Origin of the sequence: Pseudomonas sp. FP603, from assembly GCF_030687415.1 — a bacterium.
GTDB lineage: Bacteria > Pseudomonadota > Gammaproteobacteria > Pseudomonadales > Pseudomonadaceae > Aquipseudomonas > Aquipseudomonas wuhanensis.
Genome location: NZ_CP117431.1, coordinates 1,027,022 through 1,084,692 on the forward strand (window position 1 = coordinate 1,027,022; position 57,671 = coordinate 1,084,692).

Below are 57,671 nucleotides of genomic sequence, written 5' to 3' on the forward strand. Positions count from 1 at the left end.
GAATGTTCGGCCATAACGAAGAATGACCGCATGATGGGCCGGGATTCTAGCATTTAGTCGGGGGATGGTGTAGGAAGCTGCGCAAGCGTGTGAAGGGGATGTCGCGTGGCGTGCCCAAACGCCAGAAACCACAAGGGGAGCCGAAGCTCCCCAAGAAGTAGTTGCGTGCTCTATTTTTATTATTGGTTTCGGGCTTCTTGTTTTTGTTGAGCGCCCTCGCCATGAAGTTTTCCTTCATGACCCTCCCAATCGGGAGCCAAGAGCAAACGGATTGCTTTGGTCGCTGTGTTGCTATGATCGTTCGATCCAACCAGTTCAGGCACTGTCTTGGGACAGTTTTTTATTGTTCTCGGCCTGGTCGTGGGGCAAGCCCCAAATGCAACGCCTCTCCAAAAGAATCAGTTAGCTACGCCTCTCGCCGTCTTGTTTTTATTGTGCGTGAGTCGATACGTCTTATTTTTATTGTCTTGTACATTGCTTGTTATTGTTCTTGTACCAAACATATAGCAGGGGGCGTGCCAACTTTTGTGAAGCCCAGTAAAACAAGGGGTTAGGCGGGCTGATGGTGTTTTTCGAGGCCAAAAAAAACCGGGGCTTCGTTACCGTAAGCCCCGGCTTCTGTTACGTGAAAAAGCTGAGGTAACAGTTTTTTCACAATGTCATGTGTTACCCGCACATCCGACAGGTGCGGTTCAGCTCTCGCTGGCCACCCCGGTCTTGCGCCGCGGAATACCCAGGCGCTGACGGCGTTCCCACAGGCATTTGCGACTGACCCCGAGTTTGCGGGCCAGTTCGGTTTCGGTCATGTGGTCCTGATGCTCGAGTACGAAATGCTGGAAGTAGTCTTCAAGAGATAAATCTTCGGTCGGTTCGTGGCTGGTGTTACCGGCGCCGTTGCCCTGCTGGGGCGCCAGGCCGATGAAGTCATCGTCATCCAGATCGCTCAGTTCGATGTCGATGCCCAGCAGCTCGGCGGAAATTTCCGGGCTTTCGCACAGAATCACCGCACGCTCGACCGCGTTTTCCAGTTCGCGAACGTTACCCGGCCAGGAGTAATGCCGAATCGCCTGTTCGGCATCCTGGGCGAATTTCAGGTCGGTGCGGTTGACCCGTGCGCTTTGCCTTGCGAGGAACGCATTGGCAATTTCATTGACGTCCGCGCCGCGTTCCCGCAAGGCCGGCAGTTTCAGGGCGATCACGTGAAGGCGGTAATACAGGTCTTCACGGAACTGGCCAATCTTCGCCAGGCTCTTGAGGTCCCGGTGCGTCGCGGCAATCAGGCGTACATCAACCTTCTGCGACTGCACCGAACCGACCCGGCGGATTTCCCCTTCCTGCAACACACGCAGCAGGCGAGCCTGAGCTTCCAGTGGCAGCTCACCGATTTCATCGAGGAACAAGGTGCCGCCGTCCGCCGCTTCCACCAACCCGGCACGCCCGGCACTGGCGCCGGTAAACGCGCCTTTTTCGTGGCCGAACAGTTCGGACTCGATCAGGCTTTCCGGAATGGCTGCGCAGTTCACCGAGATCATCGGCGCCTTGGCGCGTTTGGACAGGTTATGCAGGGCGCGTGCTACCAGTTCTTTACCGGTACCGGACTCACCCTGGATCAGGACGTTGGAGTCGGTTGGCGCGACTTTACGGATCTTGCTGTAAAGGTCCTGCATTGGCGGGCAGGAGCCGATAATGCCGATTTCGCCGTTGCTGTTGTCGACACCGTTTTTCGCGGCGCCATTGGTCGTTTTGCCGACGACCGGTTCACCGCTGGCTTGCGCCGATTGCCGGTCACGCAGGATTCGCGCGACGGCCTGGAGCATTTCGTCATGATCGAAAGGCTTGGCGATGTAATCCACCGCGCCCATCTTCATTGAGTCGACGGCCGAACGCAGGCTGGCGTAACTGGTCATGATCAGCACCGGAGTGCCCTGGCCAAGTTTGATCAACTCGGTACCAGGTGCGCCCGGCAGACGCAGGTCGCTGACGATCAGGTCAAACGTGGGAATGCTGAAACGCTCTTGTGCTTCCTGCACGGATCCGGCTTCGCTGACCTGGTACTGGTTACGTTCCAGCAGACGGCGCAAGGCGGAGCGGATAATTGTTTCGTCTTCGACGATCAAAATGTGCGGCATTGATTCGATACTCTCGACGGTCTCAGTTCACAGCGGACGTCGCTTCGACATGACGCGGCAAAGTCACCCGGATACGGGTGCCGCGTTGGCTTTGAACATCAGCCGGGCTGTCGATGGTGATTTGTCCATAATGCTCTTCAACGATGGAATAGACCAGTGCAAGGCCCAGACCGGTGCCTTCACCAGGATCCTTGGTGGTGAAGAAAGGTTCGAACAATCGGTCCATGATGCTCGAGGGAATACCACTGCCTTCGTCTTCGACGATCAGATCGACCGTGTGTTCGCCGGCTTCGCTTTTGACTCGCACCGCACTGCCCGGAGGCGAGGCGTCGCGGGCGTTTGAGAGCAGATTGATCAATACTTGGGCAAGCCGCTGCGGGTCACCTTCGACCCAGTGATCGGGGTCGCACAGGTTGTAGAACTGAACTTCGAAATTGCGCCGGTTCAAGGCCAGCAGGCCTATGGCATCCTGCGCCACTTCCGCCAGACAGACGGGCTCGTCACTGTGCTGATAACTGCCCGCGTGGGCGAAGCTCATCAGCGACTGAACGATGCGTGACACGCGTTTGGTCTGCTCGAGGATCTGCCCGCTGATCTCCGTGAGTTCGGCGTCTTCCTCGCGCTCTTCGCGCAGGTTTTGCGCGAGACAGGCAATGCCGGTGATCGGGTTGCCGATTTCATGAGCCACGCCGGCCGCCAGTCGACCAATGCTGGCCAGGCGCTCGGAATGCACCAGTTTGTCTTCGAGCATCTGGGTTTCGGTCAAATCTTCCACCAGCAGCACCAGGCCGCTGTTACCCGGCGCCAGCGGTTCATCGATCGCCGCTTTGTGCAGGTTCAGCCAGCGAGTCTGACCGTCGAGGGCCAAGTGCTGCTTGTGCAAGTGCTCGTCTGGCAGATTGATGAAGCCTTGCAGCAACTCTTTCCACGGATCGGCAATGGTGCTCAGGCGCGAACCGACCACACGCTGCGCGGCAATCCCGGTCAGCTCCTCCATGGCTTTGTTCCACATGAGGATTTCCTGATCCTTGGCCAGCGAGCACACGCCCATCGGCAATTCCTGCAGAGTCTGGCGGTGGTAGCGACGCAAGGCATCGAGTTCGGCGGCAAGACCGGTGAGGCGCGAGTGGTAATCCTCGAGGCGACTTTCGATGAAGTGGATGTCTTCGGTAACGTAGTTTTCGCCGCCGGCCTTGTAGGGCAGGAAGGTTTCGACCATGTCCTGCGCGACGCTCGGCCCCATCAGGCCAGACAGGTTGGCTTCGATACGGTCGCGCAAACGGCGCAAGGCATAAGGCCGGCGTTCATCGAACGGCAGATAGAGGTCACGCAGTGCCTGTTCGACTTCTTTCTGCGCAGCCTTGGCACCCAATGGTTTTGCAAGCTGTGTGGCAAATTCCTGGGGTGAGGCGGCATGCAGTTCGCGGCGTTGCGGGCGGCGAACGTTGTCCACCGCGCAGGCTTCGGCGGCGCTCGCCTCTTCGGGGCTGGCGTTGGTGAACAAGGAGATCAGTGTGAACATCAGCACGTTGGCGGCCAGCGAAGCGATTGCTGCCATGTGCCAACTGGTGTCGTCCAGCACGTAAATCATGTTCAACAGCGGAATGTAGAAGCCTTGCAGGTTGCCGACCAGCGGCAGCAGCATGGTCACCAGCCACACCAGAATCCCCGCCAATAGACCTGCGATGAAGCCGCGGCGGTTGGCGGTCGGCCAGTACAGCACTGACAAAACCCCCGGCAGGAACTGCAGCGTGGCGACGAAGGCGACGATGCCGAGGTTGGCCAGGTCCTGTTCGGCGCCCAGCATCAGGTAGAAACCGTAACCGGCCATGATGATCGCGACGATCAGCGCCCGGCGGGTCCATTTCAGCCAACGGTAGATATTGCCTTCGGCCGGCGGCTGATAGAGCGGCAGCACCAAATGGTTCAGCGCCATCCCGGACAGCGCCAGCGTAGTAACGATGATCAGCCCGCTGGCCGCCGACAATCCACCGACATACGCCAACAGCGCCAGGGCTTTGCTGTTGGCGGCGATGCCGATGCCCAGGGTGAAGTATTCCGGATTGGTCGTGGCGCCGAGTTTCAGCCCGGCCCAGAGAATCAGCGGCACCGCGAGGCTCATCAACAGCAGAAACAGCGGTAAACCCCAGCTCGCACTGACCAGCGAGCGCGGGTTGAGGTTTTCGGTAAAGGTCATGTGGTACATGTGCGGCATCACGATCGCCGAGGCGAAGAACACCAGCAACAGCGTGCGCCACGGGCCTTCCTGCAATGGCGTGTGCAAAGCAGCGAGGGCGGTCTGATTTTGCAGCAGCCACAGTTCCAGCTGTTGCGGGCCGTCGAACACGCCATACAGTGCATACAGGCCAACGCCGCCAAGCGCGATCAGTTTGATCACCGACTCGAAGGCGATCGCAAACACCAGGCCTTCATGTTTCTCGCGGGTGGCGATGTGGCGTGAGCCGAAGAAAATCGTGAACAGCGTAATCAGTGCGCAGAAGCTCAGGGCCACGCGATGCTGCACCGGCTCGCGGGTGAGGATGCTGATGGAGTCGGCCACTGCCTGAATCTGCAACGCCAGCAACGGCAGCACGCCGATCAGCATGAAAATGGTCGTCAGTGCTCCGGCCCAGGTGCTACGGAAACGAAACGCGAACAAGTCGGCCAGGGACGAGAGTTGATAAGTGCGGGTGATTTTCAGGATCGGGTACAAAAGCACCGGCGCCAGCAGAAAGGCCCCGGAAACCCCGAGGTAGCTGGACAGGAAGCCGTAGCCGTACTGATAAGCGAGGCCCACCGTGCCGTAAAACGCCCAGGCACTGGCGTAGACGCCCAGCGACAGGGTGTATGTCAGCGGATGGCGAATGATCGCCCGGGGGATCATGCCCCGTTCGCTGATCCAGGCCACGCCGAACAGCACCGCCAGGTACGCGGCGCTGATCAGGATCATCTGGGTCAGGCTAAAGCTCATCGGCATCTTTTTGGCTCTGCAGGATGAAGGTCACGACAATCAGAATCAGCCAGAGCAAATAAGGGCGATACCAGGCGCCCGTGGCGTCGATCCACCAATCCATGATGGCCGGGGAGAACAGATAAATCCCCACTACCAGGAGCAGGACCAAGCGATAGATGTACATCCCGGCCTCTCTTTTTTATGCGCGTGCCCGAAAACGTGCGGCGATGGTAACGGATGGGCGCGCCACTGCAAGTGGCATCACTGCAGTTGCGCTTCGGGCAATGTCAGTGTGCGCGGGATCAGCGATGCATCCCAGTGGACAATGCCCCAGTTCTGCACTTCCCGTGGCGTGGCGTCATTCAGCTCGGTCGCAGGCTTGTGCCCCAGTGCCCGCAGTGCGCGCAGCAACAGCGGCGTGGCCTGATCTTCGGCCAGCGGCGGCGAGCGATAGGATTTGCCGAGTTTGTGGCCGTCCGGCTGGGTAATCAGCGGGATGTGCAGATAGCGCGGTTGCGGCAGGCCCAGCAGTTCTTGCAGATAGAGCTGGCGTGGCGTGGAATCCAGCAAATCGGCGCCGCGCACGATATCGGTGATGCCTTGCCAGGCGTCGTCCAGTACCACCGCCAATTGATAGGCGTAGAGCCCGTCGCGACGGCGGATCACGAAATCACCGACTTCCCGACCGAGATGTTGACGGAATTCGCCCTGCACCCGGTCGATGAAGTGGTATTCCAGTTCCGGTACGCGCAGGCGAATCGCCGCGTTCTCGGTGCCGTGCCCCGCGTTGCGGCAGAAACCGGGATAGATGCCGTGATACGGCTCCAATTGTTTTCGCGAACAAGTACAGGCGTAGGCCAGGCCCTGATTGAACAGGCGATTGATGACTTCGTCATAGGCAGCGTGCCGTTCGCTCTGTCGGACCATATCGCCATCCCACTCGAAACCGTAACTTTCCAACGCTTTGAGGATCGCTGTCTGAGCGCCGGGTTCTTCGCGCGGCGGGTCGAGATCCTCCATGCGCACCAGCCAGCGGCCGCCGACCGAACGGGCGTCGAGGTAGGAGGCCAGCGCTGCGACCAGCGAACCGAAATGCAAGTGGCCACTGGGCGTAGGGGCGAAACGCCCGATGTAGGCGGGGGAGGCGATGGTGGTCATAAGGGTGACGTCAGGCTGTTCATCGTTTTGAGCATGGCTTGAAGCCGCCTTCGCGAGCAAGCTCAGCTCCTACAGGAAATTGCGCCAGCCTTTTGTAGGAGTGAAGCTTGCTCGCGAAGGCGATTTTAAAAACGCAACAAATCAGCAATGTCAGAAACAAAAAACGGAGCGTTCGCACGCTCCGTTCTTCGTTCAAGTCGCAAAGAGTTACTTGCCGACTTGCTTTTCCTTGATTTCCGCCAGGGTCTTGCAGTCAACGCACATGTCGGCGGTAGGGCGGGCTTCCAGTCGCTTGACGCCGATTTCGACGCCGCAGGACTCGCACCAGCCGTATTCTTCGTCTTCGATCAATTGCAGGGTTTTGTCGATTTTCTTGATCAGCTTGCGCTCTCGGTCGCGGGCGCGCAATTCGAGGCTGAATTCCTCTTCCTGGCTGGCACGATCTGCCGGATCAGGGAAGTTGGCCGCTTCGTCTTTCATGTGATCAACAGTACGGTCGACTTCCTGCATCAAGTCCTGTTTCCACTTGTTCAGGATCTTGGTGAAGTGAGCGCGCATGGGCTTGCCCATGTACTCTTCGCCCTTCACTTCTTTGTAGGGTTCGAAGCCGCTGATCGACTGGTTCTGTTGTTGCTTTGCTTGGGTGGGCATGAAATGGACCGCCTCTACTCTTGTAATCCATTGCGCAGGATTGCTCCATCACCGACACCTGCCGGCCCTGCGGCTGCAAGCGGGCGAACTTACCAGATCAAATCGGGCCGCGCTACTCCCGGATGTCGAGCCCGCGGCCCGTGGGCCTTGCAAAAGATTGCAAAGCCTTGCCTGGTGGCTCTGGAGACCTGATCAATTATTGATTTTAGTCAAACCTGGAGCATACGCTTGAACTGTTTGAGACCAGCGTTATATGGGCTCTGACCGCTTTAGGTTCTCGCTCGTTCCTGCGCTTGGGTAGAATCGATTCTTTTCCCCGTTGTAAGGAAGGCTAATGGCTCTGTCCTACAGTGCGCGCAGTCGCGCTATCGAACCGTTTCACGTCATGGCCCTGCTGGCGCGGGCCAACGAGCTGCAAGCGGCCGGCCACGACGTGATCCACCTGGAAATCGGCGAGCCGGACTTCACCACCGCCGAGCCGATCATCCAGGCCGGCCAGGCCGCGCTGACGGCGGGGAAGACCCGTTACACCGCTGCTCGCGGCATTCCCGAGCTGCGTGAAGCCATTTCAGGGTTTTATCAGCAGCGTTATGGGCTGAACATCGATCCGCAGCGCATCCTCATCACCCCCGGCGGTTCAGGGGCGTTGCTGTTGGCCAGCGCCTTGCTGGTTGACCCAGGCAAGCATTGGCTGCTCGCCGATCCGGGTTATCCGTGCAACCGGCACTTCCTGCGGCTGGTGGAAGGCGCGGCGCAACTGGTGCCGGTCGGCCCGGACGTGCGTTATCAGCTGACCCCTGACCTGGTCGCACGTCACTGGGATCACGACAGCGTCGGCGCCCTGGTGGCATCTCCGGCCAATCCGACCGGGACCATCCTGACTCGCGACGAGTTGGCCGGGCTCTCTGCAGCGATCAAGGCCCGTCACGGCCATTTGGTGGTCGACGAGATCTACCATGGCCTGACGTACGGCACGGATGCGGCCAGCGTGCTGGAAGTCGATAACAGCGCCTTCGTCCTCAATAGTTTTTCCAAGTATTTCGGCATGACCGGCTGGCGCCTCGGTTGGCTGGTAGCACCTGAGGCGGCGGTCGGTGAGCTGGAGAAGCTCGCCCAAAACCTCTACATCAGTGCGCCGAGCATGGCCCAGCACGCCGCATTGGCCTGCTTCGAACCCGCCACCATCCAGATTTTCGAAGAGCGCCGCGCCGAGTTCGGCCGACGTCGTGATTTCCTGCTGCCGGCCCTGAGGGAGTTGGGCTTCGGTATCGCCGTGGAGCCGGAAGGCGCGTTCTACTTGTACGCCGATATCAGCAAGTTCGGCGGCGATGCCTTCGCATTCTGCCGGCATTTCCTCGAAACCGAGCATGTCGCGATCACTCCGGGCCTGGATTTCGGGCGTTATCAGGCCGGGCATCATGTGCGGTTTGCCTACACCCAAAGTCTTCCACGTTTGCAGGAAGCGGTTGAGCGCATCGCTCGCGGATTGCGGAGCTGGCAAGGCTGATGCGTTTTTATCCTCCCCTCGAAGAAGGTCGCTTGATTCGTCGCTACAAACGTTTTCTTGCCGATATCGAAACCGTTAGCGGCGAGTTGCTGACCATTCACTGTCCTAACACCGGTTCGATGCTTAATTGCCAGGTCGAAGGCGGACAGGTCTGGTTCAGTCGTTCCAACGACCCCAAACGTAAGTTGCCCGGCACCTGGGAAGTCGGGGAAACCCCGCAGGGACGGTTGTTCTGCGTAAACACCGGGCGCGCCAACGGTTTGATCGAGGAGGCGTTGCGGGCCAATGTCATCACCGAGCTGAACGGCTTTACCGAACTGAAGCGCGAAGTGGCCTACGGTCAGGAAAGCAGTCGCATCGATTTCCGTCTCGATTACCCGAGCGGGCCAGCGTATGTAGAAGTCAAAAGCGTTACCCTGGGCTTCGATGGCTCGTTGGTGGCGGCGTTTCCCGATGCGGTGACCCAGCGCGGGGCCAAGCATTTGCGGGAGTTGGCGCATTTGGCCCGGGACGGGATTCGTGCCGTGCAGTTGTATTGCGTGAACCTGACCGGCATCGACTCCGTGCGTCCTGCTGAAGAAATCGATTCGGCCTACGCGGCGGCGTTACGTGAAGCGGTGGCATGTGGGGTCGAAGTGCTGGCGTATGGCGTGCACTTGACCCACGAAGAGATGGTGGTGGATAGGCGGCTGGATGTTTTGTTGAACGGTTAAAGCGTGACCCAGATCCCTTGCTCGTCTTCGCGGCAGGGGATGATGGTCAGGGATTGCCCGGCGCATGGGCCGGCAACGCATTCGCCGTCTTCGATCAGAAACAGTGCGCCGTGAGTGGCGCACTGGATCAGGCTGTTGCTGGGGTCGAGAAACTGGTCGGGCTTCCATTCCAGTCCGACGCCTCGGTGCGGGCAGCGATTTTCATACACGTACACCCGACCGCCCCGGCGCACGGCCAGAAGCTTCTGACCGTCGACGTCGAAACCGCGACTGCTGGCGTCAGCCAATTCGGCGCCTGTGCAAAGAAGCTTCATGTCTATCCTCAAGTCCCGCAGCTCGTGACCAGATATGTCCAAGCTTGACGTTCAAATGCAAACAATTATCAAATGGCCGCTCACCCACAGGGCGATTGCCGGATGCCGAGGATACTTGGCCTGTCCTCTCGATGCCCGGGAAAACCTTTAAAGGAAGCTGTTTATGCGCCTGAGTACCCGAGTTGCTGTGCTCTGTGTCGGACTGTTCATCAGTCACCAAGCCTCGGCAGCCGAGTTGCCGCAACGTTGGGTCAGTGCTGGTGGTGCCTTGTCGGAATGGGTCAGTGCACTGGGTGGTGAGTCGAAACTGGTGGGTGTCGATACCACCAGTCAGCACCCCGAATCGCTGAAGGCTCTGCCGAGCATCGGCTATCAACGGCAACTCTCGGCAGAGGGGGTTCTGAGTCTGCGCCCGCAGATCCTGGTGGGCACCGAAGAAATGGGGCCGCCACCGGTACTTTCACAGATTCGCAGCGCGGGCGTTCAGGTCGAACTGTTCTCGGCCCAGCCAGATTTGGTGACATTGCGGGGCAATTTGCAGCATCTGGGCAAATTGCTGGGGGCTGAAGATCGGGCTTCGCAAGTGTTTCTGACTTATCAACAGCAACTCGATCAGCAACAAGCCCGGGTCAGTCAGGCACAACTCAAACACAAAGCACCGGGCGTATTGCTGCTGTTGGGGCACGCGGGCGGAAAACCGTTGATTGCCGGTAAAGACACCGCCGCCGATTGGTTGCTGCAACACGCCGGTGGCCACAATCTGGCAACCCATACTGGCTACAAACCGTTTTCTGTCGAGTCCCTGGCCAGTCTCAATCCCGAAGTGCTGGTATTTGCCGACCGAGCACTGACGGGCGATGCGGCGCGTGCGGCGTTGTTCAAGGAGAATCCGATCCTCTCGTCCACCCGAGCGGCCAAGGACGGGCGAGTCATGGAGCTGGACCCGACTTTGTTGGTGGGGGGGCTGGGGCCAAGGTTGCCGGAAAGTCTGACCAAGCTGTCTGACGCGTTCTATCCTGGTACGTCCGGCCAATGATCCTTCTGGTTAAACCCCGTGCATTATTCATTGGCCTGAGCCTGCTTTGCTTGCTGGCGATCTGGTTGTCGCTGGCGTTGGGGCCGGTGAGCTTGCCGTTGTTCGACACCTTGCGCGCGGCGTTGCGACTGATTGGTTTACCCATCGCGCCCGACGGGTTGGAGCAGGCCGAGCTGATCCTCGGGCAGATTCGCTTGCCACGAACCTTGCTGGGCTTGGCAGTGGGCGGCGTGCTGGCGCTGTCCGGCGTGGCGATGCAGGGCTTGTTTCGCAACCCTCTGGCCGATCCGGGATTGGTCGGGGTCTCCAGTGGTGCGGCATTGGGCGCAGCCATCGCGATTGTCGGCGGTTCGGTGTTCGGCGGTCTGCCTGAATCCTTCGGGCCTTATCTGTTGTCGGTGTGCGCGTTTCTCGGTGGGCTGGGTGTAACGGCGCTGGTCTATCGATTGGGGAGACGCAATGGCCAGACCAACGTCGCCACCATGTTGCTGGCCGGTATTGCATTGACTGCCCTGGCCGGTTCGGCGGTAGGGTTATTCACCTATCTGGCGGATGACGCGACCCTGCGCACCCTGACGTTCTGGAACCTGGGTAGCCTGAACGGCGCCAGTTATTCGCGACTTTGGCCGTTGCTGCTGGTGAGCACCGGTGTGGCGCTATGGTTGCCGCGTCGAGCGAAGGCCTTGAATGCATTGTTGCTGGGGGAGTCGGAAGCCGGTCACCTGGGTATCGACGTCGAAGGCCTCAAGCGCGAACTGGTGTTTTGCACGGCGCTGGGCGTCGGTGCGGCGGTAGCGGCAGCAGGGATGATCGGGTTTGTCGGCCTGGTGGTGCCGCATCTGGTACGGCTGCTGGCCGGTCCCGATCATCGGGTGTTGTTGCCGGCGTCGGTATTGGCAGGGGCCAGTCTCTTGCTGTTCGCCGATCTGGTGGCGCGACTGGCCCTGGCACCAGCCGAGTTGCCGATCGGGATCGTCACAGCCTTCATCGGCGCACCGTTCTTTCTGTATCTACTGGTCAGAGGGCGTGCTTGATGTTGCGAACGCAGAATCTGCAAATCCGGCGCGGTCGAAAGATTGTTCTCACGGACATCACCCTTGAACTCAAGCCGGGCGAAGTCCTCGGCGTGTTGGGCCCCAACGGTGCCGGTAAAAGCACCTTACTCGGCGCCTTGTGCGGTGAATTGCATGCCGACCACGGCAGTGTCTGGCTTGATGAGCGCGAGCTGAGTCATTGGGCCGGGGCGCAGCGAGCCCAGCGTTTGGCGGTGTTGCCACAGGTGTCGACCCTGGACTTTGCCTTTCGCGTCGAAGACGTGGTCGGCATGGGCCGTCTGCCTTATCAAAGCGGCCGGGTCCGGGATGACGAGATCGTCGCCGCCGCGCTGCACGCGGCGGATGCGCGGCACCTGAGTGGCCGCAGCTATCTGGCATTGTCCGGCGGCGAGCGTCAGCGGGTGCATCTGGCACGGGTGCTGGCGCAACTGTGGCCGGGGGAGGCGGGGCAAACGTTGTTGCTCGATGAACCGACATCGATGCTCGACCCGCTGCATCAACACACTACTCTGCAAGCGGTGCGCGAGTTCGCTGATCGTGGCGCTGCGGTGCTGGTGATCCTGCATGATCTGAATCTGGCGGCACGCTATTGTGATCGCCTGTTACTGCTCGAAGGTGGGCGTCCGGTGGCACTGGACACTCCGGAGCAGGTGCTGCGCCCGGAACCGCTTAAGGCTGTGTTCGGGCTGGAAGTACTGGTGCAGCCGCACCCGGAGCGTGGGCATCCGCTGATCATCGCCCGCTGAGCATTTCATCGAGGTGAAAACATGCGTGTGATGGTGATACTGGCTGTGCTGTTACTGAGTGCCTGTCAGCATGTATCGGTGCCGCCGCCGGTCAGTGGCGAGATCCGGGAACTGCGCAGCGGTCAAACCCTGACAGCGCAGGAATTGCTTGTACGGTTAGCCAAGCCTTCGCGGTTGATCATCGGCGAGCAGCATGACAACCGTGATCACCATCAACTGCAATTGTGGTTGTTACAGGCGCTGGGTGATCAGCGGCCCCAAGGCAGTCTGCTGCTGGAAATGCTCACGCCAGATCAACAAGTGCGCGTCGATCACGCTAGGCACTCTTCACCGCTACCAACTGACTTGCCCAATGCATTGGCCTGGCAACCGGGTTGGGACTGGAATCTGTATGGGCCGATCGTTGGTTTTGCCCTGACTCAGCCGTACCCGTTGCTGGCGGCCAATCTGGATACGCTTGAAGTCCGTACTGTCTATGGCAAACCGCCGACATTGAGCGGTTCGCGCTCCAATGCCCCGATGGTTAAAGAGACGTTGCTGGCACAAATCAGCGATTCTCACTGCGGCTTGCTGCCCACATCGCAAATGCCCGCGATGCTGGCCGTCCAGCAGCAACGTGACCGGCGGATGGCCGGGCGATTAATGGCCGCACCGACGCCTTCACTGCTGTTTGCCGGCGCGTACCACGCACGCAAGGATGTCGGGGTGCCGATCCATGTGCAGGATTTAAGTGAGCACGAGGCGCCAACGGTATTGATGCTGGCAGAGCAGGGCGCTGAGATCACGCCGGCCATGGCCGATTACGTCTGGTATACGCCCGCCACGCCACCGCAGGATTACTGCGCGCAAATGCGTAGACAGTTCGGCAAGCAGTCAGGGCAGTAAAACCTGGCGAGTTTTCCACAGGCAAAAAAAGACCCGGCAAGAGCCGGGTCAAATAACCGTGATTAGCCTGATGAGGAGATAATCTGAGAGTCCGAACCAAGGGCTTTTCAGAATATCGACCAGTCTCGCGACCAGTTGTGATAATCATAGCGATTCTCATTACCAAGTCAACCGCTGATTCTTGATTTCTGTGAATCTCACCAGTTCCCTTGGTGAGGGCCCTGCAATCATTGGTCTTCAGGCTGTGTGCGTAAGCGTAATTACCCGTTCAAATCTTGTGGCGTGACGAGATGGCGTCCAGTTGTTTGTTCAAGGCTTCCTTACGTTCGGCGGGAATGTCGTTCCAGTGAACATCCATCAGTGCGCCTTCGATCGCATACAACAACACCTTGGAAGCCCGAAAACCGCGCGTGCGCACGGCCCGATAAGCATCCACAGCTCCCAGCCGACGCAAGTCCGATGCACTGTGGATGCCCACGGCATGCAGCCATTGCGCCGACGTCTTGCCAAGATTTTTCAGGTGTTGCAGTTCATCATTCATCAAGCCTCCTTGCGACAGCCGAACGGTGCGTGGGCGAGCCTCTCAGCAGTGTAGCCATCAGTAGGAAAAGCGTGATTGTTTGGTCGGTTTCGACGCAAAAGCTTCTAAGAAACGGGCTCAAGAAGCGGCGTGAAAAGGCTGCGAGTGCAGTCGGTAGACGGGCGGAGGATTGAGTTTCAGGGTAGAAAAAAAGTACAGAGTCCAGCGCAAAGCAGGGGCGCCGGACCTGGTAGAAACGTCGCTTTTAGCGGGTGCGATAACGCAGTCGCGTACCGAAATTCATCGACATCAGAATCTCATCGGCACTCAGCTCTGGCGGAAAGTAGGCGCCGGATATCTGCGCGTGGGCCAGGCTCGCCCCTTCCAGGGACGAGTTGCGAAAGTCGATGCCGCGCAAGTCGGCAGAGCGGAAATAGGCATCTGTGAAGTCGACGCCGTCGGCGTTCAGTTCACGCAGATCGAGACCACGAAAGTCGCCACCGACCATGTCGATAGGTCCATCTTTCGGGCGTTCATTATTAAAGCCTGTAATGTCGTCTTTGTGCAGCAAGGCGTAAAGCGGGGTGTCGAGAAGTTTCGGCTGGCTCATGTCGCATCACCTGATGGTTTTATGACGCCAGTATAGTGCCACTATTTGACAGCCGTGAAGCCGGTGAGGGCTTCACGGTTGAAATAGTTTTTTACAGGCCTGGCAGGCGTTGGCGAATCTGCGCAACGACGGTATCGAGCGTGCCACTTTCATTGGTCTGGACGCGTTTGCTGCACAGAATTTCTGCCGGCGTCAGGGCCTCGCGGCTGGCTTGCTGGGCGGCGATAACGGTCAGGTTTGCGTCGGACGGATCGTTATTGTCTGCCTGACGTTGCTTCAACCAGCTTTCAATCACCGCTTGCGGCGCGTCGCAATCGAGGATCAGGAACGGCGCACCCGTGGCTTCGGCGATTTTCGCCGCGCCGTCGCGCTGGTCGCGCTTGAGGTACGTGGCATCGATCACCACCGGGAAACCGGCATGCAAAATTACCCCGGCAATTTCATGCAGACGGCTGTAAGTAGCGGCGTTGGCGTCGGCACTATAAATGCCGGCCTGCAGGTCGTTCGGTACGGTTTGTTCGCCGAACATACGCTTGCGCTCGACATCGGAACGCAAACGAATGGCGCCCAGCGCTTCCACCAGGCGCATGGCCACGTGACTCTTGCCGACGGCGGAAACACCGTGGGTAATCGCCAGGAAGCGCGAAGGAATGGTGCTGTAGCTTTCCGCCAGGTTGGCGTAGTTGCGGTACTGACGCAGGGTGGTGGCGCGCTGCACCGGATCGGCCTCGGCCGGCATGCTGAACAGGCTGACCTTGGCGCGAACCAGTGCGCGGTAGGCTTTGTAGAAATTCAGCAGCTCAAGGCCCTGATAGTCGCCGGTCAGTTCCAGGTATTGGCTGATGAAACGACGCGCCAGGCTCTTCAGGCCACGGTCTTCCAGGTCCATTGCCAGGAAGCCGGTGTCGGCGTAAACGTCGGTGAAGCGGAACGGTTCGTTGAACTCGATGCAGTCGAAGATCACCACGTTGCCGTCGATCACGGTGGCGTTGCCCAAGTGAATGTCACCGTGGCATTCACGAATGAAACCGTCGGCCTTGCGCTGGGCGAACAGCGGCTTGAGGCGTTCGAAGCTGCTTTCGGCCCAGGCTTGCAGTGCATCGAGTTGCAGCAGATCGGCCTTGTCGCTGAGGAACGGACGGATCTGTTCGAAGTTCTGCCGTACCGGCGCCATGACGCTGTCCGGCGTGCCGGCTTCGTGTTCGGCAGGCACTTTCGGGGCGCTGAGGTGGAATTGAGCAATCTGCGCGGCCATCTCGTCGATGTGCGTGGTGGTCAATTCGCCGTTGGCTTGCAAGGTGCTGAGCAATTGGCTTTGTGGGAACTGACGCATTTTCAGGGCGTAATCGACGACTGGACCTTCGCCGCCCAGTTGCGGTGCCTCGGCGCTGCCAGTGATCGGCAACACTTCAAGATACAAATCATGGGTCAGGCGCTGGTTCAGGCGCAGCTCTTCAGCGCAGAAATGCTCGCGAGCCTCGAGGTTGGTGAAGTCGAGGAAGCCGAAATTCACTGGCTTCTTCACTTTATAAGCGTAGGGGCCGGTGAGCAGCACCCAGGAAATATGGGTTTCGATGACCTGAAACCCTTCTACGGGATGCGGGTAGAGGGCCGGGTTTTGCAGGGCAGCGATCAGGGACTGGCTCACAGGCGATCCTTCAGAGTCTGGGGAAAATTCAAGGCCGCCATTATGGCCGCAAGTCCGCCCGACGCAAACCTCAGCGGGCTTCTGTTGAGTATGAATAAAGTGCGTATAATCCGCCGCCATGACTCGTACTCGATCCCCCCGCACACCCCCAAAAAACCACCTTCCAAGGGCATGCGCCCCTGGCTGGGCTGGGCCCTTAAACTCAGCCTGGTCGGCCTTGTGGTGCTCGCCGGGTTCGCGGTTTACCTCGACGCCGTGGTCCAGGAGAAGTTCTCTGGCAAGCGCTGGACCATCCCGGCCAAGGTGTACGCGCGCCCGCTTGAGCTGTTCACTGGCCAGAAGCTGAGCAAGGAAGACTTCCTCACCGAGCTCGATGCCTTGGGTTACCGACGCGAAGCCGTCAGCAACGGCCCCGCCCGGCGCGGCGGCAGTCAATGGCAATATCGTCGACTTGAATACCCGAGGCTTCCAGTTCTATGAAGGCATGGAGCAGGCCCAGCCCGTGCGTGTGCGCTTCTCCGGCGATTACGTGGCCGAGCTTTCGGCGACCAACGGTTCGAAGCTTTCTGTGGTGCGACTGGAACCGCTGCTGATTGGCGGGATTTATCCGAAAAACCTTGAAGACCGCATCCTGATCAAAATCGATCAGGTTCCGCCGTATCTGCTCGAAACCCTGATTGCCGTAGAAGACCGGGACTTCTACGGCCACTGGGGCGTGTCGCCGAAGTCGATTGTCCGAGCCATCTACGTCAATACCTCGGGCGGCAAGATGACCCAGGGCGGCAGTACGCTGACGCAACAGTTGGTCAAGAACTTCTATCTCACCAGCGAACGCAGCCTGACCCGTAAGCTCACCGAAGCCATGATGGCGATGTTGCTTGAGCTGCATTATGACAAGCGCGAAATTCTTGAGGCTTACCTCAATGAAGTGTTCGTCGGCCAGGATGGTCAGCGCGCGGTGCACGGTTTCGGCCTGGCCAGCCAGTTCTTCTTCGGACAGCCATTGTCCGAGCTGAAACTGCATCAAGTCGCTTTGTTGGTGGGCATGGTCAAGGGGCCGTCCTATTACAATCCGCGTCGCAACCCTGAGCGGGCGCTGGAGCGGCGCAATCTGGTGCTCGATGTTCTGGGGGAACAAGGCGTTGCCACCGCCGAGCAGGTTCAGGCGGCGAAGAAAATGCCACTGGGTGTGACCACTCGCGGCAAGTTGGCCGATAGCTCGTTCCCGGGCTTCCTCGACCTGGTTAAACGTCAGTTGCGCGAAGACTACCGCGACGAAGACTTGACCGAAGAGGGACTGCGGATTTTTACCAGTTTCGACCCGATCCTGCAGATGAAAGCCGAAGCGTCGGTCAACGATACGTTCAAGCGCCTGGCCGGGCGCAAGGGTTCCGATGAGGTTGAGGCGGCCATGGTCGTGACCAACCCGGAAACCGGAGAAGTCCAGGCGATGATCGGCAGCCGTCAGGCGGGTTTTGCCGGTTTCAACCGGGCGCTGGACGCGGTACGACCGATCGGCTCGTTGATCAAACCAGCGGTTTATCTGACAGCCCTTGAGAAGCCGAGCCAGTACACGCTGACCAGTTGGCTGTCGGACGACTACTTCTCGGTCAAAGGCGCGGACGGTCAGGTCTGGAAACCACAGAACTATGATCGCCGTTCCCACGGCACGGTGTTCCTGTATCAAGGGTTGGCGCATTCCTACAACCTGTCGACCGCGCGTCTCGGCTTGGCGGTGGGCGTGCCGAATGTCTTGAAGACCCTGGCGCGTCTGGGGGTGAGTCGCGAGTTCCCGGCGTTTCCGTCGATGTTGCTGGGTGCCGGCGGCTTGACCCCGATTGAAGTGGCGACCATGTACCAGACGCTGGCCAATGGCGGGTTCAACACGCCGATGCGCGGGATTCGCAGCGTACTGACTGCCGAGGGCGAGCCGCTCAAGCGTTATCCGTTCCAGATTCAGCAGCAATTCGATCCGGCGTCCATTTACCTGGTTCAGAACGCCATGCAACGGGTCATGCGTGAAGGCACCGGCAGTTCGGTTTATAACGTGTTGCCGAAAACCCTGACCCTCGCCGGCAAGACCGGCACCAGTAACGATTCGCGGGACAGCTGGTTCGCCGGTTTCAGTCAGGATCTGCTGGCAGTGGTCTGGCTGGGGCGCGATGATAACGGCAAGACGCCATTCACCGGTGCTACCGGTGCGTTGCAGGTCTGGACCAGTTTCATGCGCAAGGCCGATCCGTTGCCGCTGGACATGCCGCAGCCGGACAACATTGTTCAGGCCTGGGTCGACTCGCGTACCGGGCAAGGTTCTGAAGGCAGCTGCCCAGGCGCCGTGCAAATGCCGTATATTCGCGGCAGCGAACCGCCTCCCGGTCCCGCTTGCGGTGGCGAAAACCCTGCTGAGTCGGTGATGGATTGGGTCAAGGGCTGGATGAATTAAGCAAAGAGGATTTGAAGTGAACAAGTGGTTGATTCCGGCGGTAACTGCCGTGGCTTTGCTCAGTGGTTGCTCCACCGTGCAGCGTGGTTCGATCCCGGTTGTGGATTCCGGCACCGCCGTCTCCAACAGCGAACGGATTTCGGCGAATGGCGGTTTCCGGCAGTCGACGGTGAAACGTCCTGTGCAAGGCCAGACTCAGGCAATCCCGCAAGGTGATACTGGCGTTGTGGTGATGGTGCCGGGTGGTGGCGCCGTTTCCTCGGCACCGATCAGCACCTCGCCAATTACCCCAGGCCCGATCACTCCGGGGCCGATCGATACCTCGCCGGTCCAGTCGGCACCGATCAATCAGGGCAGCTACAGCATGCCATCGACGTCGAGCGGGATTCCTTCGGCGAGCTCCGGCAGCCTGTCTGCCGATGAGCAACTGGACGGCCCGGTCCTGGCGTTGTTGACCACTGCCCAGCAGCAACAGGCCAGCGGCGACCTTAATGGCGCGTCTTCCAGTCTCGAGCGCGCCCAGCGTGTCGCGCCGCGTGAGCCGCAAGTGCTTTATCGTCTGGCCCAGGTGCGTATGGCCCAAGGCGATGCGGCACAGGCCGAGCAATTCGCTCGTCGTGGTTTGACATTCGCCAGTGGTCGTCCAGCCCTTCAGGCCAGTCTGTGGGAGTTGATCGCCCAGGCTCGTGAGAAGCAGGGTGACTCCGCCGGTGCTGCGTTGGCTCGTCAGAAGGCCAAGGTTTCGCTGTGATGGATGCGCGCTTTCCGAAGATTGCCGAGCAGTTGCTGTTGATCGAACGCGAACTGCGTGTCCAGGGCTGGTGGGACGAAGTTCCGCCGTCCGCTGAAGCGCTATCCAGTGTTGAGCCATTTTCGGTGGATACGCTGGATTTCGAGCAATGGCTGCAATGGATTTTCCTGCCGCGGATGAAGACCATCCTTGAACAGGATCTGCCGCTGCCCAATGCATCGGGGATTCAGGAGATGGCCGAAATGGTCTTCGCCTCCCGCAACGTCCAGGGCAAGGATCGGCAGCTTCAGGTCTTGCTCAAAGAGTTTGATCTGCTGATCACCGCCTCTCGCTGAATCGAAACTGCCAGGACCTACTGGCAGTTTTTCGCAATCTGTTTCTGTGCTTCGGTGATGCGCTCCTGACGTTGCTGGTCGGTCAGGCGGCGCATCTCACCTTCGACGTCCTCTCGTAGTCGCGGATTATTCTGCAGCTGAGCCAAGTTCGTTCGAGCCTGCTCGCAGAATATTTTTAGCTGGGCTTGCTGCTCGGCGACCTGCTTTTTCACTTTGTTGTCGATGGCCCGTTGATCGCCTATGACGTTGCTGCGCGTTGGCGTGTCCGGTTTGCCGACGGGCGGAGCGGGCGTTACCACGAGAGTGGACTCCTGGCCTGTGGGCGGTTGCGCATCGAAATGGGTGACGCCCTGGGCATCGACCCATTTATAGATCTGACCCGCCATGCACAAAGGGCTAAGGCTGATCAACAAGCCGGCGGTGAAGAAGAACGTTCGCATGCCATTTCCTTGTCATGAGTGCGCAATTGAAGCTAACACAGTTGCGGTTTAAAGGTTTTTTCTTGCGTTCTCATGCGCTTAGTTCGAATAAAGCACATTGACGGCTTGACTTGCGATGGGCGAAACAGAAGAATCCAAAGTCCGCTGTAGAGGGACTGCCAGAAGCAGACCCACTCGGTAGATCATGAGGCGCACATCCGCGCCGACCTGTTACACCCGCAACGCGTTACCTCGCGCTGGGTGGGAAAGGCCCGCAACACTTGGGACGATCCCAATACTTGCTCAGTCAGTGCTGACGTAGTCGGCGACCACCGTCGCTCATGCTCTGCCGAGAAGTAAACCTATTAAGACCCGTCCTCTTTGTATGTGGGCGGTATTCTGGCGTTTTAGAGGTGAACAACGTGGAGCTTTTATCTGGCGGTGAGATGCTCGTCCGCTTTTTGCGTGACGAAGGCGTCAAATATATCTACGGGTACCCGGGTGGTGCTCTTCTTCATGTCTATGATGCCCTGTTCAAAGAACCGGAAGTGACTCACATCCTGGTTCGTCACGAGCAGGCTGCGACCCATATGGCTGACGGTTATGCCCGTGCCACCGGTAAAGCCGGTGTGGTACTGGTAACTTCCGGCCCGGGCGCAACCAACGCCATCACCGGTATTGCCACGGCCTACATGGACTCCATTCCGATGGTGATCATTTCCGGCCAGGTGCCTAGCACCATGGTGGGCACCGATGCGTTCCAGGAAACCGACATGATCGGTATCTCCCGGCCGATCGTGAAGCACAGCTTCATGATCAAGCATGCGTCGGAAATCCCGGAAGTCATGAAGAAAGCGTTCTACCTGGCGCAATCCGGTCGTCCTGGTCCGGTCGTTGTCGATATCCCGAAAGACATGACCAACCCGGCCGAGAAGTTCGAATACATCTTCCCGAAAAAAGCCAAGCTGCGTTCCTACAGCCCGGCCGTTCGCGGTCACTCCGGGCAAATCCGCAAGGCAGCCGAAATGCTCCTGGCGGCCAAGCGCCCTGTGTTGTATTCGGGCGGCGGCGTGATTCTCGGTGGTGGCTCCGCGCCGCTGACCGAACTGGCGAAGATGCTCAACCTGCCAGTGACCAATACCCTGATGGGTTTGGGTGCCTACCCTGGCACCGACCGTCAGTTCATTGGCATGCTCGGCATGCACGGCAGCTACACCGCCAACCTGGCGATGCATCATGCCGATGTGATCCTTGCAGTCGGCGCGCGCTTCGACGATCGCGTGATCAACGGCCCGGCCAAGTTCTGTCCGAATGCCAAGATCATTCACATCGACATCGACCCGGCCTCGATCTCCAAGACCATCAAGGCAGACGTGCCTATCGTCGGTCCGGTCGAAAGTGTCCTGACCGAAATGGTCGCGATCCTCAAGGAAATCGGCGAGACCCCGAACAAGGAGTCCGTTGCCAGCTGGTGGAAGCAAGTCGATGAGTGGCGCGGTGACCGCGGCCTGTTCCCTTACGACAAGGGCGACGGCAGCGTGATCAAGCCGCAGACCGTGATCGAAACCCTATGCGAAGTGACCAAGGGCGACGCCTTTGTGACCTCCGATGTGGGCCAGCACCAAATGTTCGCCGCGCAGTACTACACCTTCAACAAGCCGAACCGCTGGATCAACTCCGGTGGCCTGGGCACCATGGGCTTCGGTTTTCCGGCGGCCATGGGCATCAAGCTGAGCTTCCCGGATGATGACGTCGCCTGCGTAACGGGCGAGGGCAGCATCCAGATGAACATTCAGGAACTGTCGACCTGCCTGCAATACGGTTTGCCGGTGAAGATCGTCATTCTGAATAACGGTGTACTGGGTATGGTGCGCCAGTGGCAGGACATGAGTTATGGCAGCCGCCACTCGCACTCCTATATGGAATCGTTGCCCGACTTCGTCAAGCTGGCCGAGGCCTATGGTCACGTTGGCGTGCGCATCACCGAATCGAAAGATTTGAAGTCGAAGATGGAAGAGGCGTTCGCCATGAAAGATCGCCTGGTGGTTATCGATATTTCGGTCGACACCAGCGAGCACGTCTACCCGATGCAGATCAAAGACGGCTCCATGCGCGATATGTGGCTGAGCAAGACGGAGCGTACTTAATCATGCGGCACATTATTTCCTTGCTTCTGGAAAACGAACCGGGCGCTCTGTCTCGTGTAGTCGGCCTGTTCTCGCAGCGCAACTACAACATCGAAAGCCTGACCGTGGCACCAACCGAAGACCCGACCCTGTCGCGTCTGACGTTGACCACGGTCGGCCATGATGAAGTCATCGAGCAAATCACCAAGAACCTGAACAAGCTGATCGAAGTGGTAAAACTGGTCGACCTGTCGGAGAGTGCTCACATCGAGCGCGAACTGATGCTGGTCAAGGTCAAGGCCACCGGCGCCCAGCGCGCCGAGATCAAGCGCACCACCGATATTTATCGTGGGCAGATCGTTGATGTCAGCGCTAGCGTGTATACCGTTCAATTGACCGGTACCAGCGATAAGCTCGACAGCTTCATTCAATCGATCGGCACTGCCTCGATTCTGGAAACCGTACGCAGTGGCGTCACCGGGATTGCCCGCGGCGACAAAGTACTGAGCATCTAAACCAAATTAGCGAATGGCCTGAACGGCCAGGATATAGAGGGGAAATTCATGAAAGTTTTCTACGATAAAGACTGCGACCTGTCGATCATCCAGGGCAAGAAAGTTGCCATCATCGGTTACGGCTCCCAAGGCCACGCTCAAGCGTGCAACCTGAAAGACTCCGGCGTTGACGTTACTGTTGGTCTGCGTAAAGGTTCGGCCACTGTTGCCAAGGCCGAAGCCCACGGCCTGAAAGTGACTGACGTTGCTTCCGCTGTAGCAGCTGCCGACCTGGTCATGATCCTGACCCCGGACGAGTTCCAGTCTGCCCTGTACAAGAACGAAATCGAGCCGAACATCAAAAAAGGCGCCACCCTGGCCTTCTCCCACGGTTTCGCGATTCACTACAACCAGGTTGTGCCACGTGCTGACCTCGACGTGATCATGATCGCGCCGAAAGCTCCGGGCCACACCGTGCGTTCCGAGTTCGTCAAAGGCGGCGGTATCCCTGACCTGATCGCTATCTACCAGGATGCTTCGGGCAACGCCAAAAATGTTGCACTGTCCTACGCCGCTGGCGTTGGTGGCGGTCGTACCGGCATCATCGAAACCACCTTCAAGGACGAGACCGAAACCGACCTGTTCGGCGAACAAGCCGTTCTGTGCGGCGGTACCGTTGAGCTGGTAAAAGCCGGTTTCGAAACCCTGGTTGAAGCTGGCTACGCGCCGGAAATGGCCTACTTCGAATGCCTGCACGAACTGAAGCTGATCGTTGACCTCATGTACGAAGGCGGTATCGCCAACATGAACTACTCGATCTCCAACAACGCCGAGTACGGCGAGTACGTGACCGGTCCGGAAGTGATCAACGCCGAATCCCGTCAGGCCATGCGCAACGCCCTGAAACGTATTCAGGACGGCGAGTACGCCAAGATGTTCATCAGCGAAGGCGCCACCGGCTATCCTTCGATGACCGCCAAGCGTCGTAACAACGCCGCTCACGGTATCGAAATCATCGGTGAGCAACTGCGCTCCATGATGCCTTGGATCGGTGCCAACAAGATCGTCGACAAAGCCAAGAACTAAGTCCCGAGCTTGTACGGAAAACGCGGCCTAGGCCGCGTTTTTTCGTTTGGATCCGCCGGTTCTGGTATAAAGCTGCATTGTTTGTGGCCGAACCGTCGTCCCAGACACCTGTCGAAACTTTCCACCCCGTTGCAAGGTAAATGTCCATGAGCGAACGTCCCGAAGAGCCAAAGCAGGCTTCTGACGCCGAAAGCCTTCTGCCCATCGATGAACACATCGAAGAAGGGCATGACGCTGAAGGTCGTAAAGTCCGGCATCGTGGTATCTATCTTCTGCCGAATCTGTTCACCACTGCGAACCTCTTCGCAGGGTTCTATTCCATCATCAACTCGATGAGCGCCCAGAGTGCCTTGAGTGCCGGTGATGCCATCGGCGCGAGCAAGTATTTTGCGTTTGCCGCGATCGCGATTTTCGTCGCCATGGTGCTCGACGGCCTTGATGGTCGTGTTGCCCGCATGACCAATACCCAAAGCGCCTTCGGTGCCGAGTACGACTCGCTGTCGGACATGGTTGCCTTTGGTGTCGCGCCGGCCTTGCTGGCATTCGGCTGGGCCTTGGGCGATATGGGCAAGGTCGGCTGGATGGTTGCCTTCATCTATGTGGCGGGGGCGGCGTTGCGCCTGGCGCGCTTCAACACGCAGGTCGGCACCGCCGACAAGCGCTACTTCATTGGTCTGGCCAGCCCGGCCGCGGCCGGTGTGGTCGCGGGCATTGTCTGGGCATTCAGCGATTACGGCATCCAGGGTTCCAAGATGTCGTTTCTGGTTGCACTAATGGTTGCCGCCGCTGGCATGCTGATGGTCAGTAACATCAAGTACAACAGCTTCAAGGAACTGGACTTGAAAGGGCGCGTTCCTTTTGTCGCGATCCTCGCAGTGGTATTGGTATTCGCCGTTGTGTTCAGTGATCCGCCGCGCATCCTGCTGCTGGTTTTCCTTGCCTATGCGGCTTCCGGGCCGGTGCAGTATCTGCTGCGCCTTCGTCGGCACAAAAAAGCCGAGTGATGTAATTTCCCTCATACTCCGCAGTCTATGGGTGCATCTGTCCTCCAAAGCTGCGGAGTTGCCATGCTGATCAAAGTCCCCAAAGCGTCTGACTGTCATGAATCGGACGTCACGCCTGAATCCCTCTACCTTTCTCGCCGCAGTGTATTAGGTGCCGCCGTTGCCGGTTTGGCTGTGAGCAGTCTGCCGCGTTGGGCGAGTGCCGACGATGTTGCGCGTTATCCTGATGTCGAGCCTGGCAAGGCACCGTCCTGGTTTGCCGAAAAGCTTCCTTCCACCAAATGGGGGGCGGTCAACGTCAAAGACGAGGCGATCACACCTTTCAAGGATGCGACCCACTACAACAACTTCTATGAGTTCGGTACCGATAAAGGTGATCCCGCGGCCAACGCCGGTGCGCTGAAAACCCAACCGTGGAGCGTGGTGGTGGACGGGGAGGTGGGTAAGCCGGGGCGGTATGCACTGGAAGACTTCATGAAGCCTTATCAACTGGAAGAGCGCATCTATCGTCTTCGCTGTGTGGAAGCCTGGTCGATGGTCATTCCGTGGATCGGTTTTCCTGTTTCGGCTTTGCTCAAGGAAGTCGAGCCAACCTCTAAAGCCAAGTTCATTCGCTTCGAAACTTTGCAGGATCCCAAGAGTATGCCCGGGCAGCGTTCCGGCTTTGCCCTGATCGACTGGCCTTATGTAGAAGGGCTGCGTCTGGATGAGGCGATGAATCCATTGGCGATTCTTGCTGTGGGCATGTACGGGCGTGAGTTGCCGAATCAGAACGGTGCGCCGCTGCGGCTGGTGGTGCCCTGGAAGTACGGCTTCAAGAGCATTAAATCCATTGTGCGGATCAGCCTGGTCAGCGAACAGCCGAAAACCACTTGGCAGAGTATCGCCTCGGATGAGTATGGCTTTTATGCGAACGTGAACCCGACAGTCGATCACCCGCGTTGGACCCAGGCACGGGAAAGGCGTTTGCCGAGCGGTCTGTTCAAGCCCAATGTGCGCGACACGCAAATGTTCAACGGCTACTCGGATGAAGTTGCTTCTCTGTATACAGGGCTCGATCTGCGGAAGAATTACTGATGCGATATTCGTATTGGCGTATTGGCGTCTTCATCGCTGCAGCGATTTGGCCGCTGCTTTGGTTGTATCAGGCTTGGGCGGATGTGCTGGGGCCAGATCCGGGCAAAGTACTGGTTGATCGATTGGGGCAGGGGACGCTTGTGCTGTTGCTGATTACATTAAGCATGACGCCATTGCAGAAGCTCACCGGTTGGCCGGGATGGATAGCAGTTCGGCGGCAGTTGGGGTTGTGGTGCTTCGCTTATGTGGTTCTGCATTTGAGCGGTTACACGGCGTTCATCCTTGGCTTTGATTGGTCGCAGCTGGGTATCGAGTTACGCAAGCGGCCGTACATTATTGTCGGGGTGCTGGGATTTCTCTGTTTGTTGGCATTGGCGGTTACCTCCAATCGCTACAGTCAGCGGCGTTTGGGGGCTCGCTGGAAGAAATTGCATCGGTTGGTCTATGTGGCTCTCGGGCTTGGATTGCTGCATATGTTGTGGATTGTGCGTGCCGATCTGAAGGAGTGGGCGATCTATGCTTCTATAGGTGCGTTGTTGTTGGTGTTGAGATTGCCGCCTGTAACCCGCCGGATTCCACATTTAATAGCCAAAAAGGCACCTTCTGCAAGAAAGGTGTAATTAGAGGTTGACGGCAGATTTTGGAAGTCTATAATTCGCCCCACTTCCGGCGCAGTCGAAACGGAAAACTCCTTGGTAAACAAAGAGTTACGCAGTTTTCGGCAGTGGTTACGCTTCAGTTCATCGAAGCCAGAAGGAGTTGGTAGGGCAGTGTGTTTTCGCCTTATCGACGGTTCGATCTTCTCGGTCGAAAGCGGAGGAAAAGAGGTGTTGACAGCAGCGAGTAACGCTGTAGAATTCGCCTCCCGCTAACGAGAGATCGGAAGCGCAAGTGGTTGAAGTTGCAAAGGAAACTTTGAAAGCTTCTGAAAATAACCGCTTGACAGCAACAGGGGCTGCTGTAGAATGCGCGCCTCGGTTGAGACGAAAGATCTTAACCAACCGCTCTTTAACAACTGAATCAAGCAATTCGTGTGGGTGCTTGTGGAGTCAGACTGATAGTCAACAAGATTATCAGCATCACAAGTTACTCCGCGAGAAATCAAAGATGTAACCAACGATTGCTGAGCCAAGTTTAGGGTTTCTTAAAAACCCAAAGATGTTTGAACTGAAGAGTTTGATCATGGCTCAGATTGAACGCTGGCGGCAGGCCTAACACATGCAAGTCGAGCGGCAGCACGGGTACTTGTACCTGGTGGCGAGCGGCGGACGGGTGAGTAATGCCTAGGAATCTGCCTGGTAGTGGGGATAACGCTCGGAAACGGACGCTAATACCGCATACGTCCTACGGGAGAAAGCAGGGGACCTTCGGGCCTTGCGCTATCAGATGAGCCTAGGTCGGATTAGCTAGTTGGTGAGGTAATGGCTCACCAAGGCGACGATCCGTAACTGGTCTGAGAGGATGATCAGTCACACTGGAACTGAGACACGGTCCAGACTCCTACGGGAGGCCAGTGGGGAATATTGGACAATGGGCGAAGCCTGATCCAGCCATGCCGCGTGTGTGAAGAAGGTCTTCGGATTGTAAAGCACTTTAAGTTGGGAGGAAGGGCAGTTACCTAATACGTAATTGTTTTGACGTTACCGACAGAATAAGCACCGGCTAACTCTGTGCCAGCAGCCGCGGTAATACAGAGGGTGCAAGCGTTAATCGGAATTACTGGGCGTAAAGCGCGCGTAGGTGGTTCGTTAAGTTGGATGTGAAATCCCCGGGCTCAACCTGGGAACTGCATTCAAAACTGACGAGCTAGAGTATGGTAGAGGGTGGTGGAATTTCCTGTGTAGCGGTGAAATGCGTAGATATAGGAAGGAACACCAGTGGCGAAGGCGACCACCTGGACTGATACTGACACTGAGGTGCGAAAGCGTGGGGAGCAAACAGGATTAGATACCCTGGTAGTCCACGCCGTAAACGATGTCAACTAGCCGTTGGGAGCCTTGAGCTCTTAGTGGCGCAGCTAACGCATTAAGTTGACCGCCTGGGGAGTACGGCCGCAAGGTTAAAACTCAAATGAATTGACGGGGGCCCGCACAAGCGGTGGAGCATGTGGTTTAATTCGAAGCAACGCGAAGAACCTTACCAGGCCTTGACATCCAATGAACTTTCCAGAGATGGATTGGTGCCTTCGGGAACATTGAGACAGGTGCTGCATGGCTGTCGTCAGCTCGTGTCGTGAGATGTTGGGTTAAGTCCCGTAACGAGCGCAACCCTTGTCCTTAGTTACCAGCACGTAATGGTGGGCACTCTAAGGAGACTGCCGGTGACAAACCGGAGGAAGGTGGGGATGACGTCAAGTCATCATGGCCCTTACGGCCTGGGCTACACACGTGCTACAATGGTCGGTACAGAGGGTTGCCAAGCCGCGAGGTGGAGCTAATCCCATAAAACCGATCGTAGTCCGGATCGCAGTCTGCAACTCGACTGCGTGAAGTCGGAATCGCTAGTAATCGCGAATCAGAATGTCGCGGTGAATACGTTCCCGGGCCTTGTACACACCGCCCGTCACACCATGGGAGTGGGTTGCACCAGAAGTAGCTAGTCTAACCTTCGGGAGGACGGTTACCACGGTGTGATTCATGACTGGGGTGAAGTCGTAACAAGGTAGCCGTAGGGGAACCTGCGGCTGGATCACCTCCTTAATCGACGACATCAGCTGCTCCATAAGTTCCCACACGAATTGCTTGATTCATTGAAGAAGACGATAAGAAGCAGCCCGAAATTGGGTCTGTAGCTCAGTTGGTTAGAGCGCACCCCTGATAAGGGTGAGGTCGGCAGTTCGAATCTGCCCAGACCCACCAATTTTGTGTGGGAAACGCCTGTAGAAATACGGGGCCATAGCTCAGCTGGGAGAGCGCCTGCCTTGCACGCAGGAGGTCAACGGTTCGATCCCGTTTGGCTCCACCACTACTGCTTCTGTTTGTTGAAAGCTTAGAAATGAGCATTCCATCGTGACGATGGTGAATGTTGATTTCTAGTCTTTGATTAGATCGTTCTTTAAAAATTTGGGTATGTGATAGAAATAGACTGATGGCCACTTTCACTGGTGGTGATCAGGCTAAGGTAAAATTTGTGAGTTTAATCGCGAATTTTCGGCGAATGTCGTCTTCACAGTATAACCAGATTGCTTGGGGTTATATGGTCAAGTGAAGAAGCGCATACGGTGGATGCCTTGGCAGTCAGAGGCGATGAAAGACGTGGTAGCCTGCGAAAAGCTTCGGGGAGTCGGCAAACAGACTTTGATCCGGAGATGTCTGAATGGGGGAACCCACCTAACATAAGTTAGGTATCTTAAGCTGAATACATAGGCTTAAGAAGCGAACCAGGGGAACTGAAACATCTAAGTACCCTGAGGAAAAGAATCAACCGAGATTCCCTTAGTAGTGGCGAGCGAACGGGGACTAGCCCTTAAGTGGCTTTGAGATTAGCGGAACGCTCTGGAAAGTGCGGCCATAGTGGGTGATAGCCCTGTACGCGAAAATCTCTTGGCCATGAAATCGAGTAGGACGGAGCACGAGAAACTTTGTCTGAATATGGGGGGACCATCCTCCAAGGCTAAATACTACTGACTGACCGATAGTGAACTAGTACCGTGAGGGAAAGGCGAAAAGAACCCCGGAGAGGGGAGTGAAATAGATCCTGAAACCGTATGCGTACAAGCAGTGGGAGCCCACTTGTTGGGTGACTGCGTACCTTTTGTATAATGGGTCAGCGACTTATTTTCAGTGGCGAGCTTAACCGAATAGGGGAGGCGTAGCGAAAGCGAGTCTTAATAGGGCGTCTAGTCGCTGGGAATAGACCCGAAACCGGGCGATCTATCCATGGGCAGGTTGAAGGTTGGGTAACACTAACTGGAGGACCGAACCGACTACCGTTGAAAAGTTAGCGGATGACCTGTGGATCGGAGTGAAAGGCTAATCAAGCTCGGAGATAGCTGGTTCTCCTCGAAAGCTATTTAGGTAGCGCCTCATGTATCACTGTAGGGGGTAGAGCACTGTTTCGGCTAGGGGGTCATCCCGACTTACCAAACCGATGCAAACTCCGAATACCTACAAGTGCCGAGCATGGGAGACACACGGCGGGTGCTAACGTCCGTCGTGAAAAGGGAAACAACCCAGACCGTCAGCTAAGGTCCCAAAGTTATGGTTAAGTGGGAAACGATGTGGGAAGGCTTAGACAGCTAGGAGGTTGGCTTAGAAGCAGCCACCCTTTAAAGAAAGCGTAATAGCTCACTAGTCGAGTCGGCCTGCGCGGAAGATGTAACGGGGCTCAAACCATACACCGAAGCTACGGGTATCACTTAGGTGATGCGGTAGAGGAGCGTTCTGTAAGCCTGTGAAGGTGAGTTGAGAAGCTTGCTGGAGGTATCAGAAGTGCGAATGCTGACATGAGTAACGACAATGGGTGTGAAAAACACCCACGCCGAAAGACCAAGGTTTCCTGCGCAACGTTAATCGACGCAGGGTTAGTCGGTCCCTAAGGCGAGGCTGAAAAGCGTAGTCGATGGAAAACAGGTTAATATTCCTGTACTTCTGGTTATTGCGATGGAGGGACGGAGAAGGCTAGGCCAGCTTGGCGTTGGTTGTCCAAGTTTAAGGTGGTAGGCTGGAATCTTAGGTAAATCCGGGATTCTAAGGCCGAGAGCTGATGACGAGTGTTCTTTTAGAACACGAAGTGGTTGATGCCATGCTTCCAAGAAAAGCTTCTAAGCTTCAGGTAACCAGGAACCGTACCCCAAACCGACACAGGTGGTTGGGTAGAGAATACCAAGGCGCTTGAGAGAACTCGGGTGAAGGAACTAGGCAAAATGGCACCGTAACTTCGGGAGAAGGTGCGCCGGTGAGGGTGAAGCATTTACTGCGTAAGCCCACGCCGGTCGAAGATACCAGGCCGCTGCGACTGTTTATTAAAAACAGCACTCTGCAAACACGAAAGTGGACGTATAGGGTGTGACGCCTGCCCGGTGCCGGAAGGTTAATTGATGGGGTTAGCTAACGCGAAGCTCTTGATCGAAGCCCCGGTAAACGGCGGCCGTAACTATAACGGTCCTAAGGTAGCGAAATTCCTTGTCGGGTAAGTTCCGACCTGCACGAATGGCGTAACGATGGCGGCGCTGTCTCCACCCGAGACTCAGTGAAATTGAAATCGCTGTGAAGATGCAGTGTATCCGCGGCTAGACGGAAAGACCCCGTGAACCTTTACTATAGCTTTGCACTGGACTTTGAATTTGCTTGTGTAGGATAGGTGGGAGGCTTTGAAGCGTGGACGCCAGTTCGCGTGGAGCCAACCTTGAAATACCACCCTGGCAACTTTGAGGTTCTAACTCAGGTCCGTTATCCGGATCGAGGACAGTGTATGGTGGGTAGTTTGACTGGGGCGGTCTCCTCCTAAAGAGTAACGGAGGAGTACGAAGGTGCGCTCAGACCGGTCGGAAATCGGTCGTAGAGTATAAAGGCAAAAGCGCGCTTGACTGCGAGACAGACACGTCGAGCAGGTACGAAAGTAGGTCTTAGTGATCCGGTGGTTCTGTATGGAAGGGCCATCGCTCAACGGATAAAAGGTACTCCGGGGATAACAGGCTGATACCGCCCAAGAGTTCATATCGACGGCGGTGTTTGGCACCTCGATGTCGGCTCATCACATCCTGGGGCTGAAGCCGGTCCCAAGGGTATGGCTGTTCGCCATTTAAAGTGGTACGCGAGCTGGGTTTAGAACGTCGTGAGACAGTTCGGTCCCTATCTGCCGTGGACGTTTGAGATTTGAGAGGGGCTGCTCCTAGTACGAGAGGACCGGAGTGGACGAACCTCTGGTGTTCCGGTTGTCACGCCAGTGGCATTGCCGGGTAGCTATGTTCGGAATAGATAACCGCTGAAAGCATCTAAGCGGGAAACTAGCCTCAAGATGAGATCTCACTGGGACCTTGAGTCCCCTGAAGGGCCGTCGAAGACTACGACGTTGATAGGTTGGGTGTGTAAGCGCTGTGAGGCGTTGAGCTAACCAATACTAATTGCCCGTGAGGCTTGACCATATAACACCAAGCAATTTGCTGACCTGAAGAGGCACCAGATTGCGGTGTGTGAAGACGAAACGAACCGAAAGTTCGAGAAACAAACACACAAACTATCGCATACCCATTCGCTGGAGCGTGACCTCGCAAGAGAACACGAGCTGGCTACCGAATTTCTTGACGACCATAGAGCATTGGAACCACCTGATCCCATCCCGAACTCAGCAGTGAAACGATGCATCGCCGATGGTAGTGTGGGGTTTCCCCATGTGAGAGTAGGTCATCGTCAAGATTAAATTCCAAAACCCCTATCTGCGTATGCAGGTAGGGGTTTTGTTTTGTCCGCAGGAAAAGAGCACTCTGGCAGCAATACAAAATTGCACAGTTATTTTCGAGTCAGGACACTAGAATAGGTCCAACTTTTTTGGAGCCAGAGCCTTTATGCCGGATCCGGTTGACGCCCCAGGGCTGTCAGATTTACCGCTGGACGACTTGGTAGCGTGTCATGAGTGCGACTTGCTGATGCGCAAGCCTGAGCTTGCTCATGGTGAGAAAGCCATCTGTGTACGCTGTGGTTATGAGCTGTATGCCCATCGACACAATGTCGTGCAGCGCAGTCTCGCCTTGGTCATTGCCGCACTGTTGTTGTTCATCCCGGCGAACTTTCTACCCATCATGCAGCTCCATCTACTCGGACAGTCGTCGCACGATACTGTCTGGAGCGGCGTTGTCGGTCTGTTCGATACCGGTATGCGAGGCGTAGCGGCAGTGGTATTCCTTTGCAGCATGGGGATTCCGCTGCTCAAGCTGCTTTGCCAGCTGGTGGTGTTGCTGAGTATTCGCTTCGATATCGGACGCAGCTACGGCTTGCTGCTCTACCGCATTTATCACCATCTACGGGACTGGGGGATGCTCGAGGTTTACCTCATGGGCGTACTGGTTGCGATCGTCAAATTGGCCGATATGGCGGCGGTCACCGTAGGTCTTGGTCTGGCGTGCTTCATCAGTTTGTTGTTGGTTCAGGTCTGGCTGGAAGTAGTGATGTCACCGCACCAGATCTGGCAGGCTCTATCAGGAGAAGATGCCCATGCGGGCGATTGATGCAGGCATTCTGATTTGTGCCGAATGCCACGAGTTGAATAAACAGGAAGCCGACACCGACGAGCAGGTTTGCACTCGCTGCGGTGCGCTGGTTCACGCCCGCCGTCCAAACAGCCTGATGCGTACCTGGGCATTGTTGATCACGGGCGCGATTCTCTACATCCCGGCCAATGTGCTACCGATCATGACTGTCAATTCCCTGGGCCAAGGTGATCCGAGCACCATTATGTCCGGTGTGATTCAACTGGTTCAGCACGGCATGATTCCAATAGCCGCCGTGGTTTTTATCGCCAGCATCCTGGTACCCACGTTCAAGCTGGTGGGTATCGCATTGCTGCTGTTTTCGGTGCAGCGCCGCCAGCCGCTCTCGGCACGCCAGCGCATTCTGATGTACCGCTTTATCGAGTTCATTGGCCGCTGGTCGATGCTGGATATCTTTGTAATCGCCATCCTGGTGGCGGTTGTGAATTTTGGACGGCTTGCCAGCATCGAAGCCAATCTTGGCGCCATCGCCTTCGCCAGTGTGGTGATTCTGACGATGCTTGCCGCAGTAACTTTCGATCCCCGACTGATTTGGGATAACACGGAGTCGGACGACGACCATGACTGATTTGCCTAAAGCGAAAACCCGACCGGCCTCGAACTGGTCAGCCATTTGGGTGTTGCCCCTGATTGCCTTGATCATCGGCGGCTGGCTCGGCTGGCGTGCCTACAGTGAGACGGGCATCGAGATTCAGGTGCGCTTCGAAAGCGGTGAAGGCATTCAGGCCAACAAGACCGAAGTCGTCTACAAAGGCATGTCGGTCGGAAAGGTGAAAGCCCTTAAACTCGATGACGAAGGCAGCTCCAAAGGAGTGATCGCGACCATTGAGATGAACAAGGACGTGGTGCAATACCTCAAGACCAGTACACGGTTCTGGCTGGTCAAACCTAGCGTGAGCCTGGCCGGTATCACGGGCCTGGAGACGCTGGTCTCGGGTAACTACGTGGCTGTCAGCCCGGGGTGAAGGCGAGCCGACCCGCAAGTTCAAGGCCCTGGCCCAAGAGCCTCCGCTATCGGATGCCCAACCCGGCCTGCACCTGACCATCAAGGCTGATCGCCTCGGCTCGCTGAATCGCGGCAGCCCGGTGTTCTACAAGCAGATTCAGGTCGGTCAGATCAAAAGCTATGTGCTGTCCGCAGACCAGAGCACTGTCGAACTCAAAGTGTTCATCGAGCCGACCTACGCCAGCCTGGTGCGTAAACACACGCGTTTCTGGAATGCCAGCGGCATCAGTATCGACGCGAACCTGTCCGGTGTGAAAGTGCGTAGCGAGTCCCTCGCCAGCATCGTCGCCGGTGGTATTGCATTTGCTACTCCGGAAAATCGCAAGGACAGCCCGCCCACCGATCCAAGCCTGCCATTCCGTCTCTATGAGGACTTCGATGCGGCTGCGGCGGGTATTCGGGTCAAGGTCAAACTCAGCGATTTCGAAGGCCTGCAGGCCGGTCGCACGCCGGTGATGTACAAAGGCATCCAGGTCGGCAATTTGAAAACGCTCAAGGTTGACCCGGACTTGTCCAGTGCGACCGCGGAGTTGACTCTCGACCCACTGGCCGAGGATTACCTGGTCACTGGCACCCAGTTCTGGGTGGTCAAACCATCGATTTCGCTCGCCGGTATTACGGGCCTGGAAGCGCTGGTCAAAGGTAACTACATCGCCGTGCGCCCTGGCGACAAGGGCGGTGCACCGCAACGCGAGTTCGAAGCACGGCCCAAGGCGCCGCCACTGGATCTGCGTTCGCCAGGCCTGCACTTGGTTTTGTTCACCGACAATCTTGGTTCTCTGGAAGTCGGCAGTCCGATTCTCTACAAACAGGTCAAGGTCGGTTCGGTTCAGAGCTATCAATTCTCCCGCACCAAAAAGCAGCTGGTGATCGGAGTGCATATCGAGAAGGAATACGAAGGGCTGGTCAACGCCTCGACGCGTTTCTGGAATGCCAGCGGCATTACGCTCACCGGTGGATTGACCGGCGGCATCCAGGTCAAAAGTGAATCGTTGCAGAGCCTGATGGCCGGTGGTATCGCCTTCGAAACCCCGGAAGCCAAAGCGCCGTTGCAGAAGCGTATTCCACGTTTCCGCCTGCATGCGAGCCATGATGAGGCAACGCAAAAAGGTACTATGGTGACAATCAAGGTCGATCGAGCCGATGGCCTGCGCAGTGGCACGCCGGTTCGATTCAAAGGCCTGGACGTCGGCAAGATTGAGGACGTCGACCTCAGTGATGACCTCCAATCAGTACTGCTGACCGCGCGGATCACAGAAGTGCCGGAGCGTATCGCTCGGGTCGGCAGTCAGTTCTGGGTGGTCAAACCTGAACTCGGTCTGATTAAAACCTCGAACCTCGAGACTTTGGTCACCGGGCAATACATCGAAGTGCAGCCGGCGCCGAAGAACCTCGGCCCACAGAAGACTTTCGAGGCCTTGACCAATCCTCCGGAAACCGCCAAGGAAGAGGCTGGTTTGAGCCTGGTGTTGAGCGCTGCTCGTCGGGGTTCGCTGAAGACTGGCGTCCCCGTCACCTATCGCGAAATCACGGTAGGCAAGGTGACCGGCTATGAACTGGGCCAGACGGCTGATCGAGTGTTGGTACACATACTGATCGAACCGAAATATGCACCGTTGGTGCGCAGTGGTACGCGGTTCTGGAACACCAGTGGTTTTGGTTTTGACTACGGCTTGTTCAAAGGCGCGACAATACGCACTGAATCGCTGGAGACGCTGGTTCAGGGCGGTATTGCTTTTGCCACGCCGGATGGCGACCGCATGGGTGTCCCGGCGCGGCCCGAGCAAACCTTCCCGTTGTTCGACCAGTTCGAAGATGAGTGGCTGACCTGGTCGCCGAAGATAGCACTCGGCAAGTAGTTGATCGGTGCCTGTGATGCTGCTTTCGCGGGCAAGCCTCGCTCCTATGAAAAGATAAAAAAGGCCGCGATCCATTGGATCGCGGCCTTTTTGCTGGCTTGGATTAAGTCAAATCAGACCGCATCCAGCTCCGGTTCATCAGCTTGTACAACAACGGTTGCCTTCACTTCATCGTGACGACGGATGTACTTCCAGTCCGCCTCGTCGATGTAGATACCGTTCGGGCCGCTGCCGCCTTCCAGGTCGATAGCGACACTGGCGCAGACTTGCGGCTTCACACTCGCCAGAATCGGCACGAAGCCCAGTTGCAGGCTGGTTTCAAGCAGTGCTGCCTGGTTCTTCTCGTCGATATCCGCCGCCTCGTCGAGGTAGTACGGCAGGCGCACGCGACCGGCCTGGTCACGGTCCATCAAGTGCAATAACAAGTACATGTTGGTCAGCGCCTTGATGGTCATGGTGGTGCCGTTGGACGCCGCGCCGTCGATGTCGGTGTGGATCACCGGTTGACCGTTGACCTTGGTGATCTCGAACGCCAGTTCGAACAGATCCTTGAGTCCGAGCTGGTTGTGGTTGGCCGCCACCAGCCGTGCCAGGTATTCCTTGGCTTCTTCGTTCTTGTTGTCCTGCTCGGCGCTTTGGCTCAGGTCGAAGACGGAGAGGGTTTCGCCTTCTTCGTACTGACCGGCGCTGTGGATGATCTGGTCAATGTGCTTGAGCGCTTCCTTGTTCGGCGCGAGCACGATACGGAAGCTCTGCAGGTTGGAGACCTGACGTTTGTTGATCTCGCGGTTGAACAGCGCCAGTTGATGTTCGAGGCTGTCGTAGTCACTGCGGATGTTGCGCAGGGTCCGGGCGATGTCGGTAACCGCCGCGCGGCGCGCCTTGCCGAGGGTCAGGGCTTCATCGGTGCGGTGTGCGTACGCGTTGATCAGCAGTTGCAGGCGACGCTCCATATCGTCTTCGCTGTCGAACTTGGCCACGCCCTTGAGGCGAACCTGCGCGTAGAGCGCGTCGATCTGCCCGTCAGCCCGCAGCAGGCCTTGCCAGCTGTCCTGATAGTCATTGAGCAATGGCAGCAGGTTGTCCATGGAATCGTCGACCGGGTCCATAAACGGCGTGCCGAACGGCAGGTCGGCCGGCAACAGCTGACGACGACGCAGTGCATCGTCGAGGGTGCGTTGTTTGGCTTCCATGTCACCGATCTGCCGGCCGACCAATTGCAGCTTGGCCGACAGTTGCTGGACGCGTTCGGTGAAGGCATCGCTGGAGCGTTTCAACTCGTCCTGGGCGGCTTCCATCTGCGCCAATTGCTCAAGCTTGTCGCCTTCTTCGGCGCTCAGGGTTTGCGCGCGGCGGAAGTCTTCCAGAGCTTTCTGCGCATCCAGCACTTGCTGGTACAGCGCTTCGGTCTGGGTCTTGCTGGCCGCGCGGTCTGCCGCCACGGCAGCTTGAGTTTTCAGCTGCTTGAGTTCTTTTTCCAGGCGGTCTTTCTGATCGCGCAGCGCCGCGCGGTCGGCCAGGGCTTGCAGGGCCGGCGGCTCGATGTGCGAGATGTCGATGGACAGGCCCGGCACTTCGAAGCGCTCGCCTTTGAAGCCATCGAGAATCAGTTCCATGGATTTGACCCACTGACCGTCCTCGTCCAGCATAATGCCGTGTTCCCCCAGTGGCAGGCTGAACAGTGCGCTGTTGAACAGGCGCATCAGGCGCTCGACGTCCTGCTGCGAGAATTCTTCGCGCAAACGGGCATAGCTGTTGTTGTCGGCGTGATCGAGTTGTTGTTTCACCGATTTGAGGCGTTTTTCCAGATCCCGCAGACGCTCTTCCAGGTCTTCGGCGCTGAACTGCCGCGACTGGGCCAGCGCACCGGCCAGTTCGTCATGCGCGTCCTTGGCGGCGAGCAGTTGCTGCTCGAGGACTTTGACGTCATCGACCAGGGCGAAGCGATGCTTGAGCACTGACAATTCGCCGAGCCAGCGCTGGATGCCGGTGATTTCCCGCTCCAGACGCATCAGCTCCTGAGTGCCGCCGCGTTGATCGTTTTGCAGGGCGTCCTGCTCGTTGCGGTAGTGCTCGGCCTGAATCGTCAGTTCTTCCTTGCGCGCACTGGCGTAATCCGACCAAGTACCGAGCAGGGAGTCGAGCAGTGGCGACAGGCGATGCAGTTTGCCGCGCAGGATGTCCCGCTGTTTCACGCCGTTGGCCAAGGCTTCGACCAACGGGCCGGCAGCGACCAGCGAGTTGTAGTCCTGCTCCATGCGACGAACATCGCGGAACGCTTCTTCGCACGCGGCGATGTAATCGACGCTACCGGAACGCAGGCTGTGTTCGAAAGCATCGAGGAACAACTGTTTGAGTTTGGCCGCGGTGATTTCGCGCATGTGCAGCAAGTTGATGAACAGAGCGCGGAAGGTCTTCAGGCTCTGCTCGCTGGTGGAACGCAGCGGGATCAGCGTCAGGTCCAGCGGAATCGAGGTGTGGCCACCGACCAGCAAACGACGCAGTTCATCCGGCTTGAGTTCGTAGGCTTTCAGACCTTCGCGCTCGAGGTTGTTGAACAGCTCTTTCTGCCGCAGGCAGGTGTCGTCTTTCTGGTAATGGGCCAGGTCGAGTTTGCCGGCGTAGGCAAAGAACTGGTGACCGAAACCGCCACCCGGGCCACGGCCGACCACGCCGATCACGTGCGGGCCGTGGGGCAGGGAGACTTCCACCAGGATGTAACTGGTGTCCGAGGCGAAGTAGAAGCGCCGGGATTGCTCCAGGCTGTACTTGCCGAAACTCATGTCCGACATGCGCGCCAGAATCGGGAACTGCAAGGCGTTGATCGAAGCGGATTTACCGAGGTTGTTCGCGCCGTACACCGACAACGGTTCTTCCAGCGGGAACAGGCCGAGGCTGTAACCGGCGGTGTTCAAAAGGGCAAAACGGCGAATGCCGTAGCGTTCCTTGCTCATGCGTCGGTCTCCTGTTCTTCGGCAATGGCGCGGGCCAGTGCGTCTTCTTCGCTTTCTTCTGCAAAGTCACTCAAGTCGAGCGGGTCATCGGTCTGCAGCAGCTTTTCGTCGCTGTCTTCGTCGATCAGCACCGGCGCTGGTAACGGCAGCACGCTGTGCAGGCTGGCGGCCAGGTCGCGGTCTTGCTGGACCGACAGGCAGACATCGAGGAAGCGGTGCATCGGCGGCAGGAAGCGGTAGACACCGTTTTCTTCGCCGGCGAAACCGAGCTGGGTCATGCGGCGCATGATCTTTTCTTCGAGTTCTTCGACGGTCTGCACTTCGGCCTGAATAAACAGGTCGCGGTACTTCTCCAGCAGCGATGGCAATTCATCGCGACCGAGGCTGCCGCCGTCGAGCACGGCGATCGGGTCACGGCCCTGGTCGGCCAGGTGTTCGACGAGGATGAAGGTGAACAGCGCCAGACGTTGTGCCGTTTTGTTTACCGCCGCCGCGGCCAGGTCCGGTACGAAGTAGTAGAAACCACGGGTGTCACACACCAGTTCAAAACCCAGCGCCTTGAACAGCGTGCGGTACTGGTCCTGGAAGTTCGACAGTTGGGCGTACAGCTCAGGGTCGCGGCGGCTGACGTGGTAGCCCTTGAACAGCTCGCGAAAAATCGGCGCCAGCTGGGACAGTTCGGATAGATCAAGATGCATTTGGGATGCTCGCAGAATCCTCGGCGGCGGTGTCGCGGGCCGAGAGCAGGGCGAAGGAGCGCAGGCTGACCTGGTGCTCGTGAGTGTGGTAATCGCGGCGTTCCAGACGCTCGCGCTTGAAGCGTTTTTCCCGCGACAGGCGCGAGAACCAGTAGAGCAATTCGTCGGTGGCGCCGTCCGGCTCCTGCTCCAGCAGCCAGCTCATCAGGTCCGGCATCGGCAGGGCATCTTCGCAACGTTCGAGCATTTCCCGAACCGTGCGTGGCGCGCGCGGGGCTTCGCCTTTCTGGGTCTTGTGGGCCTTGGGGAAACGCGCCGGTTTCGGCTCGAAACGGGCCAGGGCGTAGACATAGGCTTCGACCTGGCTGGCACTGCCGAGGAAGGTGCTTTGCGGGCGGGTGAACAGCGGCATCGCGGCTTGCGGCACCGCATCGATGCCTTTACGACGAATGGCCGACAACGCCAGGGCTGCGCCACGGGTCACGGCGTTATGCCGGCGTGCTTCTTCGCGCAGCGGCAGCAGCAGCTCGCGGGCGTGACGCAGGGTCAACTGGGCGCTGGTCTGCATTTCGAGGATGCGCGCGTGGGTGCGCAGCAGCATGTCGTCGTCGACCAGATGGCCGAGGCGCTGCTGTTCGGTGAGCATGCGCAACAACACGTTCTCAACCTTGCGCACGCCTTGTTCGAAGGCGCCGTCGGCATTCACCAGCTGAATCATCGGTTCGACGTATTCGTCCCAGGTCGCCAGCACTTCAGCATAACGCTGGCGCAGCGGAATCTGCCGGTCGCTGGTCTTGGCCCGTTCGGCGACGGCCACCAGGGCCTGTTCGTCGTTGGCGAGTTTCTTCAGCACGTCCCGCACGCGCATGTCGAGCAGGCGCAACTGGCGCGCCAGATCGTTGCCGTCGCGAATGTCGAAGGCGTCCTGGATGTAACCGGCCAGGCGTTCGAGGTGGCGCAGATAGGCTTCGATTTCCAGGCACAGGCCCAGACGGTGCTCACGGCGCAGGTAAGCGAGGAAGTCATGGATCTGCGCGTTGAGCTCGAAACGGTTCGGGCTTTTCGCCACGGGAACCAGAATGTCGAGGCGAATCCACACGTCCAGCAGGCTGGTGATGTCCTGCGGTGTGCTGTCCAGTTGCTGGGCGGCCAACTGTGAACGCAGTTCGTTGAGGCTCAGTGTGCCTTGGTCGAAGTGCTCGCACAGTGGCTCCAGAAGTGCCCAGTGTTCAGCGAGGGCGCGCAAGACGCGCTTGGGTTCGATCATCGGAATGGCCGGCTGGTTGACGATTAAAAGCCGCGATTGTACTGCATCGCGGCCGTGTCGATTCACTCTCGGGATGGGCTGTCGCCATTTTTCATAGGTGGAAAGACTATCGGTGAAGTCTATCGATCAACAGCGCGGGCGATCTTGAGCGAAGGGCGGTAGAATCACCACACTTTAGTTATCCACAAGTGGCCGACCTTTGCTTATCGAGTCCCGTCGCCGCGCTTATTTGACCGCCATGCAGGTGGTCAACTGGCTGCCGCGCACCGAATTGCCCTTTGCTGCGCCGTCGCGGCCCGAACTGCTGGAGATGCCCGAGCCAGTGGTCGTCGCCCCGGTTGCGCCGGCTCCCGTGGCCGAGGCACCGATGGAGCCCGTGGTCAAACCGGCCGAGCGGGTAAAAATCGAGGTGCCGCGGCCATCGTTGGCCAGCACCCGCACGAATGCCACGGTCGAAGCAGAGGAGGTCCCGGTCGCGGTCAAGCCGCCGGTCATTCCGCCACCGCGTTTCGCCCTGCAATTGCTGCGCGCGGGTCGTTGCCTGTTGCTGGTGGAGTTACCCACAGGCGAAAGCTTCCAGACCCGCGATCCGGCCTATCTGTTGCTCAAGGACATGCTGCGCGCCGCCGGTCTGCCAGACAGCCCGCAGATCGTCGGCGAGCCGGTGCGCTGGCCACTGCTGGCTCGCGGCACCATGGATCAAGGACCGGAAGCAGCTCGGGACTTCGTACAAGGTTTTCTGTCGGCCCGTCTGGAAGACGCACCCTGCGTCTGCCTGTGGCTGATCGGCTTGCCGGCGGTGCGTTTTGCCGGTGAGGCTAACGCCGAATCCTTCAACCGTGAACTTCAGGTCGAAGGCCTGGGTTCGGTCTGGGCCCTGCCGGGTCTGGAATTACTAATGGAAGAGCCACAGCGTAAGGCTGATGTCTGGCAAGCCATGCGTCGGCTGATGGCGCGCTGGAAAGAATCGAATGAGTGACGCTGTATCGTTCCGCCCGATGACCGAGGCGGACCTGGACACTGTACTGAAAATTGAATACGCGGCTTACAGCCACCCCTGGACCCGCGGGATTTTTCTCGATGGCCTGGGCAAATATCAGATCTGGCTGATGTTCGAGGGGCAGCAGCAGGTCGGTCATGGCGTGGTGCAGATCATTCTCGACGAGGCGCATTTGCTGAACATCACTGTCAAGCCGGAAAATCAGGGCCGAGGCCTGGGTTTGACGTTGCTGGAGCATTTGATGTCGATTGCCTACAAGGCAGAGGCGCGGGAATGTTTTCTGGAAGTGCGCGACAGCAACCGGGCAGCGTTTCGGTTGTATGAGCGGTATGGGTTCAATGAAATCGGACGTCGACGGGATTACTACCCGGCGGTGGGTGGGCGCGAAGATGCCGTGGTCATGGCTTGTACATTAGTGGATTGAGCCTTAAAAGCTTCGCGGGCAAGCCTCGCTCCTACGGGATTTGTGTCGAACACAAGATGTGAAGGACCCAGAACCTGAAGGAGCGAGGCTTGCCCGCGAAGGCATCCTCACTGACGAAAACGATCAACGTTTGCCATCCATTGGATCGCGCCGCGCCATCTCTTCTTCATCCAGCCCATTGCCCCCGCCGATGTCGTCTTCATCGACAATGCTCAAATCCCAATCCGCCTGGTCGCCGTCACCCTCTTCATGGGCGTCCCGTGCGCCGTCTTCACGGATCAAGGTTTCCGGGCTCATGTCATCGTCGGTGGATTCATGGTCATCGGTCGAGCCCCCGGTCATGCCGGCTTCACGGACGCGTTGGTCGGGGATCTTCTGCGTACGTTCGCGTTCGGGGATCAAGTCGCCGATTCTGGCGCTCGGCTCTTCCTCGTCGAAATTCAGCTCATGCACTGAGCCCATGCGGTCTTCGTTGTCGTCAATGGGCTCGGGTTGCGCCTCATCGAACGGACGTCGTGAATCAGTCATGGCATTCCCTCATACTGTAGGCCTTACTACAGTTGACCCACTGGGCTTGCGAGAATTCCACCGGCAGGGAGCACCGGATAGCCATTTAATGCATCAGGGCATCAGGAGGTATCTGCATCTCGCGCGTGACCCCGACACACGGTTGTCTGTCAAAGCAGCAAATCATTCTTGAGGTTTCATTGCATGAACGAATTACAAGATCTGATTGATAACAATGAGCGCTGGGCCGACGCGATCACCAAAGAAGATCCTGACTTCTTCGCCAAACTGGCCCGTCAGCAAACGCCGGAATTCCTGTGGATCGGTTGCTCCGATGCCCGCGTGCCGGCCAATGAAATCGTCGGCATGCTGCCGGGCGATCTGTTCGTGCACCGCAACGTGGCCAACGTTGTATTGCACACCGACCTCAACTGTTTGTCGGTGATCCAGTACGCGGTCGACGTACTCAAAGTCAAACACATCCTGGTCACCGGCCACTACGGTTGCGGGGGGGTACGCGCCTCGATGCAGGACCGTCAGTTGGGCCTGATTGACGGTTGGCTGCGCTCGATTCGCGATCTCTATTATGAAAAGCGCGACGAACTGGCCAAGTTGTCCACAGAAGAAGAGCGGGTCGACCGCCTCTGTGAACTCAACGTAATCCAGCAAGTGGCCAACGTCGGTCATACCAGCATTGTGCAAAACGCCTGGCACCGTGGGCAGAGCCTGTCGATCCATGGTTGCATCTATGGCATCAAGGATGGACGCTGGAAAAGCTTGAACGCCACCATCAGCGGTTTCGAACAGTTGCCGCCGCAGTACCGTTTGCGTCCGGTCGAGACGTTGTAAAAGCCTTTCAGCCGGGACTTCTTCGACGCCAGTGTTGAAAGAACTGTTCTCCATTGGCATTGGGCGACTCGTCATAGCCGGTGATCCAGCCACGGCAGCAAGGACAACCGCAGCGGCAGGCGAACTGCCGCTGCAGCTTGTCTTCTGTCGTGGCGAAATCCATCGTCAGTCGATCACCCTTTTTGATGTCTTTGAGCGCCCATAACCACAGCTCGCTCATGTCGAGAAAGACGTTGGGGTCGCAGGAGTGGCTCAGCAGACCACAGAAGCGCGGATCGTAGACGTGGATGCCTGGTGCCAGCTGCCGGGTGTGTCGGCAGCGATAGGGCAACAGATGTCCGGAAACCCTGCAGAGTCGGCTGATGCGGGGGAACTCGCGCAGCGCCGTGACAGCTGTTGCCGATCCTTGCGCGTTGTAGATGATTTCAAAGTCGTCTTGGGAGGGGAATCCAAGGCGAAGGGGCAACTCTACAAATGGATAGATGCCATTGGATGAGGGTGGGGTTATTCCTTGTTCGGCATGGGCTCTCATAACAATCCTTGTCAGCTGGGTGCTACGACCTCCATCAGCTGACTTCCTGTCAGCTCTGCAGCACATGGGTACGCCCCAAGCCTCTCGTAAATAAAACAACCGGTCTACTGTCAGATATGACAGGCGAAGAAAGCTCTTCCCCGCGTCAGCCATGGCTCACGCGGGGAAGGCTTTCATCGTTTACAGGTGCGGGGCAGGTGCGGAGGTCGCAAGAGACGGACTCTTTAGCTGTTTCAGCTGAGATTTGACCGTCGTTGTTGCGCATTTGGCCACGGCCTGTTCGGGCGTCAGGTTGCGGATCGAGGTGTAGAACAGCTCGCAGGTTTTTTCTTTTTGGGTCACTTGCCAGGTCTGAGTACAGCTTTTCAGCTGAACGGTAGGGTCAGTACCCGGTTTGCTGCCCATTCCCGCCTGCCAGCACGCGGCGCTCAAATCCTGCCCCATGACTTTCAGCCCAGCGGCATCGGCCTTGGCTTGGGCATCGCTGCCGCTGTAGGCCTCGGGATCGGCGGCGTACCAGATGTAGCTCGGGTGATTGGAGCCCAATACCGGAACCTTCACACCCTCGCTCGGGCTGATGGTTGCCAGGCCCAGCACGTCCACAGTCGGCCCGTATTGTTGCTTGATCCAGTTACGCACCGGTGCGCCGAAGGCAACCATTGGCAATGCAGCGCCGCTGGCGTTCTGGCTGACTTCCTTGACCATGGTGGTCTGGTAATCCTTGAAGTAGTCATAGACGCCTTCCAGGTCCTTGCCGGCGCTGGACGGCGCGGCAATCGGTGCGATGTCGATGATGGTCTGATAGCCCGGTGTCTGGTCGACAGGGATGCCGTTGGCGGTCAGCAGCGTGGCCCAACGGTCGGTGGTCTTGGACTCCAGATAGTCTTGGGCCTGGGTCAGCGAGTAATCCGGCGGGAAGTGCAGCAACTCGACGCTTTTGCGGTTTTCCAGCGCCATGCCCAGTGGCAGGAACAGGTACCAGTTATAAGTCCATTTACCATCGGCACTCAGCTTGTTGGCACCGTTGTAAGCCAAATCCCCAGCCTTGAGCAATGCGGTCAATGGCTTGTCATAGCCTTTGGGCACACCGCTGATATTGGCGTAGAGCTGCTCATTGTCGGTTTTGACCACTACTTTTGCGGTTTTGTAACCATCGCGTTGCACGCTTTGGGTCAGGTAGTGCTCGACTGTCTGTTCCAGCGTCCAGTTGCGATAGCAGATGACGTTGCAGTTGTTGGGGTAGGCGAACAGCCGGGTGACTCGTTCGGTACTGCCCAGATTCAGATCGACATCGGCGTGAGCGGCGGCACTCAGGGTGAGGGCTGCGAGGGTGAGTCCTGTGAGTTTTAACATGCTCAGATCCTTTTCAGCGTGGTCCCGATGATGGGGTGCATGCCATATTGGATCAGCGGCGTTACATATAAAAGCGGGTTCTCATGGTTTTTTCACAGGACTGCCCCGGTCTATTTGGGCCTTTCGACGCGAGAGTCCGGCCCCAAGTAAATATCCGGAGCCGGGTAAATATTAAGTATTACAACAGATGCAATGCCAGATGGCTGCCCGCGCGCAGGTATTCAATTTGCGCAACAACCGCATCCTTGACGATGGCTTCGCCTGTATCGGTCAACTTGGCTTTTTTGGCATCGATGATGGACGTTTGCATTAGCTGCATGACCACATCCATTGCTTTCTGGAACGCTGTCAGATTGTTGTGCAGGCCAAACTCGCGAACGACAGCGTCCATGCGGCGATCAGCATCATCACGCAACTTCTTATATTCAACGACTGAAACTCTACCGTCCTGGTAAATCTCATTGATCATTTCTTCCAGCGTTTTCGATACTAAAGACATCTGACGTGTTCATCCTTGGTTAACTTTGAGAAAGTAGGTTGTGAGACGCCGAAGTTTAACCCGCTGATTTATATATTTGAGATAGGAACTGACTGGGTTTGACGTCGGACGCAATCGAGTCTGCATGTAGGATAAATCTTGATCATTGCCCGTCCGGGCCGTAGCAACAGTAAATCAGTCGGTCCGTTGCGGTGATGCTGTGTGTGCGTGAAGTGCCTGGCGACATTTCTGGCACAGACGTTCACCTCGACGGAAATCCTTGATTACGCTTGGCCTGCTGCTGCCGTTGGGCATCAGCAGCGGCGTATTTCGGCGCGCGAGTACCGCGAATTGGGCGCTGTTCGGTAGCCGGCGCGGTATAAAGGTGTTCATGTTGCCACTATTTTTGTAGGACAACCCCGAAACACTCTTCAGAAAATATCCCCAAGGCCGATGGCTAGGCTGTATGCCGCTTTTTATCCCTGTCCATCGGTGCTTTCCATGTTCAACAAACGCTTGAAGCAGGAGCTGTCGGCTCTTCGCGAAGAACTCTCCAGCCTTCAGCAAGTCAAGGAGAGCCTGGACAGCGAGATGCTGGCCCTGACCCTTGATTCCGATGGCAGGATTCAATCGGCCAACCAGAATTTCATGGGTGAGATGCTCTATAAGGGTAACGATCTGGTCGGCCGGCACATCGAAGACATCGTCCCGGTTCATGTGAAGTCGGACGAATTCCACCGCCGCTTCAAGACTGCGTTGACCCGTGGTGAGCACTTTGCCGGCACGGTTCGTTTACTGCGGGGCAACGGTGCCGAAGCCTGGTTGCGGTCAATCGTGCAACCGGTGCGGTCCGCGGATGGCCGGATCAAACACTTCTCGATTTACTCCAGCGACCTGACCCGCACCATCGAGGCGTCTCGTGAGCATGAGAACCTGATCGGCGCACTAGTGCGCTCGACCGCCGTCATCGAGTTCGACCTCAATGGCAACGTGCTGACAGCCAACGAGCGGTTTCTCAGCGGTATGGGTTACAGTCTGGCGCAGGTCCAGGGCAAACATCACCGCACCTTCTGCGAACCAGAGGAATATAACAGCGCCGAGTATCAGAACTTCTGGCGCCGCCTGAACGCCGGCGAGTTTGTGGCCGATCGTTTCAAGCGTATCGATAGCCACGGTCGCGTGGTCTGGCTGGAGGCTTCCTACAACCCGGTGGTCGACGCCAACAACAAACTCTACAAAGTGGTGAAATTCGCCACGGTGATTACCGATCAGGTCAATCAGGAGCAGGCCGTGGCCGAAGCGGCCAACATCGCCTATAGCACCTCGTTGCAAACCGATAACAGTGCCCAGCGCGGTACCACTGTGGTGACTCAAGCGGTGGACGTCATGCGTGACTTGGCCAAACACATGCAAACCGCCGGCGAAGGTATCGAAGCGCTGAGCGAGCAATCATTGGTGATCGGCACCATCGTCAAAACCATCAGTGGCATCGCCGAACAGACCAACCTGCTGGCGCTCAACGCGGCCATCGAAGCGGCACGAGCGGGTGAACAAGGTCGAGGTTTTGCCGTGGTGGCTGACGAAGTCCGGCAACTGGCCTCGCGCACCAGCCAGGCGACCGATGAAATTGTCGGCGTCGTCCGCCAGAACCAGGACATGGCGCGCAACGCCGTGGCCCTGATGACCGATGGCAAACTCCAGGCCGAACAGGGGCTGGCGTTGGCGGCGGAGGCGGGTACGGTGATCGTCGAAATCCAGGACGGTGCGCAGAAAGTGGTGAACGCGGTTGGGCAGTTTGCCAACCAGTTATCGAATTGATGCTATCTGTCCGGTGTGAATAGCTCTAAAAAGATCGGGCCTGCTTTTGCGGCTTGATCAGACATAAAAAAGGCTTACCTCCCGGTAAGCCTTTTCTTATTCCTGCGTACGACTCAATCCCCCAACGCTTCCCCCTCGCGCCGTGGGTCGGCTCCGCCGGCCAGCGCCGCTTTCCCCTGTGCATCCTTGACCCGAACAATCGCCTGAGTCCCGCTGGTCATGTCGATCTCGTTCACGCTGTGCCCTTTGACCTTCAGGGCCTGAATCAACTCTGTGCTGAACTGCCCCTGTTCCAGTTCGGTCGGGCCATTGCGGCTGCCGAAGTTGGGCAGGCTGATGGCCGCTTGCGGGTCGAGGTTCCAGTCGAGCAAGCCGATGGTGGATTTGGCCACGTATTCGATGATCTGCGAGCCGCCAGGGGAGCCGACGGTGGCCAGGAACTCGCCGTTCTGACGGTCGAAGATCAGCGTTGGCGCCATGGACGAGCGGGGGCGTTTACCCGGTTCGACGCGGTTGGCGACTTTTTGCCCGTTCTCTTCGGGAATGAACGAGAAGTCGGTCATCTGGTTGTTGAGTAGAAAACCCTGGACCATCAGGTGCGAGCCAAACGCTGCTTCCACGGTGGTGGTCATGGATACGGCGCCGCCTTCGTCATCGACCGCCACCACTTGCGAGGTCGAGATGCGTAGCGGCGAGCGGTCCGGCGCGTAGGCAACCTGAATACCTGGCGGGGTGCCGGGTTTGGCCTGACCCATGCTGCGTTCGCCAATCAAGGAGGCGCGGCTGGCCAGATAAGTCGGGTCGATCAGACCTTTTACCGGTACGGGTACGAAGTCGGAGTCGGCGACATACTGCGCTCGGTCGGCGTAAGCCAGGCGCTCGGCTTCGGCGATCAGGTGCACGGCTTCAGATGACGGCTCGATGCCCGCCGGCTTGCTGGTCTTGATCGGTTTGAGTGGTGCCAGGGCAAAACGCGGGTCGCGGGTTTCCAGTGCCTGCAAGGTGCCGAGAATTTGCGCCACGGCAATTCCGCCCGACGACGGTGGCGGCATGCCGCAGACTTGCCAGCGCTTGTAGTCGGTGCACAGCGGCGCGCGTTCCTTGGCCTTGTAGCCTTGGAGGTCGTTCAGCGACAGGCTGCCGGGGTTGGCGTGGCCCTGCACCTTGGCGACGATCTCTTTTGCGATCGACCCTTCATACAGCGCATTGGGGCCTTCCTTGGCGATGCGCTTGAACACCGCGGCGAGTGCCGGGTTTTTCAGCGGTGTGCCGATAGCTTTCGGGCTGCCATCGGTATTCAGGAAGTAGGCGGCCATGTCCGGCGAGCGCTGTATTAACGCGTCTGCGGTGATCAACTGATGCAGTCGTGGCGAAATGGCGAAGCCCTGTTCCGCGAGTTTGATGGCGGGCTCGAACAACTTCGCCCATGGCAGGCGACCGTGCTGTTGATGGGCCAGCTCCAGTGCCCGCAATACACCCGGCGTCCCCACCGAGCGTCCGCCGATCTGTGCTTGGGTGAACGGCATCGGTTTACCGTCAGCTTGCAGGAACAGTTTCTCGGTGGCACCGGCCGGAGCGGTTTCGCGACCGTCGTAGGTGCGCACAGCCTTGCCATCCCACAGCACGATCAACGCGCCACCGCCAATACCCGACGATTGCGGTTCGACCAGCGTCAACACCGCTTGCATGGCAATGGCCGCATCAATCGCCGAGCCGCCCTCACGCAGCATTTCCCGCCCGGCTTCGGCTGCCAGCGGGTTGGCAGCTGCGGCCATGTGTTTCGAGGCGTGCCGGGTCTGCAGGTCGGTGCGATAACCGGAGGCGATTTCCGGCGCGACCGGCAGAGTAGAGACTGACGGCGAAGAGGGCAGGGTATTACACGCGGCGAGGGTTAAAGCGGTGGCGATCAGCGAAAAAGCTGACAGGCGATAGCGACTCAAGTGGAAGGCTGAGAACACGCGGGGCACTCCGTCCATGGGATAAAAGGTCCGGGGACTTTATCGACCGAGGGGGGTGGTACGCAAATCAGGGTTTCCCGTAACTTTTCTCGAGGCATAAAAAAACGGCCTACCTTTCGGTAAGCCGTTTTTAGTACTTGGTGGCTACACAGGGACTTGAACCCCGGACCCCAGCATTATGAATGCTATGCTCTAACCAACTGAGCTATGTAGCCAAGTGGCGCGCATTATTCACCTGTAATGGAAATGCGTCAAGCGTAAATCTAAAATATTTCTCCACACTTTCAACCGCTTATCCCGCCGAGCCGAAAAAACCGGTCAGGGGCGGGCGTCAACTGAGCTGAAATCTCCCGGTATTCGCACTCAAGGCCTTGCTGCCCTGGCTCAAGGTGTCCGCGGCGAGGTTCACCGCCCGCGCGCCTTCGAGCAAGCGTACCGCCGCCTGATCGACTTGCTGGATGTTGCCGCTGACTTCATCGGCGGTGCTCGCTTGCTCTTCGACAGCGGTAGCGATCTGCGCCAGGGTGTCGGTGACGCTCTGCACTGCGCTGGCGATTTCCCCCAGTCGCTCGCCGAGACCGGTGACGGCTTGCGCATCCGATTGTGCCTGGCCGCAGGCGGCTTCCATCAGGCTTACCGCTTCGTTGACGGTGCTGCGCAGGCTGTCGACGGTACCGGCAATTTGCGCGGTGGAGGACTGGGTGCGTTGCGACAGGCTGCGCACTTCATCGGCCACCACCGCAAAACCACGACCTTGCTCGCCGGCCCGTGCGGCCTCGATGGCGGCGTTGAGGGCCAGCAGGTTGGTCTGCTCGGCGACGCCGCGAATGGTATCGACCACCAATTGAATTTGCTGGCCTTGCTCGCTGACCCGCCCCAGTGCCGCCGCGGTGTCGTTCAAGCGCTGATTGAGCTGCTGAATACTCGCTGTCGTGCGTTGACTGTCGCGGCTGCTGTCGGCGGCGATGCGCTGGGTGTGCTGAGCGCTGCCGGAAGCCTGTTCGCAACTCTGGGCGACCCCCTTGAGAGGTCGCGGCCAATTGCGTGGCTGCAGCGGCGATCTGACTGATCTGCAACTGCTGAGCCTCGACTTCGCCCAGAGCGCCGCTGGAGTGATCGTTGAGGGTGCGCACCGCGTTACTCAGTTGCAGGGTTTCGTGATCGACCCCCAGCAGGCTGTTGCGCAGTTGCACCACCGCGACATTCAGGGCAGTGCTGATGGCCGCCAGTTCGTCGCGCCCCTGCACCGGTACTTGCAGGCTCAGGTTGCCATCACGCAACGCTTCGGCCAGTAGCGTGATGCCGCTCGCGCTGCGACGGATCGAGGCCTGCAAACAGGTGAACAGGTACAACGCGGCCAGTAGCAGGCAACCAAAAACTGTCGCCACCAGGATGAATTGGCGGATGGCCGAGCCGTGGTAATAATCCAACCGTTGATCCAGAGAAACCAACGATTGCTGACGCAATGAGGCGAGGTCGCCGAGGAGGGCGTCGAGGCTGCGTTCGAAGTCTTCCGGCTTGAGGTTGATGCTGCCGCCGAAGACGCCCTCGTCCAGCACTTTCAAACCGGCGTCCAGATGCTTGAGGCTGTCGTGGTATTGCCCGGCCCAGGTTTGCAAGGCGCTGGGCAGGCGCGCTTCCAGCAGGCTGGCGGTTTTCACCAGCTGTTCCCGGGCATCGCCGATGCGGCTGCGCAAGTCCCGCAGTTGCAGGCGGCTTTGCAGGGTGAACTGCCCGGACACCACCGACGCCTGACCAACCGCGGCGAGGCGCCCGACCCGTTCGATCAGGTCCGGTGCGTGTTGAGTGGAGATCTGCGTCAGCAGATATGTTTCCAGCCATGGCGCCAGGGTCAGGCGATTGTCCATGGCGATTTGTTCGCGCAGGGCTTGCAGGGCGCTCAAGGCATTAGTGAAGCGATCGTAACCGTCCGGCCACCAACCGATGCTGCTCAGGCTTTTCGAGTCCAGGCCGGTGAGAGCCGTTTGCAGGGCTTGATAGCGGGTGAGGGTTTGGCCCTCGGCACCTTCGGTTTTCAGGGCATTGCCCAGGTCCATAGTGGCTTGGGCGACGGCTGGCTGAACCGCGTCGAACGCTGCCATCGCCGCGATGGTTGCGGGTGTCGGCTGGCGATTGGTTTCGGTGGCGCGCCAACGAGCAGCGCGGTCACGCTGGGCGGCGAGCAGGTTGTCGAGCGCGTCGAGGGCGAGCAATTGACGAACCCCGGCGCGCTCGCCGGAGATCAGGCTCAACTTGTCACGATAGTCCTGACCGATCATCCACAGACTGCCCGCCAGTGGCAGGATAAACAGCAGAAACAGCAGCTGAAATTTGCGCGCGAAGCCGAATCGCCCCAGCAGCCCGATCCCCGGTGATAAAAAAGCCTGCATGCCCCATGACTCCTCTGGACACCACGCATCATTAGCGTGCGTCGAGGTCATTGCGACCGCGACTTGTGCCCTTCTAAAAGGCCTCGAAAGTTCACCTTGGTCCGCTCTGTAGGCCGACTCTGTAGCGAAACTTCCCATTCTCGGTTCCCTTTGTAAGGGGCCGCGTTGAAGCGGATAAACAAGGCAAGATTCAGACCATGGCGTTGAGCTATCACCTTCTTTTTTTGAGGTCGTTAGCAGGCTAAGGGGATGGCGCTACTGCACCGAAAAATGGCACATTGACCGGCCTGCCAGCGCGCACCCATCCGCAGTACGGAAACTCTCATGGCTATCAGCAATGCTCAGACCGCCGCCACGTCGGCGCCCGCCACTTCACAAAGCAGTCCGTTGGTCATGCGCATCATCGGCGCGGTGGCGCTGGCGCATTTGATCAACGATCTGATTCAGGCGGTATTGCCGTCGATCTATCCGATGCTCAAGGCCAGCTACGGCCTGAGCTTCACCCAGATCGGTCTGATCACCCTGACCTTTCAACTGACGGCCTCGCTGTTGCAGCCATGGGTCGGTTACCACACGGATCGTCATCCCAAACCCTGGCTGTTGCCGGCCGGTACCGTGTGCACATTGATCGGCATTCTGATGATGTCCGTGGTCGGTAGCTTCCCGATGATTCTGCTGGCGGCGGGGTTGATCGGTGTCGGTTCATCGACCTTTCACCCGGAAGCTTCTCGTGTGGCGCGATTGGCTTCGGGTGGGCGTTTCGGCTTGGCGCAGTCGACGTTTCAGGTCGGTGGTAATGCGGGCTCGGCCTTCGGGCCGTTGCTGGCGGCGGCGATCATCATTCCCTACGGTCAGGGTAATGTGGCCTGGTTTGGACTGTTTGCGCTGTTTGCGTTGTTCGTGCTGTACCGGATCAGCCGCTGGTACGCCAATCACTTGAACCTGTTCAAACTCAAACAAGGTCAGGCAGCGACTCACGGCTTATCGAAAGGCCGGGTAATCAGTGCCTTGGTGGTGCTCGGGTTGCTGGTGTTCTCCAAGTACTTCTACATGGCCAGTCTTACCAGTTACTTCACGTTCTACCTAATCGAGAAATTCGACCTGTCGGTGGCCAGCTCGCAATTGCATCTGTTCCTGTTTCTCGGTGCGGTAGCGGCAGGGACCTTCTTCGGCGGGCCGATCGGCGACAAGATCGGGCGCAAGGCGGTGATCTGGTTTTCGATCCTTGGTGTGGCGCCGTTCACACTGCTGCTGCCTCATGTGGACCTGTTCTGGACCAGCGTGTTGAGCGTGGTGATCGGTTTCATTCTCGCCTCGGCGTTCTCGGCGATCGTGGTATATGCCCAGGAACTGGTGCCGGGTAACGTCGGGATGATTGCAGGGGTGTTCTTCGGCCTGATGTTTGGCTTTGGCGGGATTGGTGCGGCGCTACTCGGGCATCTGGCGGATATTCACGGCATTGAGTACGTGTACTTCCTGTGTTCGTTCTTGCCGTTGCTGGGGGTGTTGGCGATCTTCCTGCCCAGAACCAAAAAAGCCTGAACCAACCGATGTGGGAGCCTCTGTGGCGAGGGGGCTCCCACGATGGCAGCTCAAAAAATCCGCAACGGCAAATTCGCCACCAGGCGGAACTCGTCGTAGCTACCATCAATCTGCCCGCCCGTGGCGCGATGGTTGTAGACGATGGTGCGAAACACCGCATTCTTCAGCGCGCCGGATTGCACCACGTACGCCACCATTAAACCGTTTTCATCGTGCTTGGCATTGTCCAGGCCCCGCACATTGTAACCGGTATTGCGCCCGTTACGGTCGCCGCTGTAATGGGTGCCGTCGATGTCCCAGCCCTTGGCGTGCCACAGGCTGGTAGTCAGGCCCGGGACTCCAAAGGACGCCAGGTCCAGGTCGTAGCGCAGTTGCCAGGACTTCTCGTTCGGGCCGTTGTAGTCCGAGTACAACGAGTTGGCCATGTAATTGCCCGTGGACTCCCAGACGTAATCGAAATACTCGTCGCCGAACACCTGCTGCCAGGCCAGGGTCAGGCTGTGGGCCAGATGCGATGCGGTGAATGCCAGGCTGAAGGCGTCGTTGTCGATATAGCCCAGGCGCTGCTCGCCCTGATCCTCGGTGTGGTAGTAATTCAGTGCGGTCTTGAGCGCGATTTGACGCCGATCCCCGATCAACTGGGTCAACCCCAGATAGGTCTGCTGCCACATGTCCTCGAAGCGTGAAGCGTAGAGGCTGACGTCCAGGCCGTATGGGCTCTTGGCCAGCCCGCCGAGGTAGGAAATACGCGACCCCGAATACGCCCGGTTGCCGAAGGTGGTGGTGAGTTTCTCGCTGCCGGTACCGGTGCGTGGAATCGCCCGTTCGAAGCTGCCCGCCTGCAATGACAGCCAATCGAGTTCGTTGCTGAACAGGCCCACGCCCTGAAAGCTCGAGGGCAGGGCGCGATTGTCCTTGTAGCGCAGCATCGGGTTGTCGGTGAGCAAGCGACCAGCCTTGATTTCAGTGCTGGAAAAACGCAGCCGCAGATCACCCACCCCCAAGCGGCTCCAGGTCGGTACAGCATCGCCGTCGCTGTCCACCAGCACCCGATCGCCACCATTGGCGACGCGCCCATGTCCGCGCTCCAGGTTGATCGCGCTGAACAATGAGGCGTCTAGCCCGAAGCCGATCGGCCCTTGGGTATACCCGGAGCTGTAGTTGAGCATTGCGGTCTGCACCCAGGTTTCGCGAATGCGGGTCCGCTCCAGGCCATCGGCTTTCTTGATAACCAGATAGGTAGAACGTCGGGTGTGCTGGTTGGCATAGTAATGGCGCAAGTTCAGCCCCAAATGGCTGCCGTCGATAAAACCCGGGGCCTCGGCTTGCGTGGCCAGCGTTTCGGCCGCGGTGGCAATCAAAGGGCTGCCGATGGCGCTGCCGGCCATCAGAAGTACACGAAAATCCATTTCGATAAGTCTCTGGAGGAAAAAAGCAGGCGCACGTCACTAATGCTGTCGTTGAAGAAATTTGAGCGACAAAAATCCTGTGGGAGCGAGGTTTGCCCGCGAAGAGTGCACCGCGGTTTTTCAGCGATTACGCGTTATCGTTCTTCGCGGGCAGTCACGCTCCCACAGGGCGACAAAACACTTCAGCGAGGCGGCGGGCTGGGCCAGTGCCGAATCGTGCCGCGCCAGTTCTCATAGGTTTTGCCGAGCTGAAGCAACCACTGATCAGCGAAACGCGGGGCAATCATCTGCAGGCCGATTGGCATGCCTTGGTCGGTAAAGCCACAATTGATCGACAGCGCCGGCTGCTCGCCCATGTTCCATGGCACGGTGAAAACAATGTGCTCGAACGGCCGCCGCGGGTCATTGGTGGGCGAAGCCCATTCAGCCGCAAAGGCACTGACCTGGTTGGTCGGCGACAACACCAGGTCGACATCTTGAAAGACTTCGGCTGCCCGGCGGCGGATTTCGAACGTCTGGTTGAACCCCTCGACTGCCTGCACGGCGGTCAGATGTTCGGCCGCCGCCGCCCAGTCGCGTATGTAGGGCAAGACCTGATCCAGCCGCTCGGGGCTCAGGGCTTGCAACTGACTCCACTGTCGCGCCTGCCAGAAATGATCCAGGCCCTGGAGCACGGCGCGATCCATCAGTGGCTGGATATGACGTACCTGAGCTCCTTGGCTTTCAAATAGGCGAGCCGCTTCCCGGACCGCCGAGCACACCTGTTCGTCCGGTTGAATGCCACAACCGGGGTCGAGCATCAGGCCGATTTTCAGCCCTTGGACCGACAGCCGTCCCAGTGCCCAATCGCCTTGTTCCGGTGGCAGGCTGGTGGCATCCCGCGCATCGGGGCGGGACAGGTAGCGCATCATCAGTGCGCAGTCGTCCATGTTGCGGGTCATGGGCCCGGCGCAACGGCCGGTGTAATACGGATCGATGGGAATGCGCCCGAGTGTCGGCTTGAACCCCACCAACGCGCACCAGGCTGCGGGCAAACGGACAGAACCGCCGATGTCGGTGCCGACATGCAGTGGGCCATAGCCGGCCGCTGCCGCCGCCGCCGCGCCGGCACTGGAGCCACCGGGATTGTTCGCCAGGTTCCAGGGATTGCGTGTCACACCGTGGAAACTCGACAGCCCCGACGACAACATGCCGTAGTCCGGCACCGTAGTCTTGCCCAGGACAATCGCCCCGGCCTCACGCATCCGCGCCGCCGGTGGCGCGTCGACGGTGGCCGGGGTCGATTCGGTAGCGGCGCAACCCAGGGGAATGCAGTCGCCTTGCGTCGCGATCAACTCCTTGAGCGTCACGGGCAAACCATCGAGCATTGCGCGGGGCTGGCCCCGGCTCCAGCGCTCGCTGGCGGCGGCCGCCTGTTCCCGGATCCGTTGCGGGTCAAAGGCGTACAGCGCGTTGATATGGGGTTCCCAGCGCTCGATGTGGGCCAGCAAATGGTCGTAATACTCCAGCGGCGACAGCTCCTTGCTGGCGAACAACACCAACAGTTGCACCGCCGAAAGATCATGCAAATCGTTGACGCAGCTCATGCCGATAACCGTCCTTTGATATTCAGGGGCAAGCGCCGCGAGCGGCGGCGCGAAAGGGCCAGGCTCAAGCGCCTGGCACCACCGAAACGTCAGCCGGGGACGATGAGCGCAAACCGTAGAACCATGCCATGAGCGCCCCGACGGCACCCATGATTACGCAATAGCCTACGCAAACCCAAGGGCTCCACGGCATCAGGCCGATCAGCAGCAGCGGCGTGGTACTGGCCCAGAGTGCGTAGGCAATGTTGTAGGTAAAGGAAATGCCGGACACCCGGATCCGTGCCGGAAACAAACTCACCATCACCGACGGCACCGCGCCCACTACGCCGCAGGTCAGGCCGGCCACGGCATAGGCCACGCTGATCCAGTAGCCGCCACTGATCAGGCTGGCGTAGAGCAGCGCTGTCCCTACCGGCAGCAGCAGGCTATAAACCAGTACCGCGCGCCAGGCGCCGATCCGGTCGACCAGTAACCCCGCCAGCACACAGCCGATATTCAGGAACACAATGCCCAGGCTGCTCAGCGCGAAGGTATGGCTGGCACTCATGCCGAAGCTTTTCTGCATGACGGTCGGGGTGATCACCACCAGCACCACCACCGCCGACGTCAACACACAGGTCAACAGCATCGCCGGCAGGATGGAGGTGCGGTGATCGCGCAATACCGTCCGCAACGGCAGCTCCGCATCCATCTCGCGTCGCGCCTGCAAGGCCATGAACACTGGGGTTTCGCTCAGCCAGCGCCGCAGCCAGACCCCGATCACCCCGAATACACCGCCGAGCAGGAAGGGGTAACGCCAGGCGAAGTCGAGGATCTCGGCGGGGCTGTAGATCCGCGCTAGAAGGGTCGCGGTCAGGGCTCCCAGCAAATAGCCGAACGTCAATCCGGCCTGCAACACTCCCAAGGCATAGCCCCGATGCCCGACCGGGGCATGCTCGGCCACGAACACCCAGGCGCTCGGCACCTCGCCGCCCACCGCGGCACCTTGCAGCACTCGCAACAGCAGCAGGATCAAGGGAGCCCAGTAACCGATCTGTTCATAGGTCGGCATGATCCCGATCAACAGGCAGGGCAAAGCCATCATCAGGATGCTCAGGCTGAACACCCGCTTGCGTCCCACCCGATCAGCAAAGTGCGCCATCAGGATGCCGCCCAGCGGGCGTGCCAGATAGCC

The 57,671-nt window shown here is 58.3% G+C and carries 41 protein-coding genes, 3 tRNA genes, 3 rRNA genes and 5 pseudogenes (1 of these 52 cut by a window edge); 29 read left to right on the forward strand and 23 right to left on the reverse strand.

Annotated features, from left to right (window positions below; genetic code table 11):
* Positions 1-692: 692 nt before the first annotated feature.
* From PSH65_RS04845 to dksA, 5 genes are all read right to left on the reverse strand, one after another.
* The gene (locus PSH65_RS04845) at positions 693-2,129 is read right to left on the reverse strand and encodes a sigma-54 dependent transcriptional regulator (protein WP_305425161.1); all 1,437 of its coding nucleotides are present in this window, start codon (positions 2,127-2,129) and stop codon (positions 693-695) included.
* A gap of 22 nt (positions 2,130-2,151) precedes the next feature.
* Positions 2,152-5,106, reverse strand: a complete 2,955-nt coding sequence (locus PSH65_RS04850; RefSeq protein ID WP_305425162.1) for a sensor histidine kinase — start codon at positions 5,104-5,106, stop codon at positions 2,152-2,154.
* Complete coding sequence (locus PSH65_RS04855) at positions 5,090-5,266, reverse strand: hypothetical protein (protein WP_003176118.1); 177 nt, start codon at positions 5,264-5,266, stop codon at positions 5,090-5,092. The genes PSH65_RS04850 and PSH65_RS04855 overlap by 17 nt, the downstream gene beginning before the upstream one ends.
* A gap of 77 nt (positions 5,267-5,343) precedes the next feature.
* Positions 5,344-6,240, reverse strand: a complete 897-nt coding sequence (gluQRS, locus tag PSH65_RS04860; protein WP_305426940.1) for a tRNA glutamyl-Q(34) synthetase GluQRS — start codon at positions 6,238-6,240, stop codon at positions 5,344-5,346.
* Between the two features lie 207 nt (positions 6,241-6,447).
* The gene (dksA, locus tag PSH65_RS04865) at positions 6,448-6,891 is read right to left on the reverse strand and encodes an RNA polymerase-binding protein DksA (protein ID WP_030130357.1); all 444 of its coding nucleotides are present in this window, start codon (positions 6,889-6,891) and stop codon (positions 6,448-6,450) included.
* A 334-nt stretch (positions 6,892-7,225) separates the two neighbouring features.
* Here dksA and PSH65_RS04870 point away from each other — a divergent pair, with 334 nt between their 5' ends.
* Both PSH65_RS04870 and sfsA read left to right on the forward strand, forming a co-directional pair.
* Complete coding sequence (locus PSH65_RS04870) at positions 7,226-8,398, forward strand: pyridoxal phosphate-dependent aminotransferase (protein WP_305425163.1); 1,173 nt, start codon at positions 7,226-7,228, stop codon at positions 8,396-8,398.
* Positions 8,398-9,111: a DNA/RNA nuclease SfsA gene (gene sfsA / locus PSH65_RS04875; RefSeq protein ID WP_305425165.1), complete on the forward strand. Its 714-nt coding sequence runs from the start codon at positions 8,398-8,400 to the stop codon at positions 9,109-9,111. Before PSH65_RS04870 ends, sfsA begins: the two co-directional genes overlap by 1 nt.
* Here the strand turns inward: sfsA and PSH65_RS04880 are convergent.
* A complete protein-coding gene (locus PSH65_RS04880; RefSeq protein ID WP_305425166.1) occupies positions 9,108-9,425 on the reverse strand; it encodes a Rieske (2Fe-2S) protein in 318 nt (105 codons plus the stop codon). The two genes, sfsA and PSH65_RS04880, sit on opposite strands and share 4 nt — an antisense overlap.
* 163 nt (positions 9,426-9,588) lie before the next feature.
* Here PSH65_RS04880 and PSH65_RS04885 point away from each other — a divergent pair, with 163 nt between their 5' ends.
* The 4 genes from PSH65_RS04885 to PSH65_RS04900 are packed head-to-tail and all read left to right on the forward strand — an operon-like array spanning position 9,589 to position 13,147.
* The gene (locus PSH65_RS04885) at positions 9,589-10,461 is read left to right on the forward strand and encodes a hemin ABC transporter substrate-binding protein (RefSeq protein WP_305425167.1); all 873 of its coding nucleotides are present in this window, start codon (positions 9,589-9,591) and stop codon (positions 10,459-10,461) included.
* A 50-nt stretch (positions 10,462-10,511) separates the two neighbouring features.
* Positions 10,512-11,495 carry an iron ABC transporter permease gene (locus PSH65_RS04890; RefSeq protein WP_217858697.1) on the forward strand — a complete coding sequence of 328 codons (984 nt, stop codon included), beginning with the start codon at positions 10,512-10,514 and terminating at the stop codon, positions 11,493-11,495.
* The gene (locus PSH65_RS04895) at positions 11,495-12,262 is read left to right on the forward strand and encodes a heme ABC transporter ATP-binding protein (RefSeq protein ID WP_305425168.1); all 768 of its coding nucleotides are present in this window, start codon (positions 11,495-11,497) and stop codon (positions 12,260-12,262) included. The genes PSH65_RS04890 and PSH65_RS04895 overlap by 1 nt, the downstream gene beginning before the upstream one ends.
* Before the next feature lie 21 nt (positions 12,263-12,283).
* Positions 12,284-13,147, forward strand: a complete 864-nt coding sequence (locus tag PSH65_RS04900) for a ChaN family lipoprotein (RefSeq protein WP_305425169.1) — start codon at positions 12,284-12,286, stop codon at positions 13,145-13,147.
* A 268-nt stretch (positions 13,148-13,415) separates the two neighbouring features.
* Here PSH65_RS04900 and PSH65_RS04905 read toward each other — a convergent pair whose 3' ends face one another.
* The 3 genes from PSH65_RS04905 to PSH65_RS04915 form a co-directional block, all read right to left on the reverse strand.
* Complete coding sequence (locus tag PSH65_RS04905) at positions 13,416-13,688, reverse strand: TfoX/Sxy family protein (RefSeq protein ID WP_007902045.1); 273 nt, start codon at positions 13,686-13,688, stop codon at positions 13,416-13,418.
* 244 nt (positions 13,689-13,932) lie between these two features.
* Positions 13,933-14,277 (reverse strand): pentapeptide repeat-containing protein, encoded by a 345-nt coding sequence (locus PSH65_RS04910; RefSeq protein WP_052967693.1) that lies wholly within the window; start codon positions 14,275-14,277, stop codon positions 13,933-13,935.
* 91 nt (positions 14,278-14,368) lie between these two features.
* Complete coding sequence (locus PSH65_RS04915; RefSeq protein ID WP_305425170.1) at positions 14,369-15,925, reverse strand: bifunctional aminoglycoside phosphotransferase/ATP-binding protein; 1,557 nt, start codon at positions 15,923-15,925, stop codon at positions 14,369-14,371.
* A 118-nt stretch (positions 15,926-16,043) separates the two neighbouring features.
* Between PSH65_RS04915 and mrcB the strand changes: the two are divergent.
* The 3 genes and pseudogenes from mrcB to PSH65_RS04930 all read left to right on the forward strand — a co-directional run bounded on the left by mrcB (position 16,044) and on the right by PSH65_RS04930 (position 19,454).
* Positions 16,044-18,368, forward strand: a pseudogene (mrcB, locus tag PSH65_RS04920) (penicillin-binding protein 1B).
* Positions 18,369-18,384: 16 nt separating this feature from the next.
* On the forward strand, positions 18,385-19,119 hold the full coding sequence (locus tag PSH65_RS04925) for a M48 family metallopeptidase (RefSeq protein WP_305425171.1): 735 nt from the start codon (positions 18,385-18,387) through the stop codon (positions 19,117-19,119).
* Positions 19,119-19,454, forward strand: a complete 336-nt coding sequence (locus PSH65_RS04930; RefSeq protein ID WP_305425172.1) for a YqcC family protein — start codon at positions 19,119-19,121, stop codon at positions 19,452-19,454. Before PSH65_RS04925 ends, PSH65_RS04930 begins: the two co-directional genes overlap by 1 nt.
* A 17-nt stretch (positions 19,455-19,471) precedes the next feature.
* Here the strand turns inward: PSH65_RS04930 and PSH65_RS04935 are convergent, their stop codons facing one another.
* Positions 19,472-19,894, reverse strand: coding sequence for a DUF4124 domain-containing protein (locus tag PSH65_RS04935; RefSeq protein ID WP_305425173.1), 423 nt, complete (start codon positions 19,892-19,894; stop codon positions 19,472-19,474).
* A 401-nt stretch (positions 19,895-20,295) separates the two neighbouring features.
* Here PSH65_RS04935 and PSH65_RS04940 point away from each other — a divergent pair, with 401 nt between their 5' ends.
* The 14 genes and pseudogenes from PSH65_RS04940 to PSH65_RS05005 all read left to right on the forward strand — a co-directional run bounded on the left by PSH65_RS04940 (position 20,296) and on the right by PSH65_RS05005 (position 35,732).
* Positions 20,296-22,020 carry an acetolactate synthase 3 large subunit gene (locus PSH65_RS04940; protein WP_123497228.1) on the forward strand — a complete coding sequence of 575 codons (1,725 nt, stop codon included), beginning with the start codon at positions 20,296-20,298 and terminating at the stop codon, positions 22,018-22,020.
* Positions 22,021-22,022: 2 nt separating this feature from the next.
* Positions 22,023-22,514, forward strand: a complete 492-nt coding sequence (ilvN, locus tag PSH65_RS04945) for an acetolactate synthase small subunit (protein ID WP_003176102.1) — start codon at positions 22,023-22,025, stop codon at positions 22,512-22,514.
* A gap of 48 nt (positions 22,515-22,562) precedes the next feature.
* The gene (gene ilvC, locus PSH65_RS04950; RefSeq protein ID WP_003185459.1) at positions 22,563-23,579 is read left to right on the forward strand and encodes a ketol-acid reductoisomerase; all 1,017 of its coding nucleotides are present in this window, start codon (positions 22,563-22,565) and stop codon (positions 23,577-23,579) included.
* A gap of 146 nt (positions 23,580-23,725) precedes the next feature.
* Entirely contained in the window at positions 23,726-24,583 is an 858-nt protein-coding gene (gene pssA, locus PSH65_RS04955) for a CDP-diacylglycerol--serine O-phosphatidyltransferase (protein ID WP_008006914.1), read from the forward strand.
* Positions 24,584-24,646: 63 nt separating this feature from the next.
* Positions 24,647-25,660 (forward strand): protein-methionine-sulfoxide reductase catalytic subunit MsrP, encoded by a 1,014-nt coding sequence (gene msrP, locus PSH65_RS04960; protein ID WP_305425174.1) that lies wholly within the window; start codon positions 24,647-24,649, stop codon positions 25,658-25,660.
* The gene (gene msrQ / locus PSH65_RS04965; protein ID WP_305425175.1) at positions 25,660-26,280 is read left to right on the forward strand and encodes a protein-methionine-sulfoxide reductase heme-binding subunit MsrQ; all 621 of its coding nucleotides are present in this window, start codon (positions 25,660-25,662) and stop codon (positions 26,278-26,280) included. Before msrP ends, msrQ begins: the two co-directional genes overlap by 1 nt.
* A gap of 544 nt (positions 26,281-26,824) precedes the next feature.
* Positions 26,825-28,359, forward strand: a 16S ribosomal RNA gene (locus PSH65_RS04970).
* Positions 28,360-28,441: 82 nt separating this feature from the next.
* A tRNA-Ile gene (locus tag PSH65_RS04975) sits at positions 28,442-28,518 on the forward strand.
* Between the two features lie 30 nt (positions 28,519-28,548).
* Positions 28,549-28,624, forward strand: a tRNA-Ala gene (locus tag PSH65_RS04980).
* 233 nt (positions 28,625-28,857) lie between these two features.
* A 23S ribosomal RNA gene (locus tag PSH65_RS04985) occupies positions 28,858-31,745 on the forward strand.
* Between the two features lie 155 nt (positions 31,746-31,900).
* Positions 31,901-32,016: ribosomal RNA gene (gene rrf, locus PSH65_RS04990) — 5S ribosomal RNA — on the forward strand.
* Together the 16S, 23S and 5S rRNA genes with 2 tRNA genes alongside form the textbook arrangement of a ribosomal RNA operon.
* 149 nt (positions 32,017-32,165) lie before the next feature.
* Positions 32,166-32,825: a paraquat-inducible protein A gene (locus PSH65_RS04995; RefSeq protein WP_305425176.1), complete on the forward strand. Its 660-nt coding sequence runs from the start codon at positions 32,166-32,168 to the stop codon at positions 32,823-32,825.
* Positions 32,812-33,435: a paraquat-inducible protein A gene (locus PSH65_RS05000; protein ID WP_007896874.1), complete on the forward strand. Its 624-nt coding sequence runs from the start codon at positions 32,812-32,814 to the stop codon at positions 33,433-33,435. The genes PSH65_RS04995 and PSH65_RS05000 overlap by 14 nt, the downstream gene beginning before the upstream one ends.
* A pseudogene (locus PSH65_RS05005) lies at positions 33,428-35,732 on the forward strand (MlaD family protein). The gene PSH65_RS05000 and the pseudogene PSH65_RS05005 overlap by 8 nt, the downstream one beginning before the upstream one ends.
* Positions 35,733-35,845: 113 nt before the next feature.
* Here PSH65_RS05005 and mksF read toward each other — a convergent pair.
* Genes mksF through mksB form a run of 3 tightly spaced genes read right to left on the reverse strand, consistent with a single transcriptional unit; the run spans position 35,846 to position 40,651 of the window.
* Positions 35,846-38,686 (reverse strand): Mks condensin complex protein MksF, encoded by a 2,841-nt coding sequence (gene mksF, locus PSH65_RS05010; RefSeq protein ID WP_305425177.1) that lies wholly within the window; start codon positions 38,684-38,686, stop codon positions 35,846-35,848.
* Positions 38,683-39,384, reverse strand: coding sequence for an Mks condensin complex protein MksE (gene mksE, locus PSH65_RS05015; protein ID WP_019582408.1), 702 nt, complete (start codon positions 39,382-39,384; stop codon positions 38,683-38,685). Before mksE ends, mksF begins: the two co-directional genes overlap by 4 nt.
* Positions 39,374-40,651: an Mks condensin complex protein MksB gene (gene mksB, locus PSH65_RS05020; RefSeq protein ID WP_007939726.1), complete on the reverse strand. Its 1,278-nt coding sequence runs from the start codon at positions 40,649-40,651 to the stop codon at positions 39,374-39,376. Before mksB ends, mksE begins: the two co-directional genes overlap by 11 nt.
* A gap of 238 nt (positions 40,652-40,889) precedes the next feature.
* On the opposite strand from mksB, the gene PSH65_RS05025 reads away from it, so the two are divergent.
* Both PSH65_RS05025 and rimI read left to right on the forward strand, forming a co-directional pair.
* A complete protein-coding gene (locus tag PSH65_RS05025) occupies positions 40,890-41,630 on the forward strand; it encodes an energy transducer TonB (protein WP_305426941.1) in 741 nt (246 codons plus the stop codon).
* Positions 41,623-42,075, forward strand: a complete 453-nt coding sequence (gene rimI, locus PSH65_RS05030; RefSeq protein ID WP_007896888.1) for a ribosomal protein S18-alanine N-acetyltransferase — start codon at positions 41,623-41,625, stop codon at positions 42,073-42,075. Before PSH65_RS05025 ends, rimI begins: the two co-directional genes overlap by 8 nt.
* A gap of 123 nt (positions 42,076-42,198) precedes the next feature.
* Here rimI and PSH65_RS05035 read toward each other — a convergent pair whose 3' ends face one another.
* The gene (locus PSH65_RS05035) at positions 42,199-42,603 is read right to left on the reverse strand and encodes a serine kinase/phosphatase (RefSeq protein ID WP_305425178.1); all 405 of its coding nucleotides are present in this window, start codon (positions 42,601-42,603) and stop codon (positions 42,199-42,201) included.
* 183 nt (positions 42,604-42,786) lie between these two features.
* Here PSH65_RS05035 and can point away from each other — a divergent pair, with 183 nt between their 5' ends.
* Complete coding sequence (can, locus tag PSH65_RS05040) at positions 42,787-43,431, forward strand: carbonate dehydratase (protein WP_258617122.1); 645 nt, start codon at positions 42,787-42,789, stop codon at positions 43,429-43,431.
* Positions 43,432-43,438: 7 nt separating this feature from the next.
* Here the strand turns inward: can and PSH65_RS05045 are convergent, their stop codons facing one another.
* The 3 genes from PSH65_RS05045 to PSH65_RS05055 all read right to left on the reverse strand — a co-directional run bounded on the left by PSH65_RS05045 (position 43,439) and on the right by PSH65_RS05055 (position 45,815).
* The gene (locus PSH65_RS05045; RefSeq protein WP_305425179.1) at positions 43,439-43,963 is read right to left on the reverse strand and encodes an SET domain-containing protein; all 525 of its coding nucleotides are present in this window, start codon (positions 43,961-43,963) and stop codon (positions 43,439-43,441) included.
* 180 nt (positions 43,964-44,143) lie between these two features.
* Positions 44,144-45,316, reverse strand: a complete 1,173-nt coding sequence (locus PSH65_RS05050) for a hypothetical protein (protein WP_305425180.1) — start codon at positions 45,314-45,316, stop codon at positions 44,144-44,146.
* A gap of 178 nt (positions 45,317-45,494) precedes the next feature.
* Entirely contained in the window at positions 45,495-45,815 is a 321-nt protein-coding gene (locus PSH65_RS05055) for a hypothetical protein (protein ID WP_305425182.1), read from the reverse strand.
* 570 nt (positions 45,816-46,385) lie between these two features.
* Here PSH65_RS05055 and PSH65_RS31735 point away from each other — a divergent pair.
* Positions 46,386-47,072, forward strand: a pseudogene (locus PSH65_RS31735) (PAS domain-containing protein); the annotation flags it as partial.
* Between the two features lie 108 nt (positions 47,073-47,180).
* Positions 47,181-47,612, forward strand: a pseudogene (locus tag PSH65_RS31740) (methyl-accepting chemotaxis protein); the annotation flags it as partial.
* 113 nt (positions 47,613-47,725) lie between these two features.
* Here PSH65_RS31740 and ggt read toward each other — a convergent pair.
* From ggt to PSH65_RS05075, 3 genes and pseudogenes are all read right to left on the reverse strand, one after another.
* On the reverse strand, positions 47,726-49,570 hold the full coding sequence (ggt, locus tag PSH65_RS05065; protein WP_305425185.1) for a gamma-glutamyltransferase: 1,845 nt from the start codon (positions 49,568-49,570) through the stop codon (positions 47,726-47,728).
* Positions 49,571-49,708: 138 nt separating this feature from the next.
* A tRNA-Met gene (locus PSH65_RS05070) sits at positions 49,709-49,785 on the reverse strand.
* 116 nt (positions 49,786-49,901) lie between these two features.
* Positions 49,902-51,960: pseudogene (locus tag PSH65_RS05075) on the reverse strand (methyl-accepting chemotaxis protein).
* A gap of 324 nt (positions 51,961-52,284) precedes the next feature.
* On the opposite strand from PSH65_RS05075, the gene PSH65_RS05080 reads away from it, so the two are divergent.
* The gene (locus PSH65_RS05080) at positions 52,285-53,502 is read left to right on the forward strand and encodes an MFS transporter (RefSeq protein WP_305425186.1); all 1,218 of its coding nucleotides are present in this window, start codon (positions 52,285-52,287) and stop codon (positions 53,500-53,502) included.
* Positions 53,503-53,552: 50 nt separating this feature from the next.
* On the opposite strand, the gene PSH65_RS05085 is transcribed toward PSH65_RS05080, so the two are convergent.
* From PSH65_RS05085 to PSH65_RS05095, 3 genes are all read right to left on the reverse strand, one after another.
* Positions 53,553-54,890 carry an OprD family outer membrane porin gene (locus tag PSH65_RS05085; RefSeq protein ID WP_305426942.1) on the reverse strand — a complete coding sequence of 446 codons (1,338 nt, stop codon included), beginning with the start codon at positions 54,888-54,890 and terminating at the stop codon, positions 53,553-53,555.
* Between the two features lie 203 nt (positions 54,891-55,093).
* The gene (locus PSH65_RS05090) at positions 55,094-56,497 is read right to left on the reverse strand and encodes an amidase (protein WP_305425187.1); all 1,404 of its coding nucleotides are present in this window, start codon (positions 56,495-56,497) and stop codon (positions 55,094-55,096) included.
* Positions 56,498-56,561: 64 nt separating this feature from the next.
* Positions 56,562-57,671, reverse strand: the 3' portion of a protein-coding gene (locus PSH65_RS05095; protein WP_305425188.1) for an MFS transporter. Its footprint extends 204 nt past the window's final position; only the last 1,110 of its 1,314 coding nucleotides appear in the window; its start codon lies beyond the right edge, outside the window — the gene reads right to left on this strand; it ends in the stop codon at positions 56,562-56,564.

Excerpts from the sequence above, each read along its gene's own strand:
- sfsA (WP_305425165.1), top strand. The coding sequence starts at position 8,398 with ATGCGTTTTTATCCTCCCCTCGAAGAAGGTCGCTTGATTCGTCGCTAC.
- PSH65_RS04995 (WP_305425176.1), top strand. The coding sequence starts at position 32,166 with ATGCCGGATCCGGTTGACGCCCCAGGGCTGTCAGATTTACCGCTGGAC.
- PSH65_RS05055 (WP_305425182.1), bottom strand. The coding sequence starts at position 45,815 with ATGTCTTTAGTATCGAAAACGCTGGAAGAAATGATCAATGAGATTTAC.
- PSH65_RS05085 (WP_305426942.1), bottom strand. The coding sequence starts at position 54,890 with ATGGCCGGCAGCGCCATCGGCAGCCCTTTGATTGCCACCGCGGCCGAA.
- msrQ (WP_305425175.1), top strand. The coding sequence starts at position 25,660 with ATGCGATATTCGTATTGGCGTATTGGCGTCTTCATCGCTGCAGCGATT.
- PSH65_RS05000 (WP_007896874.1), top strand. The coding sequence starts at position 32,812 with ATGCGGGCGATTGATGCAGGCATTCTGATTTGTGCCGAATGCCACGAG.
- PSH65_RS04935 (WP_305425173.1), bottom strand. The coding sequence starts at position 19,894 with ATGCGAACGTTCTTCTTCACCGCCGGCTTGTTGATCAGCCTTAGCCCT.
- dksA (WP_030130357.1), bottom strand. The coding sequence starts at position 6,891 with ATGCCCACCCAAGCAAAGCAACAACAGAACCAGTCGATCAGCGGCTTC.
- PSH65_RS04885 (WP_305425167.1), top strand. The coding sequence starts at position 9,589 with ATGCGCCTGAGTACCCGAGTTGCTGTGCTCTGTGTCGGACTGTTCATC.
- PSH65_RS04870 (WP_305425163.1), top strand. The coding sequence starts at position 7,226 with ATGGCTCTGTCCTACAGTGCGCGCAGTCGCGCTATCGAACCGTTTCAC.
- ilvC (WP_003185459.1), top strand. The coding sequence starts at position 22,563 with ATGAAAGTTTTCTACGATAAAGACTGCGACCTGTCGATCATCCAGGGC.
- mksF (WP_305425177.1), bottom strand. The coding sequence starts at position 38,686 with ATGAGCAAGGAACGCTACGGCATTCGCCGTTTTGCCCTTTTGAACACC.
- gluQRS (WP_305426940.1), bottom strand. The coding sequence starts at position 6,240 with ATGACCACCATCGCCTCCCCCGCCTACATCGGGCGTTTCGCCCCTACG.
- PSH65_RS04850 (WP_305425162.1), bottom strand. The coding sequence starts at position 5,106 with ATGCCGATGAGCTTTAGCCTGACCCAGATGATCCTGATCAGCGCCGCG.
- pssA (WP_008006914.1), top strand. The coding sequence starts at position 23,726 with ATGAGCGAACGTCCCGAAGAGCCAAAGCAGGCTTCTGACGCCGAAAGC.
- rimI (WP_007896888.1), top strand. The coding sequence starts at position 41,623 with ATGAGTGACGCTGTATCGTTCCGCCCGATGACCGAGGCGGACCTGGAC.
- PSH65_RS05035 (WP_305425178.1), bottom strand. The coding sequence starts at position 42,603 with ATGACTGATTCACGACGTCCGTTCGATGAGGCGCAACCCGAGCCCATT.
- mksB (WP_007939726.1), bottom strand. The coding sequence starts at position 40,651 with ATGATCGAACCCAAGCGCGTCTTGCGCGCCCTCGCTGAACACTGGGCA.
- can (WP_258617122.1), top strand. The coding sequence starts at position 42,787 with ATGAACGAATTACAAGATCTGATTGATAACAATGAGCGCTGGGCCGAC.
- PSH65_RS04905 (WP_007902045.1), bottom strand. The coding sequence starts at position 13,688 with ATGAATGATGAACTGCAACACCTGAAAAATCTTGGCAAGACGTCGGCG.
- PSH65_RS05025 (WP_305426941.1), top strand. The coding sequence starts at position 40,890 with ATGCAGGTGGTCAACTGGCTGCCGCGCACCGAATTGCCCTTTGCTGCG.
- PSH65_RS04855 (WP_003176118.1), bottom strand. The coding sequence starts at position 5,266 with ATGTACATCTATCGCTTGGTCCTGCTCCTGGTAGTGGGGATTTATCTG.
- PSH65_RS04930 (WP_305425172.1), top strand. The coding sequence starts at position 19,119 with ATGGATGCGCGCTTTCCGAAGATTGCCGAGCAGTTGCTGTTGATCGAA.
- PSH65_RS04845 (WP_305425161.1), bottom strand. The coding sequence starts at position 2,129 with ATGCCGCACATTTTGATCGTCGAAGACGAAACAATTATCCGCTCCGCC.
- PSH65_RS04900 (WP_305425169.1), top strand. The coding sequence starts at position 12,284 with ATGCGTGTGATGGTGATACTGGCTGTGCTGTTACTGAGTGCCTGTCAG.
- mksE (WP_019582408.1), bottom strand. The coding sequence starts at position 39,384 with ATGCATCTTGATCTATCCGAACTGTCCCAGCTGGCGCCGATTTTTCGC.
- msrP (WP_305425174.1), top strand. The coding sequence starts at position 24,647 with ATGCTGATCAAAGTCCCCAAAGCGTCTGACTGTCATGAATCGGACGTC.
- PSH65_RS05045 (WP_305425179.1), bottom strand. The coding sequence starts at position 43,963 with ATGAGAGCCCATGCCGAACAAGGAATAACCCCACCCTCATCCAATGGC.
- PSH65_RS04910 (WP_052967693.1), bottom strand. The coding sequence starts at position 14,277 with ATGAGCCAGCCGAAACTTCTCGACACCCCGCTTTACGCCTTGCTGCAC.
- ilvN (WP_003176102.1), top strand. The coding sequence starts at position 22,023 with ATGCGGCACATTATTTCCTTGCTTCTGGAAAACGAACCGGGCGCTCTG.
- PSH65_RS05090 (WP_305425187.1), bottom strand. The coding sequence starts at position 56,497 with ATGAGCTGCGTCAACGATTTGCATGATCTTTCGGCGGTGCAACTGTTG.
- PSH65_RS04895 (WP_305425168.1), top strand. The coding sequence starts at position 11,495 with ATGTTGCGAACGCAGAATCTGCAAATCCGGCGCGGTCGAAAGATTGTT.
- PSH65_RS05080 (WP_305425186.1), top strand. The coding sequence starts at position 52,285 with ATGGCTATCAGCAATGCTCAGACCGCCGCCACGTCGGCGCCCGCCACT.
- PSH65_RS04880 (WP_305425166.1), bottom strand. The coding sequence starts at position 9,425 with ATGAAGCTTCTTTGCACAGGCGCCGAATTGGCTGACGCCAGCAGTCGC.
- PSH65_RS05050 (WP_305425180.1), bottom strand. The coding sequence starts at position 45,316 with ATGTTAAAACTCACAGGACTCACCCTCGCAGCCCTCACCCTGAGTGCC.